We start from the raw sequence: 57,671 nt of genomic DNA, 5'->3' as shown, positions 1-57,671 counted from the left end.
GAGACGGCCGCCGACGGCAGACAGTCCCGTCTCGCTCCGCTCGGGACTGCGGCGCGTCGGACCGGCGCAATCTTTTTAGTGGTCATCGATAATGTGCAATACACGACAATGACAGCGAAAAACATCCTCGTAGTGTGTGGCACATCGGTTGCGACGTCGACGGTCGTCAAGGAAGCGCTGAAAGAGAAGCTCCCGGAGCGCGGCCTCGACATCGGGACCATCGCCAAGGCGAAGGCGACGGAAGCCCCCGGCAAGGTCTCGTCGGGGAACTTCGACCTCATCGTCACCACGACGCAACTCAACGAAGACAAGTTCGACATCCCGGTCATCCACACGACGGCGTTCATGACCGGTATCGGCCAAGACGAGGTCCTCGACGACATCGCCGCGGCGCTCGAAGGCTGACCGATACGTCGCCGACACGAATCTTTCACGAATGACAGCAACATTTATGTAGAGACACTCTCATTCTGAGACAGGGTTGTGAGTTAATAACATGGCAGTACCAGACGTATTCTTACAGAGTGGTGTGAGTTCCCTGTTGAATTCTATCAACAGCGTAATCCAATCGTTGGGCGTGAGCGTCCTCCTGCCGATAATCATCTTCCTCATCGCGCTCGCGTTCCGGGTGGACGTGTTGAAGGCGGCGCGCTCGTCCATCCTCATCGGCATCGGCTTCATCGGCATCAATCTCGTCATCGGGCTGTTCAGCGAGAACATCAGTCCGCTGGCCCAACAGATGGTCGAGGTGACCGGCATCACGCTTCCGGCGGTCGACGTCGGCTGGCCCGCCGCCGCCGCCATCGCCTTCGGTATCGCGGAACTCGGCGTCTGGATGATTCCGCTGTTCGTGGTGATGAACCTCGTCCTCTTCGCTATCGGCTTCACGTACACGCTCAACGTGGACATCTGGAACTACTGGCACTTCGCCTTCATCGGCGGACTGGTCTACATGAGCACGAACAACTGGCTGTACTCGGTGGCGGTCGGGCTGACGCTGGGGCTGTTCGTCCTCGTGGCCGCGGACTGGACGCAACCGGCCGTCGAGGAGACGTTCGACACGCCCGGAATCTCCATTCCGCACGGGACCTCGGCACCCTACGCCGTCGCCGCGATTCCGATTCACTGGGCGGTGGATAAGACGCCGCTCGGGAACATCGAAGCCGACCCCGACGCGATTCAAGACCGGTTCGGCATCCTCGGCGAACCAATCTTCGTCGGCCTCGCCATCGGGCTCGTCATCGGTATCGCCGCCTACAGTAACGCGCTCTTCGTCGCCGAGAGCTGGTACGCCATCCTCACCGCCGGCATCTCGTTCGCCGCGGTGATGCACATCCTCCCGATGATGGTCGGCATCCTCATGGAGGGGCTGACGCCGCTTTCGGAGTCGATTCGGAACTACATGACCTCGCGGTTCGAAGACCGCGACATGGCGATTGGCCTCGACTCGGCTATCCTCATCGGCCACGAGTCGGTCATCGCGTCCAGCCTGCTCATCGTCCCCATCGCCATCGTGATGTCGATTATCCTCCCCGGCAACGACGTGCTGTGGGGAATCGACCTGGCGACGTTCCCGTTCTTCTTCGCGCTGATGGTCCCTATCATGAACGGCAACATCGTGAAGATGGTCGTCACGGGCACCATCCTGCTGGTTCCGCTGCACTACATCTCCTCCGCGGTGGCTCCGCTCCTGACGCAGGCGGCTGGGAGCGCGGGCTTCGACCTCGGTGGTCGCGGGCTCATCACGTCGCCCGTCGCTGACGCGGGGTCGCCCGCGACGGGCATTCTGGCCCTCATCCCGGCACCGGTCGCCCTCGCGGTCGGACTCGTCGTCGTCCTCGGCATCTGGGTCGCGCTTCGGATGTGGCCCCAGCGGATGTACATGGTCGCCGGCGCGTCCGAAGAGAAAGCGCGGGAGACCGTCGAACGTCGTCACACCGGCAAAGGCGGCGGCCTCCTGCCCAACAAACTCGGCTCGACCGTCGACGCCTCGGGCGCAGAGGGTCGCTCCGACGACTGACCGCGCAGTTACCCGTCGGTGTCCGCGACTCGACCGCGACGAGTCGCCGCGTTTTGCGGCATCGCCGGCGAACCGGTACCAACACTTTTCTCGGAGACCCGCGTACGACTCATCGATGCGAACCGAAAGCCTCGAACTGACTGGCGAGACGGACGAAGCGGTCCTCACGGAACTCGGCGCGTACGCCTACGACCAAGGCTGGGCCGACAAGAGCTACGCGGACGCCCTTCTGGCACGCGAAGCCGATTACCCGACGGGACTCGACATCCCGACGATGGGGTTCGGTATCGCCATCCCCCACGCCGACCCCGACCACGTCACAGAACAGGCCGTGCTCCTCGGACTGCCGCCCGCGGGCGAGTCGATAGCGTTCCGGAGCATGGACAACCCCGACGAGCGCGTCGACGCCGAAGTCGTCGTGTTACTCCTCGTGACAGACACCGACGGGTACTCGTCGTTCCTCTCGAACCTCGCGAAACTCTTCCAGGCCGAGGAGTTCGCCGAACTGACGAAGCGCCGCGACGCCGACGGCCTGCTCGACCTCGTCGTCGAGCGCTGCGTCGATTTCGACGGTTGAAAGGGAGAAGACGACGCCGCGGAGTGGTGCTTCACGACGAGCGAGCGACCAGTACTCCACTTCACTCCATTCCACTCTCCTCCAGTTCTCAGTCGACGAGCGCTCGCACGTCCTCGCGGGTCTCGTCGCTGAGAGTCGCCTCGGCGAGCGCCGGCGTCGAGTCCGCGTCCGCCGGCAAAGGCGCTCGCCTAGCGGAAAAGCCTTAGTACCGGCGTGGGAAATGCCCGCACGGATGGCAGCGAAATCAGCGACAGTAGTCGTAGAGCACGAGACCGGTCTCCACGCGCGTCCCGCGTCGATGTTCGTCCAGACGGCGTCGAAGTTCGAGACGGATATCTCCGTGCGGAAAGCCGGCGGGGAGACGGAAGTAGACGCCAAAAGCAGTATCGCCGTTCTCTCGCTCGGCGTCGGCCCGGACGAGGAAATCGTCATCACCGCCGACGGTAACGACGGCGAACAGGCCGTCGAGCGACTGGTCGAACTCGTCCGGAACGACTTCGACCTCGATACGTGAACCGCCTCGGAGTCAGGCCCCGAGGCACTCGCCTCGCGTATCCGTAGACGACCGCTCGGACTCGTGGCCGAGCCGACGCCCGACGACGGAATGGGCGCGACGAGTGACTACAACGCCGCCTGCAACCGCGTCGGTGCTTCGACCGTGGAGGGGAGCGGCCTCGCGGAATCGGTCGCGATTCCCCCAGCCGAGTCTTAGATAGATACTTGATGTTTTCCAATACTATCCAGATACTCTATGATTTCATCCGACAGTCCGAGAGCAAGCGATATATCTCGCATAGAGAAACTGAGAGTGGATTTAACCGCAGATTGAGATTTCAGACAGTCAGGAATCGCAGTCGTAGTCCGACGAAGCTATCTGAGTTCCTCGTCGCTCTCAAACGCGTTTATCGGGGTTTTCAGATATATCTCTCTACTCCGACGATATCGAATGACATAATTCCTGATATGTATTATAAATGAGTAGGTCTGGTGACGAACTTAGGTCGCGGGATGCGTATGTGTCGCTACCGAGGAACGAGCGCCGTCACGCTGTGGTGGCCGCGTCACGACGGAGTCGCCAAGGTCGGAGCGACGACTACTCGGTCGTCGTGTCGTTCGTCGCGGCCGGCGGGCTGAAGTCGCTCGGCGGTTCGGACCCGTTCGGTGGCTCGCCCGGGCCGCCGCCACCGGCCGAAAACGAGTCGTCCGCGGCCGTTCCGCCGACCGCGAGCGCCTGCCGCCGCGTCAGCAACCGACCGACCGGTTCGTCGTCGGTGTCCATAGTCGTCTGTTCGCCGTCGGGAACGTCGCGGCGCACCCGACGGTCAGGCGGTCAAAAAACACGTGCCGAAGTGCGGCCTGTCGGGAGGTCGGCGCGCCTAGTGGAACAGCCGCCACACCAGTCCGAGGAGGATGAACGGCGCGAACGGAATCATGAGCACTGCGATCCCAGCGACGATGAGCGTCCCCATGAGACCCATCTGGGTGTTCGAGTAGTCGGTTCGAACGGGGTTGACTGCGCGGGCCATACGTAGTCGTCCGTTCCCATCATACATAAGCTGACTGAATAGTTAATATATAAATATCGGCGGACGAGGGCGGCGGTTACGGGCGGGGAGACGGCGGAGCGGCGCGCGGGGTTACGCCCGCGACGGTTCCGGCGCGCGGAGCGCCAGAAGCACGCCGACGACGGCGACGCCGCCCGCGGCGAAGAACGCGGGCGCGTAGCCCGCGTAGTCGATGATTGCGCCGGCAGCGATGGGCGCGGCGAACGCGCCGAGGAGGCCGACGCTCGTCAGGAGCGAGACGGCCGTGGTTCGCACCGACGGGGCGACGAGTTCGGCGATGTACGAGAAGATGAGCCCCGTCACGAGTTGGATGGCGAAGCCGACGACGACGACCGCGCCGACGACGGGGCCGAGTCCCGAGACGAACGCGAAGGCGACGACCGCGGGCGTGGCGACGGCGAACGACGAGACGATGACGCGGCGGCGACGGCCGCCGAACACGCGGTCGGTCACCACACCGCTCGTCGACCGCGCGACCGCGCCGATGGCGGGGAACAGCGCGGTCAGGAGACCGCTCGCCGCCAACGAGATTTCGAACTCGCTGGCGAGGAAGCTCGGCAGCCAGGTGTTGACGAACAGGTACAGCGAGTAGGCGAGAAAACAGAGCCCGCAGACGGTCCAGACCGCCCGGCTGCCGAACAGTTCGCGGAGTGCCGCCCCGTCGGGGGACGGCGCGTCGACACCGGGGACGCGGCGGCGAGTCGCGGCCGCGAAGAACACGACGCCGACGACGGCGACCCCGGCGTACAGCGGGAGAATCGCGGGCCAGCCCGCCGCGTTTGCGATGAGCGGGCTCCCGAACTGCCCGAGGGCGAACCCGACGGGCGCACTCGCGGTGAACACGCCGACCGCGGTCGCGCGCCGTGCCGGCGGGACCGCGTTGCCGACGACGTTCGCGCCCGCGTTCCAGAACGTGACGTAGGCGAGTCCGCCGAGCACCCGCGAGGCGAGGAGCCAGCCGAACGCGCCGGCGGTGGCCGCGTACCAGCCCCAGCCGCCGGCGACGACGAGCGCGACGGTCGCCAGTCCGACCACGCGGCGCACGGAAAAGCGGTCGAGGACGACGCCGACGGGGACGCTCGTGACGACCGCCGTCGCGTACATGATGCTGACGAGCCAGCCCGCCGCGCTCGAACTCAGTCCGAGGGAGTCCTGAATGGCCGGAAAGACGCTCGCCGGGGCGATTTCGTAGGCCGCGGCCGCCGTCGAAAGCAGGAAGAAGCCGACGACGATGCCCAGTGTCTCGCGTCGCGTGCCCGTCGTGTCGTCAGTCGTACTCACGGTTTCGCTACCTGCTCGGCGGAAGGATATGAAACCGCGTGATGTCGGTCTGGTGTCGCGGCGACCGCGGGTGCCTCACCGACTCAGTCGTCCCCGCGGAGCGCCCGCTCGATGGTCGTGTCGCCGCCCGTGAGCGTCAGCGTCTCGCCGACCGTCCGGTCGATATCGAGACTGGCGACGACCGCCTGTGCGACGTCGGCCCGCGGAATCTCGGGCGTGTCGCCGTCGAGACTCTCGACGGTCAGCGAGACGGAGCCGGTTCCCTCTGCGTCGGTGAGCCTCGTGGGGCGGAGAATCGTCGCGTCGAGCGACGACTGTTCGAGGTAGTCGTCCGCGCAGCGCTTGGCGACCAGATACGGGCGCAGCGCCTCCGGGCCCGAAAGTGGGTCGCCCGCGCCGATGGAGCTAATCATCACGAAGCGGTCGATACCCGCCTCGACGCAGGCGTCAACCACCCGCCGAGCGCCCCAGAGGTCGACCATGAGCGTCTTGTCCGCGCCGGTCGACCCGCCGGAGCCGGCGGTGAACACGACCGCGTCGGCTCCGTCGAGCGCCGCGTCGAAGTCGCCTTCGAGGTCGCCCAGTCGCGGCTCACCGCCGCGGTCGCGAACCGCCTCGAACTGCGATTCGTCGCGGACGACGCCGACGGGGTCGTGCCCGGCGTCCGCGAGTCGGGGGAGTAGCTCTCGGCCGATACCGCCGTTCGCGCCGATGACTGCGACCTGCATCGTTCGCTGTCCCGTAGTCGCCCCGGCCAGATAGGGGCTGGGTTCAGCGAAGGTGACGTGCGCGACTCGTCGCGGTGGAGCACCGACCCCGACACCCGATATCCCTCGTCGAACCGGCGGGTGCTGCTGGAAGCAACACCGTCGTTGGTCCGCAGGTCGGTGTTCACGTATGCGCGATTCGAACCGCCAGTGGATATTCGCCGAACGGCCCGAGGAAGAACCGGACATGGACAGTTTCGAACTCCGCGAGGGCGACCTGCCGGAGCCGCGACACGGGGAGCTCCTCGTTCGCGTGCGGTACCTCTCTGTCGACCCGTACATGCGCGGCCGGATGCGGGACGCGGAGTCGTACGCCGAGCCGTGGTCGGTCGGTGACCCGATGCAGGGGGCCGTCGTCGGTGAAGTCGTCGAGAGCGAAAGCGACGCGTACGACGCGGGCGACCTCGTGAGCGGTAACGGGACGTGGGCCGACTACACCGTCCTCGACGCCGACAACGTCGCGCCGGTCGACCCATCGGTCGCGGACCTCCCCGCCTATCTCGGCGTGCTCGGGATGCCCGGGCGGACGGCGTACTTCGGCCTGCTCGACGTGGGCGACCCCTCGCCCGGCGAGACGGTCGTCGTCTCCGGGGCCGCCGGCGCGGTCGGCTCCGTCGTCGGCCAGATTGCGAAGTTCAACGGCTGTCGCGTCGTCGGCTTCGCTGGCTCCGACGAAAAGGTGTCGTGGCTCACCGACGACCTCGGCTTCGACGCCGCAATCAACTACAAGGCGGTCGACGACTACCGGGCGGCGCTCGACGACGCCGCCCCCGACGGCGTCGACGTCTACTTCGACAACGTCGGCGGCCCCATCACCGACGCGGTGTTCACGAAGCTGAACCTCGACGCTCGCGTCGCCGTCTGCGGGCAAATCGCCCACTACAACGACGAGGGCGTACCGACCGGCCCGCGAAAGCTCCCGCAGCTCATCGCGCCGCGCGCGAAAGTCCAAGGGCTGCTGGTCGGTGACTACGCCACCCGCTTCGGACAGGCCAGCGAACAGCTCGGGTCGTGGGTCGCGTCGGGCGACCTCGAACACCGCGAAACCGTCGTCGACGGGCTGGAGAACGCGCCCGACGCGTTCCTCGGACTGTTCTCCGGCGACAACATCGGCAAGCAGGTCGTCGGCGTATCGGAGTCCTAACCCGACGCCGACGCGGGCGGCGGCGGAGTCCCGGTCGACTCCCGGACGCGGACCGTCGTATCACTCAGTTTTAGGCCGGACTAAATTTCGAAGCAGCTATATTGTTTTAGGCTGGCCTAATTCGTATGCTGGACGACGCTGACGAGAACGCGGAACCGACGCGGAGAGATTACCTGAAGTACGGCGGGGCGCTTTTCGGTGGCGGAGCGCTCGCTGGCTGTGCCGGGCAGTCGGGCGACGGCGCGACGACGACGGCGACCGAGACCGCCACGGCGACGGAGGCCGAGGCGGAAGCCACCGAGACGGCGACCGAGACGGCCGAATCGAGCTACGCGGCCGAGTTGTCGCCGGTCGGGACGGTCACGTTGGACGAGCCGCCGACGAACGTGTTCACCCACTTCCCGTGGTTCCCGGACATGGCGAGCGCGCTCGGGCAGGGCGACACCGTCAACAACCTCTGGTGGGACGGCACCGTCGCGGGGCTCGAATACTTCACCGCCGGCTTCGACGGCTTCGAAATCGAGTGGGCGGACGCGGCGGGCGAGTACGGCTTCACGAAGGAGCGACTGTACGAACTCGACAGCGACCTCCACCTCGTCGACCCCGCGTGGGTGACCACGCAGGACAACTGGAACCGAGCCGACACCGACGAAGTCGCGGACAACATCGGCCCGTGGTTCGGGAACTATTACAGTAACTTCAACGCCGCGCCGCCCGAAGAGTGGGCCGACGGCTACGAGTATTACGACCTCTGGGAGCTGTTCGAGCGCGTCGCGTCGCTGTACGGCGAACGCGAGCGCTACGAAGCGCTCCAGTCCGTCCGCGACGACCAGCTCACTACCGTCGAAGACGGCCTGCCGCCGGAGTCCGAGCGCCCGACCGCCGCGTACCTCTCCATCTCGACGGACCTGTCGAGCATCTACCTGCTCCGCCTGAACGCGCCCGGCTACTGGAACGCCCACACCCGGCCGCTCGGCGCGGTCGACGCCTTCGGTGACGAAGAGTTCACGGGGCCGTTCCAAGAGGTCGACGTGGAGGCACTTCTCGAAGCCGACCCCGACGTGATTCTCGCGCTGTGGACGGTCACGGAGACGTTCGACTTCGACGGGCTGAAACAGAACCTCCGGGACGACCCGGTCGGCCGCGAACTGGCGGCCGTCCGGAACGACCGCGTCTACCCGCAGGGGACCCGGTGGCAGGGGCCGCTGATGAACCTGTTCCAGACCGAGATGACGGCCAAACAGCTCTATCCCGAGCGGTTCGGCGCGTGGCCGACCTACGAGGACGGCGACGACTACCCCGACTTCGGGGCCGACGAACAGCTGTTCGACCACGCGCGGGTCGAGGAACTCGTCGCGGGAGGGAGTTTGTAGGTGCGGGTCCTCGTCAGTCGTCGGTCGACGAGGGCGAGCCGCGACGGTCGCCGGCGTCCCCGGGGGCTTCGCCCGGCTGGTAGGTAATCTGCCACCCGGTCACGCCCATGAGGAGCAAGACGAGCGGCGACAGCAGGCCGAAGAAGTAGTACGGCGCGTACTCGAGGGTACCGACGCCGAGCGTGCCGGCCATGAACAGCGCCCCGCTGTTCCACGGGATGAGCGCGCTCGTCGTCGTCCCCGCGGACTCGATAGCCCGCGAGAGGTTCTCGCTTTGGAGTCCCTGTTCCTCGTAGAGGTTCCGGAGCGTGATGCCGGGGACGACGATGCTGATGTACTGCTCGGCGGCGAGGACGTTCATCGACACCGCGGAGACGGCGGTCACGCCGGTGAGACTCGCGACACCGCGGCTCAGCCGGCCGAGGTGGTGTGCGAGCACGGCGAGGATGCCGGCGCGTTCGAGCATCCCGCCGAGCGACAGCGCCGCGATGGCGATGGTGACCACCCACGCGCCGCCGATCATCCCGCCGCTGGCCAGCAGGCCGTCGACGAGTTCCATCCCGGTCGACGGCGAGGTTCCCGACTGCGCGATGGACCACACGGCCCCGAACGCGGTTCCCTGCATCACGACCGACGTGAGTGCGCCCGCGAACACGCCCGCGCCGAGCGTCGGCAACGCGGGCACGCCGTAGAGCGCGAGGCCGAACGTGACGACGAGCGGGGCGAAAGTGAGCGCCGATATCGCGTACGACCCGGTGAGCGCGCCCTGAATCTCGGTGATGCGGCCCACCGGGATGTTCCCGGAGGCTTGGACGCCGAGGACCGCGTACAACACGACGGCGATGCCGAACGCGACGAGCGAGCTGTCGCGCATGGCGTTGACGTGGTCGAACAGGTCGGTGTTCGTGACGGCGGCCGCGAGGTTCGTCGTGTCCGACAGCGGCGACTGTTTGTCGCCCATGTACGCCCCCGAGAGGATGGCCCCCGCGGTCATCGGGGCCGGAATCCCCAACCCGGCGCCGATGCCGATAAACGAGACGCCGAGCGTGCCGGCGGCCGTCCACGACGACCCGATTGCGAACGTGACGATCGACGCGAGCACCGCCGTGATGGGCAGGAAAATCGTCGGCGTCAGCAGGTCGAGGCCGTAGTACATCAGGCTCGGAATCGTCCCCGCGGCGACCCACGTCGCGATGAGCGCGTAGACGACGAACATGATGAGGATGACCTGAATCCCCATGTGGAGGCTGTCGGTGATGCCGTCGTAGAGCTCCGCCCAGGAGATGCCCAGCCAGTACCGACTGAACAAACCGGTGAAGCTGATGCCCCAAAACAGGGGGAACTGCGGGTCGAGGCCGTAGACGACGATGCCGACGCCGAGGAAGACGAGCATCCCGAAGACGGGGACCAACGCTTCGAGCAGCGAGGGTCGGTCGTCGGCGTCGAGTTCCTCGTACAGGCGGGGCTCGAACGCTAACCCCATCGTGACACCTCCACCGGTCGCCGTCCGTCGCCCGCCCGCCCCGTCGGGGTTCCGCGGCCGAGGCCGCCCGAGACCGGACCGGCGCGGTCGGCGCGTGCCGTCGGTCCGCGTTCACCGACCGTCGTTGGAAGCCGATACGTGCGCGCTCGCACCCGGTCCACCGCGGGCGCATCCCGGCGGCGGCCAGATGGTTGACAGACCATACCACTCGAACAATCATTAATGTCCCATATAAATTTTTATTTGGAGATTTCACCAACGAATGTTTGATAAAGTCAAACAAGATAGCGACTAGAGCGGACAAACGGGGATGTCAGTCGAATCGCAGTTTGATATAACAGAACTAATAGCACTCCACCGAGTTCGGGGTCGTATGGACGACAGTCGCCCCGCGGACGGCCCGCGTCGAATCAAATCCGTACAGACGGCGAGCGAGATTCTGGCCGCGATACAGCGGCGGTCCGACCCGACGTTCAGCGACGTCTGCGACGAACTCGACGCCTCGAAGGGGACCGTCCACACCTATCTCGCGACGCTCGAAGCGGAGGGACTCGTGGCGAAGGTCGACGGCCGCTACCGCCTCGGCCTCCGACTGGTCACGATGGGCGAAACCGTGCGCAACGAGACGCCGCTGTACCGCGCGGGACAGGTCGAGGTGGACAAACTCGCCGAGACGACCAGCGAGTACGTCCACCTGACGGTCGTCTCCCGCGGCAAGGAGGTGACCATCTACGAGAGCCGCGGCGACAACGCGGTCGCGACCGACTACCACCTGCGGATGCGCGAGGCCCCGCAGTACCTCCATTGTACGGCGACCGGGAAGGCGATGCTCGGCCACTTCGACGACGACCGCGTCCGCGACATCGTCGACGACCAGGGGCTCGTCGAGCAGACCGACAACACCATCTCCGACGCCGACCGCCTGTTCGACGAACTCGAGGAGATTCGCGAGCGGGGCTACGCGGTCAACGACGAAGAGGAGCTTCGCGGCATGCGCTCTATCGGTGCACCGATTCGCGGCGTCGACGGCGACGTCTGCGGGGCGGTCAGCGTCACCGCGCCGACGAGCCGACTCTCCGGGGACCGCTTTCGCTCGGAAATCCCCGAACTCGTGATGCAGGCGGCGAACATCATCGAGGTGAACCTCGAAACGACCACGTTCGACCCGTCCCGGTGAGCCGGACTTTGACGATTCCAAACGTCGCGCGACTCCGGCGCGTGGCGAGTCACCTCACGAGGAGCGCCCTCGGCGCGAACCGCCGCCGATTCGCGACCTGCGACGCGTTCGCACGCTCCGATATAGTTCGTTATTATCAAACAACTTCCCCTGATAATCAGACGTTCGGCTACCGAGACCCATATTTGAAGATGTTACTCAGTTTTCTAGGTAGTTTTATGTTACATTGTCCACCAGGGTGTTCGTATGGATCGAGACTCAGTCGAGCCGACCGTCACGTCGCTCCCGGGACCGAAGGCCTCAGAGTGGGTCGAGTATCACCAGTCGACCGCCGCGACGAGCACGTACGTCTACGAGTTCGTGTGGGATATCACCAAAGACGCCGTCGGGCCGTTCTGTACCGACCCCGACGGCAACGTGTTGCTGGACTTCACGAGCCACGTCGCGGCCGCGCCGCTCGGCTACAACAACCCCGAACTGCGGTCCCGCCTCGACGACCTCGACCTCGTCGACCCGATGAAAATCGCGGGTCAGGACTTCTACGTGAGCACCGGCGGGTCGCCCGAGACGGCGTCGCTGCCCGGGCCGGCCCACCTCATGGACCGCCTGACCGACCTCACCGACCACTACGGCCTCGACACGGTGTTCCTGTCGAACTCCGGGGCCGAAGCGGTCGAAAACGCCATCAAAATCTGTTACGACGCCTGCGAGACCCCGAAGTACGGCATCACCTTCGACGGGGCGTTCCACGGCCGCACTCTCGGCGCGCTCTCGCTCAACCGCTCGAAGTCCGTCCACCGCCGCAAGTTCCCCGAAGTGAGCGGCATCCACGACGTGCCGTACTCGATGGCGGGCCTCGAAACGCTGCGCGACAAACTCGACGATACCCACGGTCACCTCCCCGCCGACCAAGTGGCGTTCCTCATCCTCGAACCCGTTCAGGGCGAAGGCGGCTACCACGTCCCGAGCGAGGCGTTCATGCGCGAGGTACAGGCCATCTGCGACGAACACGACATCCCCGTCATCGCTGACGAGATTCAGTCCGGCGTGGGTCGGACCGGCGAACTGTGGGCCTCGGACCACTACGACCTCGAACCGGATGTCATCACCAGCGCGAAGGCGCTTCGGGTCGGCGCGACGGTGGCGAACGAAGCGCTGTTCCCCGACACCGAAGCGCGACTGTCATCGACGTGGGGTGCGGGCGACATCCTCGCGTCGATTCAGGGCACGCTGACGCTCGACGTCATTCAGGAACAGGACCTCATGGCGAACGCGACCGAAAAGGGCACGCGGTTCCGCTCGGACCTCTCTCGGCTCGCCGAGCGGACCCCCTGTCTCACTGACGTGCGTGGCCTCGGGCTGATGACTGCCGTCGAATTCGATACCAAGGACCGTCGCGACGAGGTCCTCGAGGCCGCGCTGTCCGAGGGGCTTCTCACGCTCGGCTGCGGTAAGCGGTCGCTTCGCCTCCTGCCGCCGCTCGACGTGACCGACCGCGAACTCGACCTCGCACTCGAATGCCTCGAAACCGCCCTCGACAGCGTCGCGACTCACCGCGTCAGGTCGACCTGAATAGATTTCGCGGTGCTGATGACCTGCCCGGTGATGTCCTCTTCGAGATACCGGCCGGTGAGTCGACTCGACGGCCCGCAGACCCCGATAGCCGCCGCTGGCGCGCGCAGTCAGGGCGATGGGGTTCCAACCCCGTTGACATCTCCCCGCGCCTGAAGACGTCCCCAGAACGCAGAGCGTTCTGGTGTGCGAACGAGGCGCAGAGCGTCTCGTCAACGCGGGAATCCCGACCGCAGTTGGGATATCAGGGTTCGCGGTTAGCAACTTGTTCTCGTGGGGCGAAACGGCCCTCACTACGGTCGAACAGGTGAACCGCTGGCTGTGCCAACCAGCTGCTATCCCTATCACCGCCATCCGTGGCGAGACTTGAGAGTACCTTTTGTCGAATATTCTCTGCACCATTCACGTCCGCGTTCGCCACTGTATCGCACTCCTTACACACGTACAGTCCACGTTCAACACGCTAGTTCTCGACGACGGCTTCGTCAAGCGACCGACCGGTCCGGGGTTGGGTATCGAGGTGGACGAGGGGTACGTCCGCGAGCGCTCCCAAGACGAGGTCAACTGGTACAACCCCGTCTGGCACCACGACGACGGCCGACTCGCCGAGTGGTGAGCGGGGGGCGTCCGCCGCGAACGACTCACCGTGAGGCAGGCCGGTCGGTCAGTATCTTCACCACATATGTGCTCTATTTGAACAATACAGCCATCTGAGTTAACAGATGAATATACATGTTAGTATAGTTTTTGTGGAGAGAATTAGCTATCTTTGAGAAATGGTATTATTGCTGAAATCAAACCAGAGTTGGGAAAATCTCAGATAAATACTTATCCACATCATAATTGAATAGTATAACTCCATTTATACCAATATAAGTCAAAAACTTCAAAATAGCTCTGAGAATAGATATTCTATATCGTCGCTTCTAATATATTCTATCCAGATATTATTGAATAGTATTTGCACTACTATATAGGGGATTGTTCGCGGTAATCGCGTCTCGAATCAGTGTTTACCACGGGGGTCCTCGATGTCAAGGACACCACGACCTAACGAGCGAGCGCCGCAGTCGACCGGCGCGGACCGAGCGACGAGTAGTCCTGCGACAGCGCTTTAATCATCCTCGACGCGCCGGTCCACCCCGATGAGTGAGCCGAGCCTGCCGAACGCGGCGATATCGCGGTCGAATCTGCCGGCCCAATAGTGAACTTACTGTTCGGTCTCGTACTGGTCCATCACGTAGGAGAGAAGCGGCGCGATGTCTCGCGGTTCGGCGTCTTCGAGCAGTTCGAGACCGAGTGCGACGACGAGCGGGTAGTAGTGCCGGAGTTTCTTTAGCTCGGCACCGCTCGACCGCTTCGATTCGAGGCTGTGTTCTCGGAACACCAGCTCCAGCTCCTCGCGGAGTTCCGCGGGGAGGTAGACGGTTATCCCCACCCACTCGGATTTCACGTCGAGGTCGTCGTTCGGGAGCGTCGTCTGCTGGTTCGACCGGTTTGACCACTGCTTTGCGAGCCCGGTCGGCGCTTCTTGATGCTCCAGCGGGCTTTGTTCCGGGGCGTCCGTGGGTTCGTCGTCAGTCATGCGTGAGCCTCCCGGAAAGCGGTGGCATCCGTGTCGAATATCGCTGTGAGAGACATCGTGTATTACTCGTATTACGGGTTACTCGCCGCGGGCATAACAGTTTCCCCGCATCGGAGGTAGTTTGATATGGGTTTCACAGCATCGTCTAGTATGACCAGCCAGCCGCCATACATGGACTCAGGTCAGTCGACCGAGGCCCGGGTCGCTGACCTGCTGGAGCGCATGACGCTCCGGGAGAAAGCCGGGCAGATGGTGGGGCTGCACGTCGGCTCGTTCACCGTGTTACAGCGCGAGACCTCTTGGACGACGACGTTAGATGACGCCAAAGACGCCATCCGCGACCACCAGGTCGGGTCGGCCACGCCGTTCGGCACCGGCTTCTCGCCGTACAACACCGCCGTCGTCGCGGGCCGCGTCGCGAATCAACTCCAGCGCGTCGCCGTGAACGAGACGCGGCTGGGCATCCCGCTTCTCGTCCCGGTCGACGCGATTCACGGCCACGCGCACATCGAGGGAGCCACCGTGTTCCCGCACAATCTCGCCATGGCGGCGACGTGGAATCCCGACCTCGCCGAGCGCGCCGCGCGAATCACGGCGGTCGAGATGGCGGCGACCGGCGCGAACCAGAACTACGCTCCGACCGCGGACGTCGCCCGAGAACCCCGGTGGGGGCGAACGTACGAGACGTACGGTGAGTCCTCGTCGCTCGTCGAGGCGTTCGTCGCGGCGGAGACGCGGGGCCTCCAAGGTGAGTCGTTGCGCGACCCCACGTCAGTCGCGGCGACGGTGAAACATTACCCGGCGAGCAGTGAGCCGACCCGCGGCGAGGACACGGCACCCGTCGATATCTCGATGGGGACGCTCCGACGCGTCTTCCTCCCGCCGTTCGAGCGCGCCATCGACGAGGGGGTCGCGGGGGTGATGCCCATGTACAACGCGCTCGGGAACGAACCCGCGCACTCCTCGACGTTCTACCTGACCGACCTCCTCAGAGACCGCCTCGGGTTCGAGGGCGTGACCTGTTCCGACTGGCTCGCCGTCTGGATGCTCGTCGAGCGGCACCAGACCGCCGCATCGTTCGCCGAGGCGGTCGAACAAGTCGCGACCGCCGGACTCGACATCGCGTCCGTGGGGGGAACCCAGCACGCGGACACGCTCTGTGAACTGGTCGAGTCGGGCGACCTCCCGGAGTCACTACTCGACCGAAGCGTGCGGCGCATCCTCGCGCTGAAGTTCGAACTCGGGCTGTTCGAGGACCCGTACGTCTCACCGCGGTCTGCAATCATCGACGTGGGGTCCGAGGAACACCGGCGGGTGTCGAGGGAAGCCGCCCGACAGTCCGTGACCCTCTTGCAGAACGACGAGGAGACGCTGCCGCTGGGCGACGTGGACGAACTCTTCGTGACGGGGCCGAACGCCGACTCGCTCGATAACCTCCTCGGCGGCTGGACGGTGTTCGACTTCGACGAAAACGAAGGCCCGACCGTTCGGGGCGGCTTGGAACACGTCGTCGACGACGGAACGACGGTGACGTACGAACCGGGCGTGGGCTCGGACGAGTCCGCAGGGAGAGACGCCGTCGCAAGTCGCGCCGAACGCGCCGACGCGACGGTCGCCGTCCTCGGTGAGCCGTGGTACCTCCACGAGTTCGGCCCGGCGTCGCTACGCGGCGAGAACGGCGGCTTCCCGCAACGGAACTCGCTGGAACTGCCACCGGCACAGCGGGACCTACTGGACGCCGTGGCCGCAACCGACACGCCGACGGTCCTCGTGCTCGTCACCGGGCGACCGCTGGTTCTGACGGACGTGCTCGACCAGGTCGACGCGGTCGTCGTCGCGTTCTTCCCCGGTCTCGAAGGCGGTCGCGCGATTGCCGACGTGCTGGTCGGGAACACGAACCCGTCCGGTCGCCTGCCGATTACGTTCCCCCGCTCGATGGGCGACTTCCCGGTTCGACACGACTGGCTTCCGCATCCGAGTCCGTTGGGGATGGACGAACATCTCCCGTCGTACGACCCGCTTTTCGAATTCGGCTTCGGGCTGAGCTACACGGAGTTCACGTACGACTCGCTCGACGTGTCCGAGGAGACCATCGCTGACGGAGGCGAGGTGACCGTGTCGGTGACGGTGACGAACACCGGCGACCGCGCGGGAACCGAGACGGTCCAGTTGTTCGGTGAGCACCGACACAGCTCCGTGGTGACGCCCGTCCGTGAGTTGCAGGGCTTCACGAAGGTCACGCTCTCGCCGGGCGAGACGCGAACGGTGACGATAACGCTCACCGCCGACGACCTCCGGGTCGTCAAACCGGACGGCTCCCGGACGCTCGAAAGCGGGGCGTACGAGCTGTTCGCCGGCGACCGAACCCAGACGCTGGCGATTTCGTAATACCGGTATTACCGACTCGCGAGGTTCGTTTTATACACACCTGTACCGCCGAACTAAATACGGGCACGGACCGAACGTCGGGTGGGCGCGAGATGAGATTACACTCTTATTCGTGTAATCTTTGGTCGCGGGGACGCACACATCGCGTCGAGTCCCAACGTGAACGCGTCGACCCCGCGCATTCGATTCCGTTTTAGAAATACTAGTAATACGGATATGATGTCGATGGGATGGCTCTCCCGACCGAACGGGAGACAGCGGTGCTTCAAGGCGAGACTCCGAAGTTCTCCTTCCGGTCGTTCGAGTGCAGTGTTCGGTTTCGACCCGAAATCCGGGGCGGCGAACCGGCGAGTAATACTAGTCATATTTCCAATCGTTTTATGAGCGTTTGCCGGCACTTGACCACAGGGATGGAAACCGCCGAAGCCGACGTTGAGACGGTAGTCGACGAACTCACGCTCGAAGAGAAAATCCAACTCGTCCACGGCGCGGTCGACCCGGACGGAACGGCGACGGGCTACCTCCCCGGCGTCGACCGACTCGGAATTCCGGAGCTCAGGCTGGCCGACGGACCGCTCGGCGTCCGCGTCAACGGCGCGCCCGCCACGCTGTTTCCCGCGTCGATTGCCCTCGCGGCGACGTTCGACCCGAATCTCGCGCGCGAGCAGGGGGCCGCCATGGGGCGCGAGGCGAACGCCCGCGACCAAGACGCGCTGCTCGGTCCCGGACTCAACCTCATTCGGGTGCCGCACTGCGGACGGAACTTCGAATACTACTCCGAAGACCCCGTTCTCACGGCCGCGTTCGCCGGGGCGGCCGTCGAGGGTATCCAGTCGGCCGACGTCATCGCGACCCCGAAACACTACGTCGCCAACAACCAAGAGACACACCGAGCGTCGGTGAACGTGAGCGTCAGCGAGCGTGCGCTCAGGGAGTGTTACCTCCCCGGGTTCAAAGCGGCCGTCGACGCCGGTGCCGGGTCGGTCATGACCGCCTACAACAGCGTCAACGACTCGTTCATGAGCGAGAACCGCCCGCTCGTCACTGACGTGCTGAAAGGCGAGTGGGGCTTCGACGGCTACGTCGTCTCCGACTGGTTCGGAGCCGTCAGCACAGTCGAGTCGGCCAACGGGGGGCTGGATCTCGAAATGCCGGGCGTCACCCGCGACGAACTCTGGGAGATGTTCGACCTCGAACCCCCCGAAGACGACGATGACGCCGTCTTCGGCGAGACCGCGGACGTTTCGGACGGGATGCCGGACATGACCAACACCGGCAACTTCGGCGGCCCGCTCCGCGAAGCCGTCGAACGCGGGGACGTCCCGCACGCGCGACTGGACGACATGGTCACGCGGATACTCCGACAGATGGAGCGCATCGGCGTGCTCGGCGGGGGCCGTGCGGCATCGCCACCCGAGGACGACGGCCACCGAGAACTCGCAGAGACCATCGCCGCTCGCGGGACGGTCCTCTTGGAGAACGACGGCACACTCCCGCTCGCGGACGACGCGGACGTTGCGGTCATCGGCCCCGGCGTCGAGGAGATTTCGACGGGCGGCGGGTCATCGGAGATGGACGCGCTCCACGAAGCCCCGACGGCGACGGGAATCGACGCGCGCGCGACGGGCAGCGTCACCGTCGAGCGCGGCGTCCCGCCCATCGAGAAAGTCTCGTTCTTCGGCGGCGACGACGAGGGCGACGACCAGCGACCGGACCCCACACTCGACGATGCGGTCTCGGCGGCGGCGGACGCCGATGTCGCCGTCGTCGTCGTCGAGGACGCCGCCGCCGAGGCGGTCGACCGCGACGACCTCACGCTCCCCGGCGGGCAAGACGAACTCGTCGAAGACGTGACGGCGGTCAACGACAACACCGTCGTCGTCGTCCAGTCGAGCGGCCCCGTCGAACTCCCGTGGCGCGACGACGTGAGCGCGGTTCTGGAGTCGTGGTACCCCGGACAGGCCGACGGCGACGCGCTCGCGGCCGTCCTGTTCGGTGACGCCGACCCATCGGGACGGCTCCCGGTCACCTTCGCGAACGAGGAAGACTACCCGGTGACCGACGACGCGACGTTCCCGGGAATCGACGGCGAGGTGCAGTACGACGAAAACCTGCTCGTCGGCTACCGGTACTTCGACGCGACCGAGGCTGACCCCGTCTATCCGTTCGGCTACGGGCTGTCCTACGCGGCGTTCGAATACCGCGGCGCGGAACTCGTCGACGAGCGCCGCGTCGAAGTCACGGTCGAAAACGTCTCCGACCGGGCGGGTCGCGAGGTGGTACAGGCGTACGTCCGGCCCTCGAACGCGAGCGACGACCGGCCCGTTCGCGAACTCGGCGGCTTCGAAGCCGTTTCGATTCCGGCCGGTGAGACGGTGACCGTCGACGTCGACCTTGACGACCTCGCGTTCACGGAGTACGACGAGACCGCGGGCTGGACCGCGCTCGAAGGGCCGTTCACCATCGAAATCGGTCGGTCGGCGCGAGACGTCGAGTTCGAACTGACGCTGTAAGCGACCGGGCGCCGTCGCCCCTCACAGCGTGGAGGACGGGTATGAAGGAACAGAACTACGCTGGCATCGAACTCCGGTCACATATTCACATCGACCCGAATAAAGAGATATGTGTAATTAAAGCATAACCAACTGGGAAAGAAAATACCTAAACTGAGAATACTAATTTTCCAAATATATCTCTCCCCGGGATTCTGATTAGATTCTACTTTAAAAACATTAATTTAATATTTTATAACTGTTTCGAATTTAATATGGGATATATTCGTCAAAAAATGGCCAGTGACAGAGATTCAACAGTTCTTCTGAGAAAAATGCTCAACCTATATTGATATTAAGATAGTCATTTCACACATATAGTAGTTCAAAAACACACAATACTATTGCGGCCATGTCCGGTCTCTCGCGAACGACTCTGGGGTTGTTGGAGACGCGGGAGTCGCAGGGAGTTGCTAAACGTCAGGGGTCGAGTCCGGTCGATTCAGTGTGATTCGAACTTCCGTTCCGGAATCGGAGACCTGCACACTGAGCGTCCCGTTCGAGCGGGAGACGATCCAGTAGACCAACCACAGACCGATACCGGACCCGTGTTCGAGGTCCGTCTCTTCGCCGGCTTCTAACACGGCGAATTCGGATGGCGGTAACCCCGGTCCGTTGTCCTCGACGATAATCGTCACGTCCGTCGGGGACACGTCGGTTGTGACGCGCACAGCAATCGGCTCCTCGCCGGAGTGGTGAGAGATAGCGTTCTCGATTAACTCGGTGAGTGCGAGGTCAAACCGGGGGTGTGCGTCGAGTACGACGTCGTCGACAGCGAACGAGACACAGCTCAACAGCTCGGCCGGCATGTTCTGTTTGACCTTGGAGAGGTACTCTTCGAGCGGGCGCTGGTCCGTTTCGGCGTACGACAGCACGGTCTCGATCTTCCGCGCTTTCGCCGCTTGGTCAACGACTTTCATCGAACGCGTGTGAATGCGGTCCGCCGACCGCGCGGTCTCGCCGTTCGTTGAGTCTCGGATAATCGCCGCAAACCCCGCGATTACGTTGAGGTCGTTCCGAATGTTATGCCGGAAGATACGCGAGAGAACTTGCTTGAGCAGATCTAACTCCTCTTCGCGCTCCTTGAGCGCCGTAATATCGCTCAACACGACGATTTTCCCGGTCACGCCCCGACCGTAGACGATTTCGGATGCTTCGATGGAAAATATCCGCGTGCCGCCGTCCAGTTCTAATTTGATGACGCCGGTGTCTTGTTCGTCCGAAGACACGGCGGATTCGGAGATGAGTTGTTCGATTTTGGTCCCGATGACACTCTGATCAGACAGTTGGCTCCCGGCCCGGTTCGCATCCACGATGTGCCCGGAAGAGCCAATCACGAAGATGGGGTCCGTAATCTCATCAAACGTCTGTTCGCGAGCGACGGGAACGAACTTCAGCAACCCGTGTTCTCGAATCGAATACGCGAAAAAGAGTCCGGAAAACGAGTACAAGACCGACGTGGGATCGAAATAAATCGGAACGACCCCCGCGACCTTAACCATCGTCGAGCCGACGAGCATCGAAAACACGACCAGGAGGTACACGGTTTGTCGGCGCTGTGTGCCGTTCGTCCGGAGCAGTTCGCCGACGAACATGCCCGCAGCCAGAAACACGAGGAGGTAGCCATAGACCTGCGTTACGAGAACTTTCAGCGGGCCGTCGAACACTGGAAAGTGTAACACCCCATCGGCGGTCACGTAGTATGCAGTTGTAAAGACCAACTCGTACGGGTTACTCCAGGAGAGAACGAATAGCACTGCGAGTGGGCTGAACAACGCAGCAACGACGGTTGACGGGACCGTTTGTTTGAAAACGAACTCGTACGCGAGTAAGAAGAACGTCACTGCGGCAGTCGGAATCGACACCCAGAAGAAATTTGCGACCGCTAACGTGAGACCCGGGTCCGGGATGAGTGTGAACGTCGCGAACAATAGTGCCCAGAGACCCCCCGTGGCCATCGATAAGATAAACCAGATGACTCCTGGTTTGTCACGTTCCTTCCAGAGAAGACAGCAGTTCACGACAGATGGAATCACCCCAAGATACATCAGCGCTATGGAGATTTCGAGGGTGAGCCATCGGTCAAACACCGTGTTCTATACCAGTAGATGGGAGCTAATTATTCTTTTTGGAATTATGTAATATAGTCCACAGATTTGCACCCGAGACGCATATCTAGTCACGGAAATGAAAGAAGCGGGTGCCGACGGGGCGTGAACGGCAGTCGACGGCCGGGTTGTCGTTTCGGTCGCGAGTTGCTGACCAAACAAGTATAGTACGAGCAGCGAGGTAGGTCCGAGAGATGACCGGGACGGACTACCCTCCGCGGCGTCAACACCGTATCTACCGCAACGTCTCCCCTCAAGGAGGTGCATACTGAGATGAGAGTCGCGGATATGCGATTCCTGTTTTTCCAGTTGAACATCTGGTTGTGCTTGCTCTCTGCCGCGACGGTTGCAATCACGGGTGTCGCGTTGGGAGTTGCACCCCTCTCAGTTGGGGGAGGGCTGCTGCTCGCACCGCTCCTGTTCTATTTCATATATGTCGAAGACCGGCGGGGGGTGACAGCCGAAGACGAGGTGAATCAGCCGTATCGGACGAAGCTCGTGCGACGGTACCAGACGGAACTACTCGTGACGGAGCTACTCGCGCTGCTCGGCTACGAGCTCGTGGTCTGTCTGCTGGTGTTTCGGACGGGGACTGCAAACGTCAGCGACCTACTCTTTGCGCAGATTCCCCTCGTCGTCCTCGGAAGCTACGGCTGGCTGAAGCGCTATCCGACGCTCGACTCTATCGGCGTCGGGTTCACCTGGGCGTTTGTGGCCGTGTTTTCGGTCGTTGCAGCAACGCCGCAGCCGTATTCGCTCGATGGAGTGACCGTTTTCGCCGGCTGGTTTCTTATCACCGCGGCCGGCGTCGAGTCCCGCAACATCCAAGATATCACCGGAGACTCACAGGCGAATAAAACCACGCTCGCAGGGTATTTAGGGCCCAACGCGGCGTCGCTTCTGGTTCGACTGCTCAAAGCGGGAGGGGTGGTCGTGTTCTGGGTTGTCGCCGGGGCGTTCGCTGCCGGGCTTGTTCTCTGTTATCTACTCGTACTCTCGGTGTTTCGCCGGCTCACGCGACTGCACAAGGGTGGCCCGGCTTCGGAGACGACGCAGAAATCCGCCGGCGGCTGAGGCCGCGGGCGTTCCCACGGGAGTGACTCAGCCTCTCAATGCGTCGACCGGGCGGTCGTTCGCCGCTTTCCACGCGGGGTAAATCCCGCTGAGGACGCTCGCAACGACGGCGAACCCAAACCCGTACACCAGATACTGCGCACTGCTCCACTGGAGCGCTCCGAGCGGGTCTCCAGTAATCATCTGGAAGATGACGAGCCCCGCCGCAAGCGAAAGGGTCGCCCCGACGAGCCCGCCGAGTGTGCCCATCAGGGCGGCCTCCGTCAGAATCATCCGCAGCACTTCGGAGCGGCGGATGCCGACGGCGCGGAGGACGCCGATTTCCCCGCGGCGTTCGACCGTGCTCATCAGCATCACGTTGAGGATGGCGACGCTCGCGACGACGAGCGAGATGCCGCCGATGGCCAACAAGGCGAGCGAAAGCGTCTCCAAGAACCCGCCGACTTGGCCCGCGTTCCCGAACGTGTTGATGCTGAGTTCTTCTTCGTCTTCGGTGTTGAAGTACTGATCCAGCTCCCCACCGATTTCGGTCGCGGTCGCGCTATCCTCGGCGACGACCGTCACGGTGTTGTAGTGGTTCTGGTCGGAGAGGCCGGACTCGGGTAACACCAGTTCACCGCCGCCGAAGCCGAACGCGTTTTCTTCCTCGATGAGCCCCTGTACGCGGTACAGTTGGCCGTCGTACTCGACGGGGTCGCCCTCCTCAATCCCGAGTGTCGTGGCGGTGCTGTTGCTGAGGAGCGCGCCGCTCAACAGCCGGGAGGGTGCTTCGCCGGACGTGAGGTTGTATAGCGCTGCCGCGTTCGTCACCCCGGTGACGCTTACCCTCACCTCCCGTCCGTTTCGTGAAGAGATCGTCGTCGAGTTCGTCTTCTGGGGGACGACCTCCGCGTCGGTCACCAGATTCCGTATCGTATCGACCTGGTCGTCGGTCACCCCGTCCGTGTCGCTGTCCTGACCGGACGTTATCGACACCTCGTTGCCGATACTTCCCAACTGCGACGTCGCCTGCTGTTGAATCGCAGCCGTCGCCATTCCGAGCGAACAGATCGAGACGACGCCGATGATGATGCCGAGCGCGGCCAACATGGTCCGCAGTTTGTTCCGGCCGAGGTTCCGCCACGCCATCTGGACGCTGGGGAAGCGCCAGAGGAAATCAACGACGCTCATCGTCCGGAGACCTCTGTCACGACGCCGTCGACGAGTCGGACGGTGCTGTCGGTGTATTCGAGCATCTGTTCGTCGTGGGTGACCGCGACAATCGCGACGTTCTCGTCTTCTTTCAACCGAGTCAGCTCGGTCAGAATCGTCTCGCCGGTGTCTTGGTCGAGGTTCCCCGTCGGCTCGTCGGCGAGGAGGATATCCGGCTCGTTGATGAGCGCCCGCGCGATGGCGACGCGCTGTCGCTGCCCGCCCGAGAGCTGGTCGGGAGTGTGATTGAGTCGGTCACCGAGCCCCACCCGCTGGAGGAGGTCCTGGGCGCGGTCGTGCCGGTCGACCGAGGTGTCCCACATCGAGGGGAGTTCGACGTTCTCGGTCGCGGTCAGCATCGGCAGCAGGTGGAAGTCCTGAAACACGAACCCGATACCGGACCGACGCTCTTCTGTCAGTTCGTCCTCAGAGAAGTCGGTCACGTTACGGCCGTCGAGATGGACCGTCCCCTCTGTCGGCGTGTCGAGCAGCCCGATCATGTTCAGCATGGTACTTTTCCCGGACCCAGACGGGCCGATGATGGTCACCATCTCACCGCGGTCGGCGCGAAAGTCGACGTGGTCGAGCGCGGCGATGACCTCCTCGCCGTTCTGATACCGTTTCACGACGTCAGCGAGTTCAATGACACTCATGCTAGTGCTGGCGCCAGCGATAGATGCCGACCCCACCGAGCACGACGACCACCAGCACGCCCCCGATAACGGGTAACGGAAGCTGGGAACCGCCCGACTGCGATTCATTGGAGCCCGGACCCTGCTCGGACTGGGAACCGGCGGCGACAGGCGCGGCACCACCGGAATCGAGTGGCACCTCCTGTGTCGTCGTCACGCGGTCGCCGTCGACGATGTAGGACACCTCGATGGGAACGGTCGTCGGCTCGCCGCTGAGCTCTGCGGTCACGTCGAACGTGGCGAACTCGCTCGCCTCCACGCGCCCGACGAAGTAGCCGCCGGACGGCGAACCGTGGGTGACGTTTGCCGTCTCCTCGACCGTCAGCAAGACCGAGCTCGCGTCCGTGTTCCCGACGTTTGCGGCGTCGCCTTGTATCGTCACGGAGCCGGCTCTTTGCGTGGTCTCGATGCTCGTCAGTCGAATCTCTCCGGGGACCGAGTCGTCGTCTATCTCCTCCGACAGCGTGGTCGTGAACGTCTCTCCGTCGACGGTGTACGTCGCAGTGAACAGCACGACCCGGTCGCTCATATCGGCGGTGTCGAACACGACAGAGCGGTTCGCGTCCGGGTCGAGATTCGCGGTGTACCGCTGGGCAATCTGGGAACCGTTTACTGACGCGGTGATTTCGACGTTCGAGAGGTTCGTGTTCCCGTAGTTGGTCAACTCCACGTTGACGGTGTCGTTCGTCTGTTCGCCCACCGAGAGGCCAGCCCGCACGTCTCGTTCTTCGACCGTCACGATGACCGGGTACTCGACGTTGATGACGTTCCCGTTTTCGTGGCGGCCGGAGACGTGGACTTTGAGCTGTTTTTCCCCTGCGCTCGTGAACGTGGTGGACAGCGGCACGTCGACGGACCCACCCGGTCCGAGCGTTCCGAGGTTGTTCGCTTCAGCGACGATGCCGCCGCCCGACCGGAGCGTGACCTCTTTGAGGTCGACGCCGCCGGAGCTACTCTCGAAGTTCGAAACGGTCGCCCTGACCGTGACCGATTCACCGACGTACGGCTCGCGCGGCTCGACCGTCGTCGAGTTGACCACGATTTGGCCCGACTGTGCGCTCACCGCCGGGAGGCTCGCGACGAGTACGCTCGTAACGGCAACCAGCGCGACTGTCGCCACGACAGCGAGTCGAGCGCCGCGTTTAGCTGTCATACGTCGGCCCCGGATGTCACACTCGATACACCGCCGCAGTCGGGTCGTTCTCGAATCCGAACCGGTCGTGTACTCGGTGTCTGCTTCTGGGAGGGCCGGTAGGTCAGTGGGACTGTCAGGTTGGATTGCTCCATTTCCACAGGACAGTTCACTGAGCCAAGAATAAATGAGTTTTTCCACTACTTAGACCCAAATCCGTCATACATACCGCCGCAGTCGAACAGGGTTGACACCCGTGTGTCGGCCTCGACGACGCCTCAGAGGCGAGTGGCGAGAAGGTACGCGACGAGGGTGAGCCCGCCCCAAACGACCCCGGCGGCACCGCCGACGAGGACGAGCTGCGTCGAGCCGACGAAGCCGGCGACGAGCCAGACCAGAATACCGAACGCCGCGAGCGCCTGCACGAACACCCCGCGCATCGGGACCGGCTGGTTTCGGACCGTCCGGACCATCCCGTAGCCGCCGAAGAAGAGCGCAGCCAGGAGACAGCCACCGCCGAGGAGACCCCACGCAGAACGGAGTCCAGCCCCGGACGACACCCCCTGTTCGGGGCCGGACGCGACCGACGGACTCCCCGGAGCGCTCACCGCCGCGTCGCCGGATGACGCCGCCCGGACGCGCGCCGTTGCGGAGGCGTTGCTGTCGATTCCGAGGTCGTCTTCGACAGCGAGTGAGACCGAGAGCGTCTCGTTCGGCATCTGGAGGCGGAGGTCGGCGCTGTCCCGCGTCGTGTGGTTCGTCCCGTTAACGACGAAATGATACGTGGTGACCGACCCGGTCCCGGCTGTGCTATCGGCCCCCGAAACGTCGATTCGACTGCCCGGCTCGGCCGCCGACGGCGCGTCGAGGCGGGGAGTCGGCCGCCGGTACTGCTGGCCGGTCGGAGCGTCCGCGACCGGGATAAAGTCGACCCAGCCGTTGGTAATCGTGACCTCGTCGCCCTCGCCTTCCGGCAGGATGGACGCGTGGTAGGGTCCGCTCGCGGCACCCCAGTAGTTCGACTCCGCGTTGACCGTCTGTATCGAGTCGGTGACGATTCGTGCCGTCGTGTTCGCCGTGACGAGCTGCGTGATATTTATCTCCATCCCGGTGTCGTGACCGTAGATGTCGTTGTCGGCGACCCGGAAGCGGTCGGGGGTCGAGTTGGCGTACGAGAGTTCGACACCCGTCGGGAGCGTGCCGTCGACGCGGCGGATGTCGACCGCACCCTCGGTCGTCGAGCGGACGTGGCTCACCCCGTCGGTGCGAAGGACGGCGACCGTATCGCCCCAGAGCCGCGTAATCTCGATCTGTTGCCGGAGCTGCGGGTTCGCAACGAGCTCAGCGAACGGGGCGTCCGGGTCGCTCTGGTCGAGGACCGCACCGCGCGGCCCTTCCGCGATATAGACTCCCGTACCGGGGTCGACGCCGGGAAGCGGTGGCGGTCGGACGTGCGAGTTCGTGTTGAACACGATGTCGTTGCGCTGCACCGTCGCATTCAGCGTCCCGCGAGCCACGAGTCCGTAACCGTTCGCAACGAGCACGTTGTCCGTCACGCTGAGCCGCCCGTTGTGCGTGAGCGGGGTCGAAACGAGGAGCCCAGCCCCGCCGTTGTTGGTGAGGTCGTTCCCCGCGACAGCAACGCGATGGACGAGCAGGTCGGAGCGCACCGCGAGCGCGTGGCCCCGGTTGTCGGAAATCGTGTTGTCGGTCGCAGCGACATCTCGAACCAACGCGCGGACGGACACGTCGAGTCCGCCGCCGCCGTTGTCCGCGATTCGGTTCCGGGACAGCGTGAGGTTCCGCACCACGTGGCTGTCGATTGCGATGCCGTCGTCGCCGTTGTCGAACAGTTGGTTGCCGCTGACGCGGCTGTCCTTGATGGCCCAGTTCGAGAGCGCGACCCCGTCGTCCCCGTTTTCGCTCATCGTGTTGTTCGCGAGCAGCAGTTCGCCCTCGCTCGTTTCGGACTGGATTTCGAGTCCGTTGCGGTCGTTGGCGACCAACTCGTTTCCGCGGAGCGTCACCCGCGTGACGCCGCGGACGCGCCGCTCGGACTGTCGAACGCGAATCCCGGTTTCCGACTCCGAAATCCGATTTTCGCTCGCGACCAGCGTCGTCTGCGTTCGGGTTTCGACGTGAATCCCCGCATCGCCGGCGCGCAGGCGGTTGTCGCGGAAACTGCTTTCACTTTGGGCGGCCCGTATCGCCACGCCGTCGCCCCGTACGTCGGTGAACCGACTCTCGCTGATTCTGACGCCGGTGACGATATCCGCGGCGGCGAACACTCCCGCACCATCAATCCCGTCGAACACGGACTGACGGACGGTGATACCTCGGACGCGTGTGAGGTCGGTCGGCCGCGTGTACGCGAACGGCGTCGTCTCCTCGCCGACGACGTACATCGCGTGGACACCGTCCGATAGCTGCGGCGTCCGGTGTTCGAGCACGCTGACGCCGACGGGGTACACGCCTCGGGTCCGTGGGTTCACGACCCCGCCGTACTCGACGATGAGCCGGTCCCGACTCGACACGTACACCGACCGCGACAGCGAAATCTCGACGTGACGCCCGCTGACCGAGACGTCCGAAACGTCGTCGTTGAGCGACCGGTCGATGTCTCCATCGTTGTCGGTGTCGAGGCCGATTCGGTCGAGCGTCTCGGCGTCGACGTCGCGTACCGACCGCTCGGTGGGATACCGGAGCCGAATCGTCTCCATCGAGACGCCGACGCCGGGGGCGAGCCCGAGCGTGTGCCGCGCCGTCCGGTTCCGTCGTCGGTCCGTCGTGTTCAGTTCGACCTCCTCGACGGCCCCGATTGAGGGGCTCGCGCGGACGGCGTGGCCGCCGATATCGGTCAGCGTCGACCGCGTGAGTTCGACCGGGGGCATCGCCGTGCCGTTGACGGAGATACCCGCCACGGAGAAGTTCTCCAGGCGCGAGTCGACGATTGTGACGGAGCCGGCTCCGCTCGTCGTCGTAATCCCGCTGTGACCGCCGTGGAGCGTCGTGTGTCGAAGCGAGAGCGTCGACGAGTCGGTGCCGTTGTAGCGAATCGTCTCCCATCTGAGATTCCGCCCCGACGCCGCGCTCTGCGTGATTCGAACCGGCCGTTCGGCAGTGCCCGCGGCTTGCAACGAGCCCCGGACGGTGAGCGAAACACCCTCCGCCAGTTGCACTTCCGTACCGGGGCGAATCGTGAGCGTCGCACCGGACTCGATAGCGACGCTCCGGATGAGTCGATACGGACCCTCATCCGCGGTCCACGTCGTATCCGACTGGATGGGCGTCTCGACGAACGTGACCGCGGGCGGCGCTGCCGCGGCCGGGGCACTCGACACGGGTGTAAAAAGCGTACAGACGACAACGAGCACCACCGCCCACGAAATCAGTTTGTTACCCACCACGTTTGTCTTACACCTTGATACGTCAGGATACGGATTTAGTTTTCGCCTTCGTTAAGTTACACGTCACTGGTTCGACAGGGGACGCCTTGGCGCTGCTGCTGGCTGTTCCAATATAGAATTATTTTGATAGAACGACCGTTCGATAGAGTTTTACACCTCAACCAATCACGTCACAGGTGTGAACTCGGATATCGGAGCGGACGAAGACTCGGGAAGTCACCCTCCGAACGGCCAGTCAGACACCTAACAAGATCATACGATGGTTCGGAACAAATCAGCGATACTCCTCTGTGTACTAGTCGTAACGTCGATTGCCGCAGTCCCCGTGTCGGCCGAGAGTTCGGTGTACGGGAACCCGGAGCTCTCGCTCAGCGTGTCGGATAACACCTACCGGTCGAGCGAGGCCGCGACGCTGTCGGTTGTCGCAAGCAACAACGGTCGGCTCGAACAGGGCGGGCCGGCACAGTACGAACAGGAAGTCCAGACCGCACAGAGCGTGGAGATGGAGATTCTCGAAGAACAGATCGATGCACCAATCGACGTGAAGACGGGAACCGTTACCGCGGGCTCCATCCCCGACTCGGGGACCGCTCGGTTTGATTTCAACATCGAACTCGGCAACGCCGAGCCGGGCACCTACGAGATACCCGTCGAGGTGCAGTACAAGTACGTCCGGATGGTCACCTACGGCAGCGTCGACGGGCCGGAATACACGTGGCGGACCGTCACGAGAGAGAAGTCGGTGACGGTCGAAGTCGAAGACCGCCCGCAGTTCGAGGTCGTGAGCGAAGGTAACAACGCCGTATTCGCCGGCGACACCGGCCAGCTCTCGTTCGCGCTCGAAAATACGGGCACGCGAACCGCGACGTCGTCGTCGGTCCAGCTCACGACGCAGTCGCCGACGATTTTCTTCGGCACGATGCAGAATCCGCAGTCGTCGACGAGCCTGTACGTCCCGACCCTCGAACCGGGCGAGCGGACGAACCTCTCGGTCCAGGTCGGTGCGGCGGCGGAGACCCAGGCAGGTGAGTACCCCGTCAACCTGGCCGTGTCGTACCAGAACCAGAACGGCGTCACCGAAACGTCGGACACGCTGACGACCGGCATCGCGGTGAACCCCGAGCGAAGCTTCGAGATACGCGACATCGAGACGGAGCGATTCAGGGTCGACGAAGGTGAAGCGAAAATCAACGCACAGGTCGTCAACACGGGCAGCGGCACCGCGAACAACCTCGCAGTCCAAATCGGAGACACGGCGCTCGTGACGCCGACGAACGGCGAGTCCGCTATCGGAGACCTCGCCCCCGGCGAGTCGAAGCCGGTCTCGTTTACCGTCTCGATTCCGGCGGGCGCTGAACCGGGGACGAACACGTTCCCGTTCGTCGTCGAATACGAGAACCAGGACGGTGACGTGAGAACGACGTCGCCGATTCGGAAGTCGATAGCAATCGAACCCGAACAGGACCCGTTCACGGTCGTCGGCGTCAACACGAGCGTCTCGCCGGGCGCGACCGACACGGTGGACGTCACGGTGCAGTACAACGGCGAAGAGCCGGTGTCGGCGACGAACGCCAAGCTCTTCGTGAGCGACCCGATTTCGACGTCCGACGACGGCGCGTATCTCGGAGAGATGCAGCCGGGAGAAACGAAAACGGCGACGTTCACCGTCAGTGCCGGGTCGAGTGCGGTTGTCAAGGCTTACGACGCCTCGGTCGAGGTTCGGTACGACGAGGCTGACGGCGACACGAGGTACACTGACGGCCTGCCGGTCGGCATTGCGCTCTCCCCGTCGAGCGGTGGACTCCCGGTTCCGATGTCGGTCCTCGGAGTCGTCGCACTCCTCGGAATCGGAGCGATAGCCGTCATCTACCGCCGTCGATGACGGACCATGGACGGGACAAGGAGTAACCATGGATAAGCTACGCCAGCTGTTCAGCGCGGTCGGAAGACAGGTCCAACAGCGACCGGTCGCAGTGCTGCTTCTCGCAGTCCTGCTTATCTTCACCGCGTTCGGCGGTGCTGCGCAGATTACCAGCGTTACTGGCGACGCTGCATTCGTTGCGGACAACCCAACGTTCGACGCGTTTACGGAGTCGTTTGACCGGGGCAGCATCGCCGTTCTCGTACGGGGAGATATTACGGAGCCGCAGACGCTCCACGCGATTGACCGCGTCGACCAGCAGATGTCGACGAAGGCGAACGTCCATACCGTAACGAGTCCGGCCGATCAGGTCCGCCAGGAGTACGGCCGAATCCCCGATTCGGAGGCGAAGATTCGAAGCGTTATCGGGTCGCCGGACTACACGGTCGTCCAGATCGTCTTCGATACGGGGCTCTCTCAGACGGAGGAACGCCCCATCTACACGCAGGCCGTTGAAGCGACTGACTGGGCGGAGTTCCCCTCCGGGACGACGGTAACCGTCACTGGCAGTGCCGCGTTCTCTGCACAGCTCTCGACGCTCATTCAGCAGAGCACCCAGCAGTTACTCGGCCTCGCAATCGGGCTCATGGTCGTGGCGCTGTTCTTCCTGTTCCGCGGCGTCCGCCTTCGTCTCCTCCCGATTGTCGCCGTTTTCGTCGGCGTCATCTACACGTTCGGAGCGATTGGATACGCCGGCGTCCCCAATTCGACGATGACCAGCGCGGTCTTCCCGATTTTGATTGGGTTGGGCATCGACTACTCCGTGCAGTTCCACGAGCGGTACGAGGAAGAACTCGAAAACCATCCGCCGCGCGAAGCGCTTCCGCAAGCGCTTGGCGGAATCGGTCCACCGGTCTTCGTCGCTATGCTCGCCGCCGCGTTGGGGTTCGGAGCGACGTGGGTGTCGACGTCGTCGCCGTCGATTATCTGGTTCGCCCAGACCTCGATCTTCGGCGTGCTTCTCACCTTCATCGCGGGGATACTCGTTCTCCTCCCGCTGCTCACCCTCTGGGTTCGCCGGCGGGGCGACGCCGAAGACGAGACGCCGGACGAAGACGACGCCCCGACAACGGCCACAACGACGCAGTCTCAAGACCAAGGCGACTCGGATCGCGTCGGCCTCGTCGGGGAACTGCTCGGTCGTTCGGCGCGGATACTCGCGAGTCATCCGGTGCTCGTCCTCAGTATCGCACTGCTGATTGCTCTCGTAGGCTTTCAGGCCGGCGGGTCGCTCGACACGCTCGCGGACACGGAAGGGTTCATCCCGCAGGACCTCCCCGCCTACACCGACCTCCAGCAGTTCCGCTCTGTTGCCGGCGGCGGTTCGAGCACGAGTTACGACGTGCTCGTAACCGGGACGAATCTCAAACATCCGGCAACGTTGCAGTGGATGCTCGACTTCGAGCACATCGCGACACAGACTCCGCTGGTACAAGGCGTCGATTCGCCAGCGACGCTGGTTAAACAGTACAACGGGGGCCAACTCCCCCAGACTGAGAGCGGCGTCAAACGCGTGCTCGAAACCGTCCCCGAGAGACAGAAACTCCAGTATTACAACGACGGGCGTGCGCACATCATGGTCTACTCCGCACAGGATATGACCACTCAGCAGGCCCTCTCGTTCCTGGAGAACACGCGCGAGTCAATCGCGTACAGTAGCCCCCCACCCGGAGTGACGGCGGAAATCACGGGGACCGCCGCGATTGCGACCCCCTCTATCGTGGAGCAGATCAACTCACGGAACGTGACGACCGGACTGGGCGTCCTGTTCGTGTTTATCCTGCTCCTCGTGTACTACCGCAATCTGGTGAAGGCTGTTGCGCCGCTCATCCCGATGGTGTTCGTCATCGGCTGGCAGAACATCTACATGTATCTGCTGGATATCCCGGTTTCGCCACTCGGTGCGAGTCTCGGGGCGATGACAGTCGGAATCGGTGCGGAGTACACCATCATCGTGATGGACCGATACTACCAAGAGAAACAGCGGGCGGGCGTCAGTCGACTCGACGCCGTTCAGACCGCGGCCACTCGGGTCGGAAAGGCGATTAGCGTGTCGGGAATGACGACCGTGTTCGGCTTTTCGGCGCTGGTATTGTCGCCGTTCCCGATTCTCAGCGGGTTCGGCTTCCTGACCGTCGGCGTCGTGTTCCTGACGCTCATCGCGTCGTTGGCGACGCTCCCGCCGACGCTCGTCCTCTTGGACTCGATTGCCGAGCGCGTGGCTGCCAGCCGGTCCTCGTCCTCGTAACACACCCTTCCCTCCCCCTCTCCTCCACCCAAACTGCTCAACGCAGTCCGCGACGGATGCTTCCGACGGGCATCACGCGGTTTCGTCCGTATCGGGGCTCCGGTCCGCCGATACCGCCTCTGATTCGCTGTCGGTCGCGTCGCCCGTGGCCGGCTCGGTCGAGTCCACGGACCGCTCCCGCTCGGCCCCCGCGTCAGCCGAGGGCGGAGCCACACCGTCAGCACGCGCCTCAGCCGTTGGCTCCTGAGCGGCCGCTGTCTGCTCGCTTCCCGAGGAGAGTTCCCGGCGGACCTGTCCGGCAAAGTCGGCGGGGTCATACACTTGCTCGACGGCAACCGTGAGACCGCCGCTTGCCCCGGACCGAATCCTGACGTTCCCCAGCCCGAACAGTGAATCCCACGCCGAACGGGTCTCCTCGACGCCACGAGCCTTCTCAAGCGGCACCTCGTTTCGCAACAACGAGATAAATCGGTACTCTTCGATTATGCGTTGATTCGTCAAGGAGTAGGTGGTAAGCGTGTTCTGCCAGTAGCGATAGATTCCTCTGGAGAACAAAAACAGGCCGCCTCCGAACGCAATCGTCGGCTGGTACAGCGGGCGGTGCGTGAAATACAGCAGATACCCTCCAAGGGAGAGGAGGGGCACGGCGAGCGCGGCTTCCGCGAGCGCGCTTCGTTGTGCGGGATTCCGCGCCTCGACGAGGTGCTCGTCGGCTCGCATCTGGGGTGTTTCCGGAGCCGTCACGAAATGCACGTACCACCCCATCGCGAGGATGAACAGCCCGAAGACGGAGATGATGAGCCCAGCGGCCGGCGATGACTGGCTCGGTGAGCCGCCCGACAGCTCCGCGACGAATCCGGACAGATACGCCCCGGCGGCGACGAGCGGGAGCCCGAAAACCGAACTCCAGAGCGCAGGGAGACCTCGCGCCATTGGTTAGGTCCCCGAGAGCATTTCGTAGAGAATCGCGACGACAGAGCTGAGCGTGCCGATAAGCGTCAGTGTCATCTGGTCAATGGTTTTTTCACCGCATCGACTGAAAAATCCTCGTTCGCACGTCGCACGAGACGCTTCGGGGTCTTCCTCCGAGTCGTTGGTGAAGTTGGCCGCCTGTCGAGGCGTCGGAGACTCTGTGCGCCTGTCCGTGTCCGCGATGCGTCCGTGGACCGTAACATCCTCGCTGGCCAGCGACGCGTTCCCCACGGTGAGTGACTGTGTCGACGTGCGCGTCGAAAGGGGCTGAGCCGCCCGCTCGATGTCGGCGTAGGCGATTTCGAAGCTGATGGTCCGCTGTTGGCCAGACGGGATGTTACGACTCTGTGTCGCAACGGCGGTTCCGTTGAGGCGGTAGACGAACTGCCCGTCGAAAGCAGTTGTTCCGACGTTCCTGACCGTAACCGCGACCGTGTGTCGGGTATCTTCCCGAAGGTCGCTCGGGAGTTGCACGTCCCGTGTCGTGAGCGCCGCCGCGCGTGCACTCGGTTCGCTTCGCAGTCGAATCGCATCGCTGACGGTTGCCCCACCAGCGGTCTCGATACTGTGGTCGTAGGTCCGACCTCGCTGGATAAGGCTATCTGCGGCCTCGACCCGCTCGGTCGTGACTGCGAATGCGACCTGCCGTTGCTCGCCGCTCCCGACGGTGATGGTTTTCTCGCTGATCGTCGTTCCAGCGAAGCGATAGGCGACATCACGCGTGATCGTTGTCTCGGCCGGGTTCGAGACGGTCGCTAGGACGACAAATTCGCGGTCGCTGGGTGCCGTCGCAGGCGCTTGAAACGCTTCAATCGCGAGGTCGACGTCGGGTGTCACACGCAGGTAGCGCGGGATACCCGCTCCCGACGCGTTACGAACGCCGTGGACGTACGTCCCCGTCGAAACCGTCTCCGTGCCGGTCAACTGCCCGCTCGCCGTCAGTTCGAACTGGACCTCGCGCGACGCACCACCGGCCAACCGAACCGTTCGGTTTGTGATCGTCGACCCGGAAAAGACGTATTCAATCCGCTCCGAGCGCGTCTCGTTAGCGGGATTGCGGACCGTCGCGGTCACGGTGTACGGCTCCGTCGGTCGAAGTCGTTCCGGTGCTGAAAGCCCTGCAACGGTAAGCCCCTGTGGCGCGTCGGCCGTCCCCGGAGCAGTCGTCCGTGTGGCGGTAGCTGTCGTGTTTGGTGTTGCAGACGCCGTCCGCGTGGGAGTTCGCGTGGCGGTGGCTGTCGTGTTTGGTGTCTGTGACGGTGTCGACATCGCTGTGGTCGTGGGCGTGGGCGTGGGCGTCGTGTTCGCTGTCTCGGTCGCCGTGTCCGTGGTCGACGACAGTTGGGCTTGAGCCAGCGTATGGTCCGGAACGTCTGCATCCGGCGGTGTCGGTTCTGCATCGTTGTTGGAGGCGACACCCATGCTTGCGGTCGCAAGTGGTGTCAGTCCCACACCGACCGCAACGAGACACAGTAGCATGAGTACGGTCCGCGGCGGCTCCGTGTCGGAGGGCATGTGGTAGACGTATTCAAAATGAGGATTTATAATAGATTTGGCACTACTGAACGAATCAGCACTTCACGTCGAACGACCGCTCGCGGGGCGGTGGACGAATATCGAACGGGCCACGGGCCCAGCCCTCGGCGTTCCCCGAGAAGTTACACCTCGAGGGACTCACCGGTGGCAGTTGTTGAAACCAAGTTTCTGACCGCCTCAACGAGTGTTCCGAGAAGTCCCTGCGACGAAGACTCCGACGGGACACCGGGTAACGGCGTGTTCGTCCGCACCGTGCTATCCGGGGTCGTCGTCGACGCGGTCTCCGGGTCGGCCGTCGCATTTGGCTGTGCGACTTGGACCGACTCGATGTGTTCCCTCCCGGTCGAGTCGGTTGCGCGGATCCGGACGCGTGCCGGATAGCTATCCAGTTGGAGTGTCTCGTTGATCGTAACGGCGCTGGTCACACCCCCACCGTATATCTGAGCGAGGTCGACGGTGTTGCCAGTGGGGCCGACCGTCTCGGCGTACACGCTGGTCACGCGGCCATCGTACACGCGGCCTTCGACGTGGACGCGGTTATCGCTGACCCGAAGCGTATCTGGTCGGACCTCAATCGTCGGTCGCACGAGCTGCGTGTGGTCCACCTCAATTTCGCGTTTCGTCGCGTTCTCGGTGCCGTCATCCGCAACGATGGTGATGTTTCGGCTGTCTCCTGCGAGCGGAATCGTCTTCGTGAACGTGTGCTCGATAGGGCGTGCCCCGACTGGCTTCGGCTGAATCTCGTAGTTCAACCCCGACCCGTCGGCCGACCCTCGACGAACACCGACCGAGCGGATGCCGACCTGATCCGTCACCCGAATCGTCAACCGAACTGCCGAGCGCGTGTTTATCAGACGCTGGTCGAGTATCTCGATCGACGGTGGGTCCTCGTCCTCAACGTAGAGGTTGACATTGTAGTGACGGCGATGGCCGCGCGAATCGAGTGCCGTGATTTTGAGGCTGTTTTGGCCGGCACCCACTTGCTCGTTGAACGGTCCCAGCCGAAGTGATTTGGAAATCGACGTGTTCGGGTCGTCGATCACGATTCGTTTTCGGAACCCCCAGGGGGCATCGATACCCTGTCCGTGATAGCGTAGCTCGATGGTTACCTGCTCGACATCAGAGTGGTCGTGAAGCGTCCCATCGAGTTGGATCTGCGACCGATTGATCGTGTAGTTGTTCTCGGGGCGGTCGTAGATACTGGTGTTGCCCGTCCGGAACGGCGACGAGAACACTATCGCCGGAGCGATCGAATCCTCGATTATCGTCGCCCGGTGGGCGGTGGTCCGCCCGTTCGACTGGACGAGCACCTCCAGCGCGTGCTCACCGGCGTTCACATCGAGCGTCGCCGTTTCGTTGACCGCGGTGCTGTTCGGCGTATATATCCGTCTGCTGTCTCCATCGACGCGGACGACCAGCAAGTCGATCGGTGCCGAACCGTTTGCTCGGACCGTGAGTGTGGGGTTATCGTCGGTCGTAATCGTGTCACCGTCGGCGACGGTTCGGTTGTCGATGACCACCGTCAGGTTCGGCTCTGAGAGGCCAGTCGAATTGTTCTGCCCGACCTGCCGGTGTGTGTCGGGGACGTCGATAGCTGCGTCTCCAGTTGTCGTTGGTGGCTCCGCTGCGGCGCTCACCCCGGCAGTAAAAGAAAGTACCAGGAGAACCGCGGCCGCCCAACCCACGTGCTTGGAGTCCATGTTCGAATACACTAGCCAGCGAGCGTTTCGAAGATAAATCTACACACCCGGCTATCATCGTTGAAATTCGGAGGGGGACCAACAGAGGTGACTCCAAGAGCGCGGGCCAAGACGGTCCCGAAGTCGGGAGCCACCCGTCCAAGATGGAATGTTACTGGCCTGTCGTTGCGAGTACGCAAATCTACACGATTACCCGCATATACAGTCATCGAACAACCGGCCACTAACACACCTGGTCGGGTCGAAACTGATGACTGCCCATACAGAGGCTGGCTTAGCGCCAACCTTTCTTCTCATCAAAGCCATCGATACTAATCTATTTCGGTCTCAACTCACATCTCAGGCACCCCTATCTCGGTTACCGACCCGCCCGACTTCGCTCACCCCGACGGGAGTCGCTCTCCGCGGTCGGTGCCGAGATATACAGACGGCCCGTGTGACTTGGTGGGTGCGAGAATCGCGCGTGGAAACCCAAGCGGGTGTGTTCGCACACGGTCGTAGCGCGGAAGCCGTTCGCCGCGCTTGGTGTATAGACGTTCACCGCACCACGTCCGGCGAGTTGGCAACCACGGCTCCACCTCCCCACTGCCCTCGTGAGAGCCCATCCGGCGAAAGATTGAACCACCGGAGACAAGTACCCAAACCGCTACCAGTCACCGAGAGGTAGTCTATCCATGGATAACAGCGAAGCGATTGATGCACTCATCGAACTCGGTCTATCTACATATGAGGCCCGCGTGTTTACTGCGCTTATCGAACTCGGGGAAGGGACGGCGCGTGAGGTCGCAAAGACGTCGGACGTGCCTCGGTCACAGGTGTACACGACGGCCAAAGAGTTATAATCGCGAGGGTTCATCAGCGTTCAACGGGCCAACCCACAGGTCTTCCAACCCATCTCGCTGTCCGAGGTGGAGTCTCAACTCAGCCGTGAGTTCGAGTCCAAGCGCGACACGGCGTTCGACCGGCTTGAGACGCTCGAGCGGCAGACAGCACCGTCGGCTGAACAGAGCGAAGACGTGTGGACCATTACGGGTACTCCGGCGATTATTGGCCGGGCCAGTCAACTCATCGACGAAGCCGAAACGCGAGTGATCTACGGTGCCAAGGACCTCGCGCATCCGGATGCCGAACTCCTGAGTTCGGTCCGGTCGTGCTGTTCTCGGGAGGTCCCAGTACTCCTGCTCCAGAATAACGGCCAAGAGATCGCAGAGCCGTGGAGGGAGACCGAGTGTGTGTCCAGCGTGTCGGTCCCGCCACAACAGTCCAAAAGTGAGCACGCGGTCCGGTTGCTACTCGTTGATTCGGATAGTTTCCTGCTGAGCGTCCGCAGCAATCGATCAGCGCCCGAAATCGCGATTTGGAGCGCAAACACGACGTTTGCCGAGGCGTTCTTACAGCTCCTCACGAGTAGCCTCCCTGTCACCGAGTGAGACGGCCTGCTTTGCACGGCCGGCGCTGCGCTGTTTTCGAGTCCCGTACGTCCTCTGCGTTCTGGCTACCGGTCGAGGAACTCTGAGCTCTCGACGACTTCCTGTCGCACGACGCGTTTCGCAGAACCGGGTTGCACAGGCGTCCGGATTCACCCCCGTTCCACCGGAAGGCCGCAACGAGTCGTCTCGCTCGGCACGACCCTGAGTCTGCACACCGGCGGTCGCTGAGTTCCGTGCGAAGCGACGGCGGTCTCTCGGAGATGTCTCTCAGTGGAGTAGGGGAAAGAAAATAAAAGACCGGAACGAGTCCGGCGATTACTCGTCTGTTGTCGTCACATCCTCGTCGGAGTGACGAGGAGGGACGGCGGCGTTAGTTCTCGCGGCGGAGGGCGAGAAGTGCCGCGCCGACGAGTGCGACGAGAGCGACTGCGATACCGAAGCCGGGCGTGTTGGAGGACGTGGTGGTCGTCTCCTCAGTCTCGGTGGTGGTCTCAGTCGGCTCTGCGGTCGTCGTGGTTTCCGTGGGTTCGTCCGTGGTCGTCGTGTCCGTCGCGTTGTCGGAGGACGTCGTCGTGGTGTCCTCACGCTCGGAGACGATTTCGACGTTCACGGTGTCCGTGTTGTCGCCGTCGTCGGCTTCCACGGTGAACGTACCCGTCTCGAAGTCAGTGGTGTCAACTTCGACCATCCACTGGCCGTCGTTGTTCCACTCGTCAGTGTCTTCGAGTGCGACGGACGTACCGTCTTCACTCGTGACTTCGATGCTGATGGTGTTGTCGTCCGGCTTGAGGTTCGTCGAGCCAGCGATGACCATCGTTTCACCGGTTGCAACCGGGTTGATGCCAGACGCTTCAGCGGCGTCGGGGTAGATCGAGTCGATGGACGTCGAGGACTCGGCCAGACGGAACGTCTCGGTGACGATCAGGTCGTCGCTCGCCGTCTCGTCAACCGTTTCGGAGGCGATGAGCTCGTTGACCTGCTCACCGTTGTTGCTACCTGCGTCAAGATCGTCAAGGTAGGTCATCAGTTCGGAGAGGTCGCCACTGCCGCTAGCCGGCGGGAGCGAACCGTCACCGACGTTACCGTCACGACCGACCGAGAGGATGTGGGCGGTGATCCGGCCCTGCGTGAGGCCGACGGTGATGTCGTCCTCCTCGTAGGTACCGTCACTGTCAACGCTCACTTCTTGGTAGTTGACGTTACCGCGCTCGTCGACGAAGATGACGAGGACGGAGTTGGCACCGGAGGCGGTACCGTTAACGTCAACCGTACCGGAGGCGACAGGAGCGACCTGACCGTTGATCGTGGTGAACTGACCCGTGAGGGCCTGGTCGGTCACACGGAGCGAGTTACTGCTACTCACACCGCTGGTGAATTCGGACGTCGTAAGCGAGTCGTCGACGGAACCGTCGCCGCCAACGTCAGCGTCCGACGCGTCGATGACACCGATGCGGTAGGTACCCGTCAGCGACAGGATACTGCTACCGTCGCCGCCGAGGCCCGAGAGCGCAACGTCTTCCTCTTCGAACGTGTCGTCGGAGTCAACGTTAATTTCGTTGTTGCCACCGATTTCGAGGAGCTGCCAGTCGCCATCGTCGCGGACGTAGATTGCGACGCTGTCGGAGCTGGTAGCCGTACCGTTAATGTCGACTTCCGAGCCAACGACGTACTGACCGGTCGGGCTCGAAAGGGATGCACCGCCTTCTTCGACGGTGAGCGTAATGTCGTTCGTCGCGTCCTGATCGACTGCTGCAGTCGCGCTCACACCAGCGTCGTAGACTTCGATGTCGACGTCGCTGTCGTCGAGGTACTGCGTTTCAACGCCGCCAACTGCACTGGCGCCGTCGATTTCGACGACTGCGTACGCGATGTCAGCAGTCTCAACGGTCGGGCCCGTGGCGGAGCCGCTCGCGTTCGTAGCGCTGCTGTTCGCGATGCCGACTTCCGAGGTGTCGCCGATGTTACGGAAGACCGCCTTGGCCTGTTCCGTCGTGGCGTCGTTCCGGAGGTCGGAGAGGTCGATAGCGACAACGTGCTCGTTGCCGTCGATGCCGTTCGTGACGGTGTACTGAACGTCAGTACCCTGCGTCACGGATTCGCTGTCGAGTTCGAGGCCGACCTCGTCCTGCGACGAGATCGTGAGGGTCATCGTCTCAGAAGCGTCACCGAAGTCAAGGTCTTCAGCGCCTTCGAGGATGATCGTGTACTCGCCAGCGTCCTGACCGGACATGTCGATCTGGGCACCGTTCTGCGAGTCAACCGTGCTGTCGTTGATGATGTCGCTGGAGCTGGTCAGGACCTCGTTGGTGATGTCCGTTCCGCTCGGATCTTCGACGGTCACCGTGACCTTCTCGGCGGACTCGTAGTTGTAGTTCGCGTTGACGTAGAGTTCGTCAGCGTCGTCCGAGCTGATGGCGGAGCCGGTGACGTCGCCACCGGAGGCCGTCACGATTTCGCTGTCGGTGATGCGCGGCGCCAGCAGCGTGACGTTGGCCGAACCACTGTTGCCGTCAGCGGAGTACGTACCAAGCGGCTGGTTCTCCGAACTCTGCGGGATGGGCGAGGTAAGGTCAAGGGAGATACCTTCCGCGTTGCCCGAGACACCCGTCAGAAGCGGCTCCGAAGCACCGAGGCCGGCGTCCGTGTCAATTTCCTCACCGAGGAAGACGCGGTCGCCGGATGCAATTGTCTTGTTGAACGTTTCGTTGTCAGCGTCGAGATTTCCACGCTCCGCGGCGGCACTTCCCGTGAACGCGATGGCTCCCGCAAAGACGGAAGTTACCATCAGCGTGGCGAGAAGTATCGCACGCGTTTGATCTTTGAGCTTTGTCATAGTGTACTTGTAGCGCCAGTATTTTCCGCGCAGTTCGCTATAACGCGGATCCCTACTAGCGGGGGATGGGCAGGGGTACGGTAGAACGATATAAGCGGCCTTGGTAAATGCTTTCTGTTTCTATTGCATGTTTGGTCGCTGTCCCCGTTTTCGTCTTCCACTTGGCGTCCGGACGCGGGCCCGCCCGCACGCAACAATACAGTCAGAGTCAGCGGACGGTTCCGGCCAACACTCTCGGAGCAGACGACCGAGAACCCGACCGCCACCGAGCATCGAACTAATCCGACCACCGACAACGACACGACAAGAGCGGTCGTGACGACGACGGCAGCCTCACCCTCGACAGGTCCACGAGACGCAAGAAAAGAGACCACGACCGCCGAGACGAGTCAGACCGAGAATCCACGGACAGACCACAGCTTCAGTCGCGAGCCGACGGCAGTACCGCGTGGAAGAGCGTCACCCGCGAGTGGTCACGTTCGACTCGATTTCGATTTCTTCCGGTCCCGCGACGACCGTGTCGTTGTAGCTAATCGAGACGTTCGCAGAGCCGGTTCCTGGCGGAGCGAAGCTACAAGTGACGACGCCGTTCTTGCCGACCGTCGTCAGGCACCGCGAGAAATACGTGGTTCCTTCCTGCGACATCGTGAGATCGATATCCATCTTGGTCTGTGGGGCGAGGTTGGTCCGTGCCGAGACGTTAAGCTTCGTGTCGGACATGGTGGCCGAGAGGTCATCTACCGACGGTTCGGCGACCGTGAACGCTTCAGTCAGTACGACTTGCTCGCCGTCGGCGTGGATATCGCTGTCGATTGCGACCGTCACGTTGTACGTCCCGGTTTCCAAGCGGGCGGAGTCAGCGACGACGTTGAGGCTGTCGGTCTCCGCATCGTATGCGACATCGAACACCGTCTGTGGGGAGATGAGATCCATCTCGGAGCTCTCAACCCGGAGGTCGACACCGGGACCCACGTTACCGAGACCATTCGGTGCGTATTCGAGACTACTGTGGATGGTCTCGCCTCCGAACGATACCGAAGCATCGCTTACGCCTTCCGTACGGGGGTTGACGACGTGGTATTCGAACAGCAGTGTCTCGTTGTCCGCGACTGTTATCGGTTCGTCGAACGCGACTGTCAGCCCGCCAGTAGACGTGACCTGATACCGATTGACGGCGGTTCTGAGCGACCGGTCGATCTCACCGTCGGCATCCGTATCAATCCCAATGTGGTCGACCAGCTGTGAGCTGTGCAGCGAGGGAGACGGACCCCCGCGGTAGGTAATCCGAAGCGTTTGGCCCGTACGAGCGTCACTCTCTGGCGACCACTGTACAACGTGTGTCGTGTGCGCGCTCGTGGACGCATTGCGTGCGAACACCGGTTGCGTACCGGGAGCGGGTTGCTGAACGGCACTTTCGAGTCCACTCACACGGTACTGCACGACTGCATCATCACCGACTGCAACGACGGACGGGGACCCAGTCTCGCGTACTCTATCGGCACAGTCGATGTGGCTGGGCTGCTGGGAGGCCGGTACTGAACACACCGCACTCCCACGAACCGATGGGGGTTCGATCCAGAGTCGGTCCGCAATCCGGGTGTGGCCGGCAGAGGCAATCACGCTGTACCGACCTGTCGGGAGTGTCGTTTGGCTGGTCTTGCTCGGCCGCGTGAGGACCGAGACGGTGTCGTTTGCGTCCGCCACTCGGAATGCAGCGTCAGGATTATCCGCTTGTTGCGTGTCGAACACCACGGTGACACTACCGTCGCCGGAGCCGTCAGTCACTGAGACCGTCGTCGAGAACTCACCTTCCACAGCTGAGATTTGGAACCTGGCCTCGTCGGTGTTGTTGAGGACCAGCGTGCGCGTTACGAAGTCACCCTGCTGTTCGACCCGTTGGACGTCCGCGAACCGTACCGATTCAGCTGCCGATTCGTCAGAATCGACAGCGATTGCGCCGCTGGGAATCGCCGTCAACCCGAGAATCAACAAGAAAATAACAGATAATGTTCGTATCGAGCGGGTCCGTGGACTCATACCCCTGACTATCTGGTCCGGTAGTAAGTACTTTCTGTCACAGCCACCGTCCACAAACGCCTTAGCGCGCTTGCAGGTCCGTTGTGCGTCCGGTTTTCGGTGAACTCTTGATGTGACGCTAACACGAGGGGCGAACTGCACCAGGTAGCGTGTCCGTCGCTTCGAGCAAAGGAATGTCACGCAACGTACAGAGCGTATGTCGGTCCCGAATACCCTCTTTTGACGTTCGCTACCCCCATCATTCGGGGGTTTATTGTCGATTCACCGACCGATATCCACAAAAGATATTAGTTGTGTGTCGCTACTGTTAGTAGAGATGTATACACAGGTATCGGGGCGCGCGCAGTCTTGTTCAACTACCGTTCTCATTCACACGTCTGAGACGTACTGATGCACAGAGACACCCTCCGTTCTACGCTTTTGACTCTCGGTCTCGCTCTCGTGTTGACTACGTCTATGGTTACCCCGGCGGTCGCCCAGACTGCCAGTTCGGGGCAAGTGTACGGCTCTCCCGATATCGACGTCTTCACGTCGACGAGTGAGTTCGAGCCCGGAACGCAGTCCCAGCTCAGGCTCACGCTCCGAAACAACGGCGAGATCGACCAATCGGGTCCGGAACGATACGAGAGTCGCGTGACAACGGCCCGTGGCGTCACGGTCGAGGCACGCCCGGGGGACGCCCCGGTCGAGATTAACACCGGCACAATCGGCGCTGGAAACGTCCCGACGGGGACCGTCGACCTCTCGCCGATAGATATCACGGTCTCCGAGAACGCGACCCCCGGGACGTATCGAATCCCGGTCGAGGTGTCGTACACGTACACCCGACTCGTCGATTACGACCCGTCGGGGGCCGAGTACACGGACAACACGCGGACGAGAACCCACTACGTGACGGTTCGCGTGCGCGACCAGCCACGGTTCGAAGTCGTCGAGACGGAAACGACCGCACAGGTCGGAGACACCGGCGACCTCTCGGTGACGATTGAGAACACCGGCACCCGCGCCGCGACCGATGCGAGCGTGACGGCGACCTCCCGCAGCGACGAACTCGTGTTCGGAACGGCCTCGGAGAGTTCGACCGCGCAAGTCGGTCGCTGGGCTGTCGGTGAACGCCGGACGGTCAACTACACGGTTTCGCTCGCTGAAGACGCGACGGTTCGCGGCTACACGGTGAACCTCGATGTCGACTACACCGACACCGACGGCATCGCTCGAACGTCGCGAACGTTGAACGTCGGCGTCACCCCCGTCGAAGAACAGAGCTTCTCGCTCGAAAACGTCACCACGAACCTCCGCGTCGGCGCGGACGGAACGGTCTCGGGCACGGTCGTCAACGACGGGCCGAAACGCGTCGACGACCCGGTGCTCCGATTTAGTTCGAGCAACCCGAACATCAACGTCGAATCGTCCGAGTACGCGCTGCCGGACCTCGAACCCGGCGACAGCGCCGACTTCTCGTACGAGGTCGGCGTGAGTGACGCCGCGAACGCGAACGTCCAACAGCTCAACCTCTCGGTGGCGTACCGCAACAGCCGCGGCAACACGCGGGTCAGCGACAGTCTCACGACCAACGCCGAAATCGCGCCGCATCGGGACCGCTTCGTCGTCGAAGTCGTCAACAACACCATCGAAGCGGGCAGTGAGAGAGCGCTCCGCGTTCGGGTCACCAACAACGGCGACGAGCCGCTCACGAACATCGAAGCGAAGGCGTTCGTCAGCGACCCGCTCAGTAGCGGCAACGACGAGGGAATCATCAGCGAACTCCCGCCGGGCGAATCCGAAGAGTTCACCATTGCGCTGAGCGCCGGGGCCAACGCGCTGCCGAAGCGCTACCCGGTCTCGTTCGATTTCCAGTACGAGATGCCGGACGGTGACACGGAAGTCTCCCAGACGTACACCACGCCCATCGAAGTAATCGAGTCAGAGGGCGGCGGCCTCCCGGTCGGGCTAATCGTCGGTGCAGTCATCGTTATCGGCGTGCTCGGTGTGTTCGGCTGGCGGCGCTTCAACACGGACGAGTAACTAATGGACCTCCAGATCGATTACCAGCACTACATCGACGTCGTCGACGGCTGGATAGTCGACCAGCCGAAGACGGTGCTCCTCGTCTTCTTACTGCTTTCGGCGGGGTTTTCCGCCGGACTCGGACAGTCTGGAACCTCGTCTGGAACCAGTCAGTTTACCGAAGATGTCGCCGCGTACCAAGCGTTCGAAGAGGTCAACGACAACTTCGAGCGGGTGACGTTCGAGGAAGACACCGGTACGACACAGCTCATCCAATCGGGGTCGAACGTCCTGTCGAAGCCCGAGCTACTCAGGATGCTCAAGGCTCAACAGCGGTTGCAGGCCAATCCCGAGCTATCTGTCGTACAGACGACGAGCGTCGCCCGCGCCGTCGCCAGAGCCATAGACCCCTCGGCGACAACCATCGACGAAGAGATCGACGCCGTCGAACAGGCGACGCCGACGGAAATCGACCGCGCAGTCCAAGTCGCCGTCGAACAAAACCCGTCGGTTCGGTCGAGTCTGAGCGAGGACTTCAACGCGCGTTCCGCGTCGGCGTCCGCGACGATCGGCATCGTCACGCACTCGCTCACGACGGAGGTGTCCGACTCGGCCGGGACGGGCGGCGACAGTCCGCTGACGGAGATTCAACGACACGCCGAGTTCATCGTCGGCTCCGTCGGCGGGGATATCCGGGTGTTCGGCAGCGGAATCCTCTCCGAGGAGTTCTCCTCGGTCATCGGCGATTCGCTCGCGCTCGTCGTGCCGGCGGCGGTCGTCTTGATCCTGTTTTTCTTGGTGTTCGCGTACCGCGACCCAATCGACCTCCTGATCGGGGTCATCTCGCTGGCGATGGCCGTCCTCTGGACGTTCGGCTTCATGGGCTTGGCCGGAATCGCGTTCTCACAGATGCTCATCGCGGTGCCGCCGCTTCTCCTCGCGGTCGGCATCGACTTCGGGATTCACGCCATCAATCGCTACCGCGAAGAGCGGACCGAGGGCTTCGGCATCCACGAGTCGATGCGGACGGCGACCGACCAACTTCTCGTCGCGTTCACTATCGTGACGGGGACGACGGTCATCGGCTTCGCGGCCAACGCGTCGAGCGAACTCGGGCCCATCCGCGACTTCGGTATCGTCGCGGCCGTCGGCATCGTGTTTACCTTCTTCATCTTCGGCATCTTCCTGCCGGCGGCGAAGGTGTATCTCGACAGCCTCCGAGAGCGGGTCGGCTTCCCCGAGTTCGGGTCCGAACCACTCGGTGCGGAAGACTCGGTCCTCGGGAAGATTCTCCCGGTCGGGATTCACATCGCGCGCCTCGCCCCGAAGGCGTTCCTCGTCCTGCTGGTCGTGAGTACCGCGTGGATGGGGTACTACGGGTCGGGCGTCGACAGTCGCTTCACGCAGGATTCGTTCCTCCCGCCGGAGGACAACCCGGAGTATCTCGAACTGTTCCCCCAACAGCTACAACCGCGTGACTACACCGTGACCGAGACGACGAACTTCCTCGAAGACAACTTCCAGACCGGCGAGGAAGACGTCACGACGGTGTACGTCGAGGGGTCGCTTACGGACGGCGGTACCTTAGAATCCATCTGGCGGGCGGGGAACAGCCCCCCCGACAGCTTCGTCGTCGACGACGGCCACGCGCGGGAGACGAGTATCGTCACCGTCATCCAGAGCTACGCGGAGCGGGACCCCGAGTTCGCGGCGCTCGTCGCGCGGAACGACCGCGACGCGAACGGCATCCCCGACGACAACCTCAAGCAGATATACGACGCGCTCCTCGCGTCGCCGGCCCGCGACCAGGCGCTCAACTACATCACCGACGATTACACCTCCGCGCGCGTCGAGTACGCGGTCGAATCCGACGCCAGCCAGGCCGACGTGACCGAAGACACGCGCACGGTCGCGGACCGCTATCGCGTGGAAGCGACGGCCACCGGGAACGTCGTCATCCTGAAAGCCGTCTCCGACGTCATCGCCCAGTCGGCGTTCATCAGCCTTGTGCTCGCACTCGCCGGCTCGGCGGTCTTCCTGGTCCTCATCTACGCCCTGCTGGAAGGGCGGCCCTCGCTCGGCGTGGTGAATCTGGTCCCAATCGTCGTGACCGTCGCCGCTATCGCCACGACGATGCGGTATCTCGACATCCCGTTCAACGTGATGACCGGGACGATTCTATCGATCGGTATCGGTCTCGGCATCGACTACTCCGCACACCTCGTCCACCGCTTCGCCGAGGAGTACGACAAGGGAACCGACGTGTTCGCCGCGCTGACCGACACGGTGCGCGGGACCGGCGGTGCGCTGACCGGCAGCATGCTGACGACGGTGACCGGCATCGGCGTGCTCGTCATCGCAATCACGCCGATTCTGGGGCAGTTCGGGCTCCTGACCGGGGTCTCGATTCTGTACTCGTACGTGGCATCGCTCGTCGTCTTACCGCCGGCACTCGTCGTCTGGGCGCGACTCGTCCACGGCGAGGACGCCGAGTCGACCGACGCGGCGAGCGGCCCGGACGGCGCCGGCGGTGCGGTGTAACCCCGACGACGCTCACGCTGAAAGCCGAACCGCCGGCACGTCCCGGAGTCCAACGGGGCGTCGCGCGAAGCCGCGGGAGACCGGGATTTTTTTCGCTCGGTACGTCGCAGAGCAGACAACATGAACGTGTTCTGCTTTGGAGCAGGGAAGGCAGGAGGGAGAGTCGTCGAACAACTGCTGGAGTACGAACGACAGCGCAAGCCGGATTTCATCAGCGGCGCGGCCGCCTGCGATACGACCGCGGCCGACCTCGACGCCTTAGAGCTGATTCCCGAAGACGCACGCGTGCTGTTCGGTGCGACCGAAACCAACGGACAAGGCTTCGACGGTGACGCCGAGCGCGGCGCTGCCGCCGCCGCAGACGAGCATCGAAAACTCCTCGAACCGACCGACGACGCGCCGATTGCAGCGAGCGACGCCTTCGTCGTCTGTGCCGGTCTCGGCGGCGGGACCGGCGGCCCGACCGCCGCGGTGCTCGCCGATCGGCTCTCGGAGGTGTACGACCAGCCGGTGTACGGCGTCGGCATCTTCTCGACGGCGACGACGGACCAACAGCGCGCGTCGAACACGTTGCGGTCGCTCCGCCAGCTCGTGTCGAAGACCGACCACGTCTTCGGCTTCGACACGGCGGCGTGGGTCAAAAACGAAGACGAACCGATCTCCGACGAGACGTACGACACGCTCAACGCGGAGCTCGCACGCCGTCTCGGCACGCTCTTCGCAGCGGGCGAGGTCACGACCGCCGACGACGTCGGCGCGAGCGTCGTCGACGCCTCGGAGATCATGAACACACTTCGCGGCGGCGGACTCGCAACGCTGGGGTACTCCGAGCGCCCGCTCCCGCCGCGCGATACGAGCGTGGTGGGGCGTCTCAAGCGACTCGTCGGCGACGACGCCGAGTCCGTCGACCAGATCGACTCGCTCAACCGAATCACGACACAGACGCGGGAAGCCGTCCGCGGACAGCTGACGCTCTCCTGCGATATCGGCTCTGCGTCCCGCGGCCTGCTCGTTATCACCGGGCGACCGGCATGGCTCAACCGAGACGCGATTAGTCAGAACCAAGGCTGGATCGAAGAGCAGACGGGGAGTCTGGAGGTTCGGAACGGCGACGACCCCCGGCCGGATGCGGACGCCCTCGGCGTGTTAGTCCTCCTCGGCGGGATTAACCCGACAGCACAGTTGACCGCGCTCCAAGCCGTTGCGGACGCAGGTGACTCGGGCGACGCGTGAACGCACGGGGGTCGATAAACGTCGCGAGACGGCGCCACAGAGCGGCGGCGAACACTGGGGGTCGCCCCACGACCGCGCTGAGTTGCGCGATTTCTCGGACTGCTGTCCCAGCTAACGACACGTTTAACTTCGAATCGGCGCTAGCTTCGTTAGCCTCGTACTGACGATAACGGAATTTATGACCTACTTCTCGGATTCAGCAGACTCCGATCGCCACCAGACACAGCAGGCGATCCTCGAAGCGACCCACCAGATATTACTCGAGTCCGGATACAATGGGATCTCCATCTCGCAAATCGCTGACCGGGTCGGCATCAGCAAATCGGTTATCTACCACTACTACGACGACAAGGAGTCATTGCTGGCAGAGTTCCTCGATGTCGCTCACGAGCGGTTTCTTGAGCAGATATTCGGGCAGGAAGAGACAACACCCCGTGACGAGCTCGAACACTTTTTGACGCTGTTTATCACGATTCCGCCGGTGGGGTGTGAGTCGGAGACGGAGCTGACACAGCTCGCAAAGACGTACGTCGAACTACGGACGCAATCGATTTCGAATCCGGATTATCGAGCCATTTTCACCGACTCAGAGGAAGACATCAAACGGCGGCTCACCGAAACAATCGAAGCAGGAATCGACCAAGGCGAGTTCAAGCCGGTGAATCCGGAGCGGACGAGCGAGCACATCATCACATTCGTCGATGGGGTCCTGTTTCGGCAAGCAACGACAGAGTCAATCGATAGCGAACTGCTGCACAGCGAGATTCAAGAGCACCTCGCTGATCGGATTTACCGCTGAGTTCGACGGCACACGCGGTGCTGGCAGCTAGTGCGAGTGCGTTACGGGAGGTGACAGTCGCGGGTCGCTTGCTGTCGAATGTCGGAAAGAAGGGTCGTCACGGCGACGGGAGGGACAGCGGGGACCGACCGACGGGAGTGTGCGGGCTCAGTGCTCAGCTCTCAGTCGTCTCGGACCCACCGGCGGCCAGTGAACAACAGCGCGGTCACCACGAGCCCGCCGAAGAAGCCGCTCAGGAGGAACGTCGACGTGTTCGACGGGTCTGCGCTGCCGAGGTTTACGGTGAGCGCGTTCGTGCCCGAGGCGCTTGCCGACGAATCGAACTGCACCGACTGCGTCGCCCGGCCAGACGTCTCGCCGATGTCGTAGGTTGCCGCGACCGTTGCGGTGCTCGACGGGCGCTCGTTCACGTCGACGACGACCGTCTTCGAAGTCGCGGCATCGACCGACTGGAGCGTGGTGGTCGGGAGCTGCGACTCGTTCGACACGCCCGAGATGACGACGTCGTCGATGGGTGCGTTCCCGTGGTTGGTGACGCGGTACCGAACGGAGACCGTGTCGTTTTCCTCGAAGGCGGTCGCGTAGACCGACACGTCGTCCCGAAGCGACTCGACCTGGACGGTGTCGAACGCTTCGACGGATTCGCCGTCGTTGTAGCGGAGCGTCGCCTTGAGCGCGGTTTCGCCCGCCTCGGACGGTTCGACCGTGAACTCGTAGGTCGTCGAGTTCTCCGCGGCGAGAACCGGCGTGATCGCGGTCCGGCTCTGCATTTCGCCGTCAACCGAGTCGAGTCGAAGCGACAGGTCCGTCAGCGCCTCGTCGTCACCGTTCGACACCGTGACGGTCACGGTGGTGTCAGTCTCGGCGACTGCGTTGTGCGTCTCGATGTGGACGCGGGGCGGAACCGTCGTCGACGTGCTCGGTTCCGAGACCGTGACGAACACCGGATGCTTGAGGTGGACGATTTCCGAGGTCGCACCGTCGGAGTCGTAATAGCGACCGCGGACGTGCACCGTCAGTCGCTTATCACCGGCAGTGTCGAAGCGCGCGCTCACCGGCACTTCGGCGGTGTCGCCAGCGCCGAGCACGCCGATTTGGTTCGCTTCGCTATGTTTCGTTCCAGAGCTGTCCTCCACCGTTACCTCCGTGACTTCGAAGCTGCCGCTCCCCGACCCAGAATGACTAATTGTCGGTGTGATTATAATACGGTCGCCAGTTTCGGGGTCCTCCTCGGAGACACTCACTCCGGTAACGGCGGTATGCGCGGGTGCCGCTGCCGCAGCACCCACCACACTTCCGACCGTGAGTAAACAAAGAAGCATTACTAATCCAACTATTCCTCCCGTTTCGCGGTCGATTTTCGCTGTCATGCAGACTTTAGGCTTGCCTAAATAAATAAAAAGCCACCGGTTTTTAGGCCAGCCTAATACTCAGTGAGGGAGGACTCGGTGGATTCGATGAATAATTGACAAGTAGCCGATGTCGGCGTGCTTTCCCGCCGCTCACGACCGAGATTAGCTGAAAAGCGACTCAGTGGAAGAGTCGTCCGGTTTGCCATTCCCATACCAGTTCCGTCCCCAGCCAGACGAGCAACCAGACCGTCGCGAGGACGAAGACGAAGGCGGTAGCCGACAGTTGCTGGAAGGGTCGCGTGAGTGCGACCAAAAGCGGAGTAAAGAGAACGACCACTCCGACCATAGTGACGAGACCGATGAGGCTACAAACGTAGTGCTCAGTCGCGTTAATCTCCGCGGGTTGGATTACTTGCTGTGTTGATTGGTCATCGTCGGGCACTCCCCCGTGTTGATTGTACATCCGTAGCGACCTCCACCATGTAATTCATCAACAATCATTATAAATATGGCGTCGGGCTCGACACGACAGCCAGCGAACAGCTGTCTGACGGAATCTTGATTAGCGTCGTCCGAGTGGGCTGTATGATGCCACTGTCAAATTCGCCGGATACGTCGGCCGCCGACCGGGAGACGTCTGGCTCCGAGGGAGTCTCGCGCCGACGGGTGCTGCAAGCGTCAGCCGGTGCGGGGGCGCTCTTCCTCGCCACGGGGACAGCAGCCGCCAACGGCAAAGGCGGCCAAGCGGTCGTCAAGGAAGACGAGTACTACCCAGAGGAGTCGTTCGTCATTCTCGAAGCCGAAACGTGCGACAACCGGACGCCCGACGGCTCCTGTCGCGATGACTCGCTTCCGTTCCGGTGTAACGGCCAAGGCGGACGGTTCCCCCCGGGGAAAGGCGGCGCGCTCCCGTTCCCGTGGTGGAACTTCAAATACGAGAGCGGCCCGCTCGAAGGGGAACTGCTCCGAATCTACACGCGAGACAACAGCATCGACACGGACAGCACGTACCGCTGGACGCGAAAGAAAAAAGATTGCCCCGAAACGCCCGATTACTACCAGATCGGGTTCGCCCGAGACTAGTACTACGGTCCGGTTTCCTCGGCCAACTCGGGCCGCGTCCCAGTTCAACCGTCTCAAGCCGACTGGGAGTCAGGTCTTCGCGTCTTCGTGTCGCAGAATTATCAGTGCCCCGGCTTGAATCAGGACGCACCGAGAAGACAGCACGTAAGAGGTAGACGGTCTAGAAACACTTTTTAGATTAGATTGGCTATTAGACATGATGGTTGGGTTGTACAATTTGGTACGTCGCGGCACTCGGGATGTCCCTGGGCAGGGAACGACTGATATGGGGGCGTCACAGCGATGAGTGGGCCGTCCCGGTTCGTCGAGCAGACCAAAGATCACCTCTACAAAGCGCTCGAAACGGACGATCCCGACGAGAAAGACTTCCACCTCCGGAACGCGCTGCAACTCTGTGCGTGGGACGGAGTGGCTGACCGAACGGAACAGAACGACGCCGACTGACGCTCTTCTCACCGCAACCGGGGCCGGTCCCGCGTGTTGTGGGTCTCCCGCCGAGACGACTGGCTAGGCGACCGACGAGTCATCTCGCGTCGCACGCCGGCCGTGATGGAAATCGTAAATATTCTGATTAATTTTGAATCTAATCGCTTCCCAGATATAATTTACAGTAGGAGAGCATGAGTAGTGTGTTCAGATATTCGATTTTGACTACGTATTCCCCCTATATAGTGTATGTTTTTAGAGAATATTCGTGTTTAAATTCGATTTTTCATACATATTCAGATGACGGATTTGGAGTCAGATTTTATTCATCAGAAGTAGATTATATATCTGTATCTGAGAATTTTGGTCGTCAAAGTGTCCCCACACAGCGTTCGCTCGTTGCCGATGCGGTCGCGTGCGTGGTGACTGCCACAACGGATGGACCGCCACCGATTGACGACGATGAGCGGACGGCAGGCGCGGCCCGCGTCGGCCGACTCGCGACGACCCCGGTGCAGACCGCCCGTGCTATGTTACGATTGCTCAATCTGCTTTTAATAGCAAGCCGTTCGAATGGCTATCTAAGCCCCGCAGGTGGTCACATCGTCGACGAGCGCCGAACGGAACGTCGCTTCGACTGTCGGCATCGCGCGTCGACCACTCCCTGTCCGGGCGCAGGAATTTCCAATGCAACTCACGACTCTCTTCAACGACGATTCCGCCGTCTCACCGGTTATCGGTGTGATTCTCATGGTCGCGATTACGGTCATTCTCGCGGCCGTCATCGGCACGTTCGTCCTCGGTCTCGGCGACCAAGTCAGCGAAACGTCGCCGCAAGCGAGTTTCGACTTCGACTACACCAACACGTCAGGAGACCTCACGATTACCCACGAAAGCGGAACCTCGATTGATGCAGACAGCGTCTCTATCTCGGGACCCGTGGGTGACGACGGCGACACCTGGGCGGACATCGACGGTTCAGCGACCGAAATCACCGCAGGGAGCTCGATTACCGTCACTGCGAACGGCAGCTCGTTCGACTCCGGCGAAACGGTCCGCATTATCTGGACCTCCGACTCCGGCTCCAGCTCTTCGACGCTCCAGAGCTGGACGTACAACGGCTGAACGAACCACTGACCGACTTTTTTGCGAGCGTGTCGACGAGCAGTAACAGCAGCTAGATAAAACAGCCATATGTCCGTTAGTGCTGTGGTCCCAAACGCACCGGTACGCCGCGGGAGACCACGAGCGACACGCCGTCGTCAGGCGGTTGTGCCGCGCTCGACGCACACCGACGACTCGGTGCGAGTTCGGCCGCGGCGACCGCTCAGCCTCGGCGTCACAGCGCGTGGATATCCTCGACCCGTCCTGAACAGTCGTGGAAATACAGAGATTTTTTGATGACATACCTGTGGGTTTTGCGGTTGAACTCCTCGGTCCGTGGCTCTCACTATAGAGGTCTCGTAAGTCCTAGGATATCCTGGAAGTCGTAAGAGGCCAAATTCTTTATAGGTGTGCTTTCGTCTATCTGATAGTACGCGTCAACTCGGAGTGTGTACGCTTGCAGCCCCTCGCAGGCACACCCACTAGTGACACGGAGGAATCCAGTAAATGAGCACGAGATCCCAATCAGAATCCCCCGTAGACGCTCCACAGCAGGGAGCGACGAACGGGCAGTCTGCCTCGGACATCCACCTCAGCGGTGACGAGCTACTGCTGTCCGCAGACAGTGATATCGCACCCACCCTCTCGGTCGTGATGCCAACCCTCAACGAAGAGGGTGGCATCGCCCAGTGTATCGAGTGGGTCAAAGCCGCCCTCGAAGACATGCAGATTTACGGCGAGGTCGTCGTCGCGGACAGCTCGACCGACCGCACGCCCGAGATTGCGGCGGAAAATGGGGCGATTGTCATCGAGCCCGACGGCAAGGGCTACGGCTACGCGTATCTGTACGCCTTCGAGCGCGTCCGCGGCGACTACATCGCCATGGGCGACGCCGACTGCACCTACGACTTCGAGGAGCTTCCCAAGCTGTTGAACATGGTTCGCTCCGGCGACGCCGACATGGCCATGGGGTCGCGACTGGAGGGCGAGATTCTCCCCGGGTCGATGCCGCCGCTGCACGAACACGTCGGGAATCCACTGTTGACGAAGTTCTTGAACGTCTTCTACGGCGCTGGCGTCAGTGACGCGCACAGTGGGATGCGCGTGTTTAGCCGCGACGCCTGGGAGACCATGGACTGCTCGTCGACGGGCATGGAGTTCGCCAGCGAGATGATTATGGAGGCCGGCGCGAAGGACTTGGAGATTAAAGAAAAGCCGATTACCTACCACCCCCGCGAGGGCGAGGCGAATCTGGAGAGCTTCCCCGACGGGTGGCGACACGTCCGGTTCATGCTCGTGAACGCGCCGGGGTATCTGTTTTCGGCTCCCGGCTTCGGGTTGTCTGTGATTGGCGTGTTGGCGCTGGTGTTGGCCTGGAGCGGTGTGGAGCTCGGTGGGGCGCAGTTCGGGATTCACACCGGGATTGGTGGTGGCCTGCTGACGCTCGCCGGCTTCCAGTTGATGCTGTTCGGGGCCTTCTCGACGGTGTCTTCGGATCCGGTTCGCGGGGCTTCGGATCCGTTTACGACCTGGTTCACCGAGCGAATTTCGCTTGAAAGAGGGGCGACGATCGGGTCTGTGGTGTTCCTTGCTGGGTTGGCGTACGGTGGGTTCTTGGCGTTCAACTGGGTGACCAGTGGATTCAGTGCGCTCCCGATTGCGGTTGCCGACGTCGTGGCGACCGTGGCCGTCGTGGTTGGCCTGCAGATGGTCTTTGGGTCGTTCCTGTTGGGGTCGGTTGACGCATGAAATAGTGGCAGTTCGGCTGCCAACCCATGAGTGAGACGGTCAATCCTCACTTTCTGTGTCTTTGAGTAAATAACTAGTCGTGTGGAGAAGACGACGAACAACCTGACGGATGCCCACAAAATGTTTTGCGCTCTGATACAGAAATGGCACAAATTCTTTGTTAACGTCTCTTATAAAGGGATGAGTCAGCAGAGTCTTTGATTCTTTGGTAACCAGCCTACTTTTCCGTGTCCGCTTGAGTAGTATATGTCATAACTACTAGTGTTGGTGTTTATCTCAATTGTACTGGTGTATGATGCTGATAACGACCTGGCAACTCCAGTATCTACGGCGTACTTATTGAGATAGAGATATCCTGGATTTGTAGTATTACATGCAAGATCATGGACATTTCCAGGTGGCCGCTCGGTGTATATCTCGGTTGTTGAAAAGTAACTCTGGAACCCACCTGCACCATTCGGGGCATAGATCTTTTCATCCTTCTGAATGTGAGACAGCAACCAATCCGAGGCAATTACTTCTCCATCAGTAGCCCAACCAGATCGTAGATGGAAATATTCGATATTATCTTTAGGTTCTATAGCATCCCGTTGAAGATTCGGCTGTGGTGAACGCTCTCCAGCGAATACCGCAAATACCCCTGAATTTAAAACTAGCATCAGTGACAATACTATGCACATAATTCTCTTGTCGATATACCGGGACGATAACACCAAATAGGTGAAAATAGGAACAACAGCTAAGCCGGCAATCATCGAAATTCTAGAAACCCCGAATATTGTGAACGGAGCAAAAGATACAGCAATAAGTAAGAAGCTAGACCCAGACAGGCATAAGAAATCAAGATTCCTAACTCTCATGCCGGTTTCAATGTTATCATACAATAAAAATAAATACCCAAATCCAGCGAGCCCAAATATAATTATGAATTCAAAACGTATCACTTCGTAAGTTATTGATTCTAGTGTTGCTGTTGCTGCACTTGAGGCGGCAGATCCGGATGACAGACCAAATGAGGATATTTGTGTCGTTACTTCATACACTACAGAGACAACGGTAACAAACATTTTCCCGTCTACGGTCAGAGTATATACCAGATACATCATAATACCCACAATGGTGAATAGTATGACATCTCTGGGCCGCGGGTTGAAAAATTGTTCAACAGTTATAGTTAGCAGGATCATTCCCAATCCGAGTATTGCCGTGCCTTCATGAGCGAAAATAAGACCAAGACCGAGAATCAGAACAGTAAGATGATATCCTTTCTCGCCTCTCATTTTGTGTCTAAATTTTAACACACATAGCACAAGGACGGCGAACAGTAACATTGCGGTCCCCGTTCTTGTATCTCGAGCTAACCGCGTGAAGTATGGGTGCAGGAAGATGTATGTGAGTGCACTAGAGAGAGAAACATACTTATTAAAGTAAATCTTAGAAATTTTATATAATACCAGTGGTATGATTGCAATAATAATTGGGTGGGCAAGCTTAAACGACCAGATCAGGTCCATACCGGTTACTTTGGCAAATATAGGATGCCCAATAGTTAGACGAATGAGATTGTTATGAGCGATAGCAGCATTTGGATCCCATCCATGATGGAACACGA

Annotated in this window: 44 protein-coding genes and 3 pseudogenes (2 of these 47 running past the window's edge); 26 read left to right on the top strand and 21 right to left on the bottom strand. The window is 62.2% G+C overall.

The annotated features are described in order from the left end of the window. From E4P24_RS10900 to E4P24_RS10880, 5 genes are all read left to right on the top strand, one after another. Nucleotides 1–2, top strand: partial view of a triose-phosphate isomerase gene (locus E4P24_RS10900; RefSeq protein ID WP_004062781.1) — a 2-nt sliver only. The gene continues 676 nt to the left of window position 1, outside the view; only 2 of the gene's 678 nt are visible here; its start codon lies beyond the left edge, outside the window; its stop codon straddles the left edge of the window (only 2 of its three bases are visible, at nt 1–2). A 106-nt stretch (nt 3–108) separates the two neighbouring features. After that, the gene (locus tag E4P24_RS10895; RefSeq protein WP_004062782.1) at nt 109–405 is read left to right on the top strand and encodes a PTS sugar transporter subunit IIB; all 297 of its coding nucleotides are present in this window, start codon (nt 109–111) and stop codon (nt 403–405) included. Between the two features lie 172 nt (nt 406–577). Beyond that, nucleotides 578–2,020 carry a PTS galactitol transporter subunit IIC gene (locus E4P24_RS10890; RefSeq protein WP_004062783.1) on the top strand — a complete coding sequence of 481 codons (1,443 nt, stop codon included), beginning with the start codon at nt 578–580 and terminating at the stop codon, nt 2,018–2,020. A 115-nt stretch (nt 2,021–2,135) separates the two neighbouring features. Beyond that, complete coding sequence (locus E4P24_RS10885) at nt 2,136–2,597, top strand: PTS sugar transporter subunit IIA (RefSeq protein ID WP_004062784.1); 462 nt, start codon at nt 2,136–2,138, stop codon at nt 2,595–2,597. Between the two features lie 232 nt (nt 2,598–2,829). Continuing rightward, nucleotides 2,830–3,111, top strand: coding sequence for an HPr family phosphocarrier protein (locus E4P24_RS10880; protein ID WP_013035533.1), 282 nt, complete (start codon nt 2,830–2,832; stop codon nt 3,109–3,111). A gap of 579 nt (nt 3,112–3,690) precedes the next feature. On the opposite strand, the gene E4P24_RS10875 is transcribed toward E4P24_RS10880, so the two are convergent. The 4 genes from E4P24_RS10875 to E4P24_RS10860 form a co-directional block, all read right to left on the bottom strand. After that, the gene (locus E4P24_RS10875; protein ID WP_223173922.1) at nt 3,691–3,876 is read right to left on the bottom strand and encodes a hypothetical protein; all 186 of its coding nucleotides are present in this window, start codon (nt 3,874–3,876) and stop codon (nt 3,691–3,693) included. A gap of 97 nt (nt 3,877–3,973) precedes the next feature. Continuing rightward, entirely contained in the window at nt 3,974–4,123 is a 150-nt protein-coding gene (locus E4P24_RS10870) for a hypothetical protein (RefSeq protein ID WP_004062786.1), read from the bottom strand. A 111-nt stretch (nt 4,124–4,234) separates the two neighbouring features. Continuing rightward, complete coding sequence (locus E4P24_RS10865; protein WP_115861028.1) at nt 4,235–5,443, bottom strand: nitrate/nitrite transporter; 1,209 nt, start codon at nt 5,441–5,443, stop codon at nt 4,235–4,237. 83 nt (nt 5,444–5,526) lie between these two features. Further along, nucleotides 5,527–6,171 (bottom strand): SDR family oxidoreductase, encoded by a 645-nt coding sequence (locus E4P24_RS10860; protein WP_115891435.1) that lies wholly within the window; start codon nt 6,169–6,171, stop codon nt 5,527–5,529. Nucleotides 6,172–6,340: 169 nt separating this feature from the next. Between E4P24_RS10860 and E4P24_RS10855 the strand changes: the two genes are divergently transcribed. After that, nucleotides 6,341–7,354 (top strand): NADP-dependent oxidoreductase, encoded by a 1,014-nt coding sequence (locus E4P24_RS10855; protein WP_115803091.1) that lies wholly within the window; start codon nt 6,341–6,343, stop codon nt 7,352–7,354. 125 nt (nt 7,355–7,479) lie between these two features. After that, entirely contained in the window at nt 7,480–8,727 is a 1,248-nt protein-coding gene (locus E4P24_RS10850) for an ABC transporter substrate-binding protein (RefSeq protein ID WP_115861034.1), read from the top strand. 13 nt (nt 8,728–8,740) lie between these two features. On the opposite strand, the gene E4P24_RS10845 is transcribed toward E4P24_RS10850, so the two are convergent. Continuing rightward, complete coding sequence (locus E4P24_RS10845; protein ID WP_115803092.1) at nt 8,741–10,210, bottom strand: Na+/H+ antiporter NhaC family protein; 1,470 nt, start codon at nt 10,208–10,210, stop codon at nt 8,741–8,743. 373 nt (nt 10,211–10,583) lie between these two features. Here E4P24_RS10845 and E4P24_RS10840 point away from each other — a divergent pair, with 373 nt between their 5' ends. Both E4P24_RS10840 and E4P24_RS10835 read left to right on the top strand, forming a co-directional pair. Next, on the top strand, nt 10,584–11,387 hold the full coding sequence (locus E4P24_RS10840; protein ID WP_004041976.1) for an IclR family transcriptional regulator: 804 nt from the start codon (nt 10,584–10,586) through the stop codon (nt 11,385–11,387). Between the two features lie 246 nt (nt 11,388–11,633). Next, entirely contained in the window at nt 11,634–12,959 is a 1,326-nt protein-coding gene (locus E4P24_RS10835; RefSeq protein WP_004041975.1) for an aspartate aminotransferase family protein, read from the top strand. On the opposite strand, the pseudogene E4P24_RS10830 reads toward E4P24_RS10835, so the two are convergent. Further along, nucleotides 12,938–13,054, bottom strand: a pseudogene (locus tag E4P24_RS10830) (IclR family transcriptional regulator); the annotation flags it as partial. The gene E4P24_RS10835 and the pseudogene E4P24_RS10830 overlap by 22 nt on opposite strands. Before the next feature lie 149 nt (nt 13,055–13,203). Next, nucleotides 13,204–13,422, bottom strand: a pseudogene (locus E4P24_RS19045) (zinc ribbon domain-containing protein); the annotation flags it as partial. 9 nt (nt 13,423–13,431) lie between these two features. On the opposite strand from E4P24_RS19045, the pseudogene E4P24_RS19325 reads away from it, so the two are divergent. Then, a pseudogene (locus E4P24_RS19325) lies at nt 13,432–13,575 on the top strand (galactonate dehydratase); the annotation flags it as partial. 594 nt (nt 13,576–14,169) lie between these two features. Here the strand turns inward: E4P24_RS19325 and E4P24_RS10820 are convergent. Beyond that, on the bottom strand, nt 14,170–14,544 hold the full coding sequence (locus E4P24_RS10820) for a hypothetical protein (protein WP_004041972.1): 375 nt from the start codon (nt 14,542–14,544) through the stop codon (nt 14,170–14,172). Between the two features lie 171 nt (nt 14,545–14,715). On the opposite strand from E4P24_RS10820, the gene E4P24_RS10815 reads away from it, so the two are divergent. Both E4P24_RS10815 and E4P24_RS10810 read left to right on the top strand, forming a co-directional pair. Further along, nucleotides 14,716–16,932, top strand: a complete 2,217-nt coding sequence (locus E4P24_RS10815) for a glycoside hydrolase family 3 N-terminal domain-containing protein (protein ID WP_188148488.1) — start codon at nt 14,716–14,718, stop codon at nt 16,930–16,932. A 410-nt stretch (nt 16,933–17,342) separates the two neighbouring features. Next, nucleotides 17,343–19,445, top strand: a complete 2,103-nt coding sequence (locus tag E4P24_RS10810; protein ID WP_115891432.1) for a glycoside hydrolase family 3 C-terminal domain-containing protein — start codon at nt 17,343–17,345, stop codon at nt 19,443–19,445. A gap of 452 nt (nt 19,446–19,897) precedes the next feature. Here the strand turns inward: E4P24_RS10810 and E4P24_RS10805 are convergent, their stop codons facing one another. Further along, nucleotides 19,898–21,532, bottom strand: a complete 1,635-nt coding sequence (locus tag E4P24_RS10805; protein WP_081606187.1) for a histidine kinase N-terminal 7TM domain-containing protein — start codon at nt 21,530–21,532, stop codon at nt 19,898–19,900. Between the two features lie 333 nt (nt 21,533–21,865). Here E4P24_RS10805 and E4P24_RS10800 point away from each other — a divergent pair, with 333 nt between their 5' ends. After that, nucleotides 21,866–22,666, top strand: a complete 801-nt coding sequence (locus E4P24_RS10800; protein ID WP_188148487.1) for a UbiA family prenyltransferase — start codon at nt 21,866–21,868, stop codon at nt 22,664–22,666. 27 nt (nt 22,667–22,693) lie between these two features. Here E4P24_RS10800 and E4P24_RS10795 read toward each other — a convergent pair whose 3' ends face one another. From E4P24_RS10795 to E4P24_RS10780, 4 genes are all read right to left on the bottom strand, one after another. Next, complete coding sequence (locus E4P24_RS10795) at nt 22,694–23,836, bottom strand: ABC transporter permease (RefSeq protein WP_115803099.1); 1,143 nt, start codon at nt 23,834–23,836, stop codon at nt 22,694–22,696. Then, entirely contained in the window at nt 23,833–24,510 is a 678-nt protein-coding gene (locus E4P24_RS10790) for an ABC transporter ATP-binding protein (RefSeq protein WP_004041966.1), read from the bottom strand. Before E4P24_RS10790 ends, E4P24_RS10795 begins: the two co-directional genes overlap by 4 nt. Nucleotide 24,511: 1 nt before the next feature. Continuing rightward, nucleotides 24,512–25,669, bottom strand: a complete 1,158-nt coding sequence (locus tag E4P24_RS10785) for a hypothetical protein (protein WP_004062800.1) — start codon at nt 25,667–25,669, stop codon at nt 24,512–24,514. A 290-nt stretch (nt 25,670–25,959) separates the two neighbouring features. Then, nucleotides 25,960–29,022: a right-handed parallel beta-helix repeat-containing protein gene (locus tag E4P24_RS10780; protein ID WP_188148486.1), complete on the bottom strand. Its 3,063-nt coding sequence runs from the start codon at nt 29,020–29,022 to the stop codon at nt 25,960–25,962. A 391-nt stretch (nt 29,023–29,413) separates the two neighbouring features. On the opposite strand from E4P24_RS10780, the gene E4P24_RS10775 reads away from it, so the two are divergent. Beyond that, nucleotides 29,414–30,970, top strand: coding sequence for a COG1361 S-layer family protein (locus tag E4P24_RS10775; RefSeq protein WP_115803101.1), 1,557 nt, complete (start codon nt 29,414–29,416; stop codon nt 30,968–30,970). 28 nt (nt 30,971–30,998) lie between these two features. Then, a complete protein-coding gene (locus tag E4P24_RS10770) occupies nt 30,999–33,257 on the top strand; it encodes an RND family transporter (RefSeq protein WP_008606351.1) in 2,259 nt (752 codons plus the stop codon). Between the two features lie 72 nt (nt 33,258–33,329). On the opposite strand, the gene E4P24_RS10765 is transcribed toward E4P24_RS10770, so the two are convergent. Both E4P24_RS10765 and E4P24_RS10760 read right to left on the bottom strand, forming a co-directional pair. Next, nucleotides 33,330–34,190, bottom strand: a complete 861-nt coding sequence (locus E4P24_RS10765; protein WP_188148485.1) for a PH domain-containing protein — start codon at nt 34,188–34,190, stop codon at nt 33,330–33,332. Between the two features lie 3 nt (nt 34,191–34,193). Further along, nucleotides 34,194–35,303, bottom strand: coding sequence for a PH domain-containing protein (locus E4P24_RS10760; RefSeq protein ID WP_115861046.1), 1,110 nt, complete (start codon nt 35,301–35,303; stop codon nt 34,194–34,196). Nucleotides 35,304–35,400: 97 nt separating this feature from the next. Between E4P24_RS10760 and E4P24_RS19320 the strand changes: the two genes are divergently transcribed. Continuing rightward, the gene (locus tag E4P24_RS19320; RefSeq protein ID WP_147298721.1) at nt 35,401–35,580 is read left to right on the top strand and encodes a hypothetical protein; all 180 of its coding nucleotides are present in this window, start codon (nt 35,401–35,403) and stop codon (nt 35,578–35,580) included. Between the two features lie 307 nt (nt 35,581–35,887). On the opposite strand, the gene E4P24_RS10750 is transcribed toward E4P24_RS19320, so the two are convergent. Then, the gene (locus E4P24_RS10750; RefSeq protein WP_006601228.1) at nt 35,888–37,465 is read right to left on the bottom strand and encodes a hypothetical protein; all 1,578 of its coding nucleotides are present in this window, start codon (nt 37,463–37,465) and stop codon (nt 35,888–35,890) included. Nucleotides 37,466–38,139: 674 nt separating this feature from the next. On the opposite strand from E4P24_RS10750, the gene E4P24_RS19040 reads away from it, so the two are divergent. After that, on the top strand, nt 38,140–38,307 hold the full coding sequence (locus E4P24_RS19040; protein WP_223173920.1) for a helix-turn-helix domain-containing protein: 168 nt from the start codon (nt 38,140–38,142) through the stop codon (nt 38,305–38,307). A 66-nt stretch (nt 38,308–38,373) separates the two neighbouring features. Next, complete coding sequence (locus E4P24_RS10745; protein WP_223173919.1) at nt 38,374–38,895, top strand: hypothetical protein; 522 nt, start codon at nt 38,374–38,376, stop codon at nt 38,893–38,895. Between the two features lie 370 nt (nt 38,896–39,265). Here the strand turns inward: E4P24_RS10745 and csg are convergent, their stop codons facing one another. Continuing rightward, nucleotides 39,266–41,728, bottom strand: coding sequence for an HVO_2072 family ArtA-dependent S-layer glycoprotein (gene csg, locus E4P24_RS10740; protein ID WP_115891427.1), 2,463 nt, complete (start codon nt 41,726–41,728; stop codon nt 39,266–39,268). A gap of 459 nt (nt 41,729–42,187) precedes the next feature. Then, nucleotides 42,188–43,720, bottom strand: coding sequence for a hypothetical protein (locus E4P24_RS10735; protein ID WP_115891520.1), 1,533 nt, complete (start codon nt 43,718–43,720; stop codon nt 42,188–42,190). 501 nt (nt 43,721–44,221) lie between these two features. On the opposite strand from E4P24_RS10735, the gene E4P24_RS10730 reads away from it, so the two are divergent. From E4P24_RS10730 to E4P24_RS10715, 4 genes are all read left to right on the top strand, one after another. Further along, nucleotides 44,222–45,790, top strand: coding sequence for a COG1361 S-layer family protein (locus E4P24_RS10730; protein ID WP_233509312.1), 1,569 nt, complete (start codon nt 44,222–44,224; stop codon nt 45,788–45,790). Nucleotides 45,791–45,793: 3 nt separating this feature from the next. Next, a complete protein-coding gene (locus E4P24_RS10725) occupies nt 45,794–48,313 on the top strand; it encodes an RND family transporter (protein WP_004062810.1) in 2,520 nt (839 codons plus the stop codon). Between the two features lie 120 nt (nt 48,314–48,433). After that, nucleotides 48,434–49,546, top strand: a complete 1,113-nt coding sequence (gene cetZ6, locus E4P24_RS10720) for a tubulin-like protein CetZ6 (RefSeq protein WP_188148484.1) — start codon at nt 48,434–48,436, stop codon at nt 49,544–49,546. A 178-nt stretch (nt 49,547–49,724) separates the two neighbouring features. Then, nucleotides 49,725–50,345 (top strand): TetR/AcrR family transcriptional regulator, encoded by a 621-nt coding sequence (locus E4P24_RS10715; RefSeq protein WP_004041952.1) that lies wholly within the window; start codon nt 49,725–49,727, stop codon nt 50,343–50,345. A gap of 161 nt (nt 50,346–50,506) precedes the next feature. Here E4P24_RS10715 and E4P24_RS10710 read toward each other — a convergent pair whose 3' ends face one another. Both E4P24_RS10710 and E4P24_RS10705 read right to left on the bottom strand, forming a co-directional pair. Then, nucleotides 50,507–51,481, bottom strand: a complete 975-nt coding sequence (locus E4P24_RS10710) for a CARDB domain-containing protein (protein ID WP_188148483.1) — start codon at nt 51,479–51,481, stop codon at nt 50,507–50,509. Between the two features lie 394 nt (nt 51,482–51,875). Continuing rightward, a complete protein-coding gene (locus E4P24_RS10705; protein ID WP_008605530.1) occupies nt 51,876–52,160 on the bottom strand; it encodes a hypothetical protein in 285 nt (94 codons plus the stop codon). Nucleotides 52,161–52,285: 125 nt separating this feature from the next. Here E4P24_RS10705 and E4P24_RS10700 point away from each other — a divergent pair, with 125 nt between their 5' ends. The 4 genes from E4P24_RS10700 to agl6 all read left to right on the top strand — a co-directional run bounded on the left by E4P24_RS10700 (nt 52,286) and on the right by agl6 (nt 56,059). Further along, complete coding sequence (locus tag E4P24_RS10700; protein ID WP_223173916.1) at nt 52,286–52,780, top strand: hypothetical protein; 495 nt, start codon at nt 52,286–52,288, stop codon at nt 52,778–52,780. A gap of 282 nt (nt 52,781–53,062) precedes the next feature. After that, the gene (locus E4P24_RS10695) at nt 53,063–53,224 is read left to right on the top strand and encodes a hypothetical protein (protein ID WP_004041948.1); all 162 of its coding nucleotides are present in this window, start codon (nt 53,063–53,065) and stop codon (nt 53,222–53,224) included. Between the two features lie 669 nt (nt 53,225–53,893). After that, on the top strand, nt 53,894–54,331 hold the full coding sequence (locus E4P24_RS10690; protein WP_144860010.1) for a type IV pilin: 438 nt from the start codon (nt 53,894–53,896) through the stop codon (nt 54,329–54,331). 486 nt (nt 54,332–54,817) lie between these two features. Next, the gene (gene agl6 / locus E4P24_RS10685) at nt 54,818–56,059 is read left to right on the top strand and encodes a low-salt glycan biosynthesis hexosyltransferase Agl6 (protein WP_188148482.1); all 1,242 of its coding nucleotides are present in this window, start codon (nt 54,818–54,820) and stop codon (nt 56,057–56,059) included. 185 nt (nt 56,060–56,244) lie between these two features. On the opposite strand, the gene E4P24_RS10680 is transcribed toward agl6, so the two are convergent. After that, nucleotides 56,245–57,671 carry the 3' portion of a DUF2206 domain-containing protein gene (locus E4P24_RS10680; RefSeq protein ID WP_188148481.1) on the bottom strand. 289 nt of this gene lie beyond the right edge of the window, so only the last 1,427 of its 1,716 coding nucleotides appear in the window; its start codon lies off the right edge, out of view; its stop codon occupies nt 56,245–56,247.

This window comes from Haloferax sp. AS1 (assembly GCF_014530665.1).
GTDB classification, from domain to species: Archaea; Halobacteriota; Halobacteria; order Halobacteriales; family Haloferacaceae; genus Haloferax; species Haloferax volcanii.
The sequence above is the reverse complement of the archived record's forward strand: the minus strand, read 5'-3'. Positions and strand labels throughout refer to the sequence as shown.

Coding starts and splice junctions, on each gene's coding strand:
- E4P24_RS10895 (WP_004062782.1), top strand. CDS start 109: ATGACAGCGAAAAACATCCTCGTAGTGTGTGGCACATCGGTTGCGACG.
- E4P24_RS10885 (WP_004062784.1), top strand. CDS start 2,136: ATGCGAACCGAAAGCCTCGAACTGACTGGCGAGACGGACGAAGCGGTC.
- E4P24_RS10880 (WP_013035533.1), top strand. CDS start 2,830: ATGGCAGCGAAATCAGCGACAGTAGTCGTAGAGCACGAGACCGGTCTC.
- E4P24_RS10875 (WP_223173922.1), bottom strand. CDS start 3,876: ATGGACACCGACGACGAACCGGTCGGTCGGTTGCTGACGCGGCGGCAG.
- E4P24_RS10870 (WP_004062786.1), bottom strand. CDS start 4,123: ATGGCCCGCGCAGTCAACCCCGTTCGAACCGACTACTCGAACACCCAG.
- E4P24_RS10860 (WP_115891435.1), bottom strand. CDS start 6,171: ATGCAGGTCGCAGTCATCGGCGCGAACGGCGGTATCGGCCGAGAGCTA.
- E4P24_RS10855 (WP_115803091.1), top strand. CDS start 6,341: ATGCGCGATTCGAACCGCCAGTGGATATTCGCCGAACGGCCCGAGGAA.
- E4P24_RS10850 (WP_115861034.1), top strand. CDS start 7,480: ATGCTGGACGACGCTGACGAGAACGCGGAACCGACGCGGAGAGATTAC.
- E4P24_RS10845 (WP_115803092.1), bottom strand. CDS start 10,210: ATGGGGTTAGCGTTCGAGCCCCGCCTGTACGAGGAACTCGACGCCGAC.
- E4P24_RS10840 (WP_004041976.1), top strand. CDS start 10,584: ATGGACGACAGTCGCCCCGCGGACGGCCCGCGTCGAATCAAATCCGTA.
- E4P24_RS10835 (WP_004041975.1), top strand. CDS start 11,634: ATGGATCGAGACTCAGTCGAGCCGACCGTCACGTCGCTCCCGGGACCG.
- E4P24_RS10820 (WP_004041972.1), bottom strand. CDS start 14,544: ATGACTGACGACGAACCCACGGACGCCCCGGAACAAAGCCCGCTGGAG.
- E4P24_RS10815 (WP_188148488.1), top strand. CDS start 14,716: ATGGACTCAGGTCAGTCGACCGAGGCCCGGGTCGCTGACCTGCTGGAG.
- E4P24_RS10810 (WP_115891432.1), top strand. CDS start 17,343: ATGGAAACCGCCGAAGCCGACGTTGAGACGGTAGTCGACGAACTCACG.
- E4P24_RS10805 (WP_081606187.1), bottom strand. CDS start 21,532: ATGTATCTTGGGGTGATTCCATCTGTCGTGAACTGCTGTCTTCTCTGG.
- E4P24_RS10800 (WP_188148487.1), top strand. CDS start 21,866: ATGAGAGTCGCGGATATGCGATTCCTGTTTTTCCAGTTGAACATCTGG.
- E4P24_RS10795 (WP_115803099.1), bottom strand. CDS start 23,836: ATGAGCGTCGTTGATTTCCTCTGGCGCTTCCCCAGCGTCCAGATGGCG.
- E4P24_RS10790 (WP_004041966.1), bottom strand. CDS start 24,510: ATGAGTGTCATTGAACTCGCTGACGTCGTGAAACGGTATCAGAACGGC.
- E4P24_RS10770 (WP_008606351.1), top strand. CDS start 30,999: ATGGATAAGCTACGCCAGCTGTTCAGCGCGGTCGGAAGACAGGTCCAA.
- E4P24_RS10765 (WP_188148485.1), bottom strand. CDS start 34,190: ATGGCGCGAGGTCTCCCTGCGCTCTGGAGTTCGGTTTTCGGGCTCCCG.
- E4P24_RS10750 (WP_006601228.1), bottom strand. CDS start 37,465: ATGGACTCCAAGCACGTGGGTTGGGCGGCCGCGGTTCTCCTGGTACTT.
- E4P24_RS19040 (WP_223173920.1), top strand. CDS start 38,140: ATGGATAACAGCGAAGCGATTGATGCACTCATCGAACTCGGTCTATCT.
- csg (WP_115891427.1), bottom strand. CDS start 41,728: ATGACAAAGCTCAAAGATCAAACGCGTGCGATACTTCTCGCCACGCTG.
- E4P24_RS10730 (WP_233509312.1), top strand. CDS start 44,222: ATGGTTACCCCGGCGGTCGCCCAGACTGCCAGTTCGGGGCAAGTGTAC.
- E4P24_RS10725 (WP_004062810.1), top strand. CDS start 45,794: ATGGACCTCCAGATCGATTACCAGCACTACATCGACGTCGTCGACGGC.
- cetZ6 (WP_188148484.1), top strand. CDS start 48,434: ATGAACGTGTTCTGCTTTGGAGCAGGGAAGGCAGGAGGGAGAGTCGTC.
- E4P24_RS10715 (WP_004041952.1), top strand. CDS start 49,725: ATGACCTACTTCTCGGATTCAGCAGACTCCGATCGCCACCAGACACAG.
- E4P24_RS10705 (WP_008605530.1), bottom strand. CDS start 52,160: ATGTACAATCAACACGGGGGAGTGCCCGACGATGACCAATCAACACAG.
- E4P24_RS10700 (WP_223173916.1), top strand. CDS start 52,286: ATGCCACTGTCAAATTCGCCGGATACGTCGGCCGCCGACCGGGAGACG.
- E4P24_RS10695 (WP_004041948.1), top strand. CDS start 53,063: ATGAGTGGGCCGTCCCGGTTCGTCGAGCAGACCAAAGATCACCTCTAC.
- E4P24_RS10690 (WP_144860010.1), top strand. CDS start 53,894: ATGCAACTCACGACTCTCTTCAACGACGATTCCGCCGTCTCACCGGTT.
- agl6 (WP_188148482.1), top strand. CDS start 54,818: ATGAGCACGAGATCCCAATCAGAATCCCCCGTAGACGCTCCACAGCAG.